Below are 43,473 nucleotides of genomic sequence, written 5' to 3' on the forward strand. Positions count from 1 at the left end.
TCGGCATCGGGGCCGGCTCGGAGGTCGACGGCCAGGTCCTCGTGTGGACGGACATGGCCGGCATGGGCGACTGGTCGCCGCGCTTCGCGAAGCAGTTCGGGCAGGTGGGCGCCGCGCTCACCCGGGCCACCCAGGACTACGTCGCCGAGGTGCAGGCGGGAACCTTCCCCGCGCGCGAGCACCAGTTCGACGAGTAGGAGCGCGGCCGCCCCGCTCACCTGTCCTGCTCGTCCTCCTCGTCCCAGGTCTCGGTCCTCTGCTCAGCGATGTCCAGCGCCTTCGACGCGGCCTCCCGGGTGGGGTACGGACCCATCCGGTTCCGCCAGGAGGACGGCTTGCCCTCCTCGACCTCCTTGGTGCTGGTGTTGAAGTAGAACTCCGGTGACATGGTCGCCTCCTCCTGGGCCGCGTCCGGGCCCGTCGCGCGTTCCGCGTCGTCCACCCGTGCCGGGCGGACGACGCGGACGATCAGTCCGTAGACTGCCAGGTATGCCGACCGTCCACGCGCCGAGAGCGCCGCTCACCCCCGGGACCGTGAGCCCGGTCCTGTCCGTCCCGTCCTCGATCCCCCGCCCCGAGTACGTGGGTCGTCCCGGCCCGGCGCCGTTCACGGGGAGCGACGTGGTCGCTCCGGACACGATCGAGCGGATCCGGGTGGCGTCGCGCATCGCCGCGCAGGCCCTCGCGGAGGTCGGCAGGCACGTCGCGCCGGGCGTGACCACTGACGCGCTCGACCGGATCGGGCACGAGTTCCTCCTCGACCACCAGGCGTACCCCTCGACCCTGGGGTACCGCGGCTTCCCCAAGTCGTTGTGCACCTCGGTCAACGAGGTCGTCTGTCACGGGATCCCGGACTCGACCGTCCTCGCCGACGGCGACATCGTGAACGTCGACATCACGGCGTACGTCGACGGTGTCCATGGCGACAACAACGCGACGTTCGAGGTGGGCGAGGTCGACGAGGACTCGCACCTCCTCGTGGAGAGGACCCGGGAGGCGCTCGCCCGCGCGATCAAGGCGGTCAAGCCGGGGCGCGAGGTCAACGTCATCGGGCGGGTCATCGAGAAGTACGCCGACCGTTTCGGGTACGGCACCGTCCGTGACTACACGGGGCACGGTGTCGGCGAGGCCTTCCACACCGGCCTGGTCATCCCCCACTTCGACGCGGCGCCCCACCACGACACCGTGATCGAGACCGGGATGGTCTTCACCATCGAGCCGATGCTCACGCTCGGCACCTACGACTGGACCATGTGGGACGACGGCTGGACCGTGGTCACCGCGGACGGCCGGCGGACAGCACAGTTCGAGCACACCCTCGTCGTCACCGACACCGGAGCGGAGATCCTCACACTGCCATGAGCACCTCACCCACCCTTCCCGGGGACCACGGACCCGCAGGGTCCCTCGCGTTCGGCATCGACGTCGGGGGGTCGGGCATCAAGGGCGCCCCGGTCGACCTCGGTTCCGGAGAGTTCGCAGCGGACCGGGTCCGCATCCCGACCCCGCGCGAGTCGACGCCCGAGGCCGTCGACGGCGTGCTGCGCGAGCTGCGCGGCTCGTTCGAGCTCTCCGACGACACCCCCATCGGTATCGCGTTCCCGGCACCCATCCACCACGGGGTCATCCCGAGCATCGCGAACCTCCACGCCTCGTGGGCCGGGGTCGACCTCGAGGACCTCGCCTCGCAGGCGCTCGGCACCCGCGTCGTCGCCGTGAACGACGCGGACGCCGCCGGTTTCGGGGAGGCCGCCTACGGGGCCGCCCGCGGCGCCGAGGGGGTCGTCCTCGTCGTGACGCTCGGCACGGGCATCGGCAGTGCGATCATCGTCGACGGGAACCTCCTGCCGAACACGGAGCTGGGGCACCTGGAGATCGACGGCTTCGACGCCGAATCGCGTGCGGCGGAGTCGGCGCGCTCGCGCGAGGACCTCTCCTGGGGCGAGTGGGCCGAGCGTCTCCAGCGCTACTTCTCGGTCGTGGAGTACCTCTTCTCCCCCGACCTCATCGTCGTCGGGGGCGGCGTGAGCAAGCACCACGAGGAGTTCCTCCCCCTGCTCGACCTCCGGGCGCCGATCATCCCGGCCACCCTGCGCAACCGGGCGGGGATCGTCGGGGCGGCGGCGTTGGCTGCGCGGCTGCACTGAACCACCCTGTCGGCGAGACCGCCGCCGACGAGGACGGCGAAGCCCGCCACCGGACGTCCGGTGGCGGGCTTCGTCGAACAGGTGCCGCGTCGCGTCTCTCAGCTGAGGACCAGGCCTCCACGGCTGTTCGCCGGCGCGCTCTCGAAGAAGTCGTCGACACCCAGCATCCCGAGGACGTCGCTCACGGCGGCGGGCGGGTTGCGCAGGTGGACGTCGAGACCCTCCTCGTGGCCGATCGTGTAGAACTGCACGAGGAACGCGATACCCATGGAGTCCATGAACAGGACGTCGGAGGTGTCGATGACCACCGGGAGGTCCCGGTCCAGGGCCATGGCGAGCGCCATGCTCGCCTCGGTCCGGAGCGCTCCGTCGATCTCGCCCCACATGGAGACGACGCTCTGCGTGGCCTCGCCGACCAACCGGATTCCGCCGCTGCGTTCCTTGACGTCCTTCATGACACACCACTTTTCACGGGTCGCGGTCATCTGGCGGGCCGGTTCCTCGGCCGGGCGGCCTCGTCGATGTGATGTCCAGGCTAGATGGCCGATAATCCTCTTGGCAAGACCTTTGCCTGAGCAAAACCTGATTGCCCCTTCAACTGTCGCCCCGCGGACCCGGGTTCAGCGACGCGGCTGGGCCGGGTTGGTCGGCACCCCCTGCGACGGCGGGTTCTGGACGGGGCCCTGCGTGTCCGGGCTGACCGGCCCCGAGCCCTGCGGGTCCGGAGCGAGCTCGGGTGCCACGGCCGAGGCGTCCCCGGAGGACAGCTCGGCGCCGGACTCCACCTCGTCGAGGCGGGTGCGCAGCACCTGGGTGATGGGCAGACGGTCACCATGAGCCTCCTCGTAGGCGAGGAGAGCGCCGATCTCGCTCGCGTCGAGGGACCGGATGCGGTGGGCGAGGCTCCCCGTGGGCAGGTGATCGTAGTCCGGGACGGGCAGTGCGTCGCGGTCGGGCGTCTGGTCGGTCATCGTGTCCTCCACTGCGTGCTCGGTCCGTGCGTACTGATCCCTCGACCCTAAGGAGGTCCGGGGCGTGGTGCACGGCGAGCGCCGCACGTCTGGCAGCATGGCGGTCATGGACCGGGTCGAAGAGTGGGAGCGACGGTCGGAGCGGGCGCTCACCGCTGCGGCGTTCGTCTTCCTCGTCGCGTACGCGGTGCCGATCGTCTGGCCGCGCACCGGTGGGACGGTGGCCGTGGTGTGCGGTGCGCTCGTCGCGGTCACGTGGGCCGCGTTCTGCGTGGACTACGTGGCGCGCCCGGCGTTGAGCCGGGACCGGCGGTCGTTCGCCCGCACGCACCTGTTCGACCTCGCCGTGATCCTGCTGCCCATGCTCCGCCCGCTGCGGCTGCTGCAGCTGATCACGCTCCTCAACGTCCTCAACCGCACGGGGGTGTACGGGTTGCGGGGACGGGTCGTCACCTACGCCACGGGCGGGACGGTGCTGCTCATCCTCTGCGGGGCGCTCGCCATCACCGATGCGGAGCGCGGTCACCCGGACGCCGTGATCGGCGGCTTCGGCGACGGGCTGTGGTGGGCCATGGCGACGCTGACCACCGTCGGGTACGGGGACACCTACCCGGTGACCGTCACGGGACGGATCGTCGCCTCGCTGCTCATGATCGCGGGGATCGCGCTCCTCGGTGTGGTCACCGCCACCCTCGCGTCGTGGCTCGTGGACCGTGTCTCCGACGTGTCCGAGGCGGAGCAGGCCGCGACCCGGAGCCAGGTCGACGCCCTCGCGACGGAGATCCGGGAGCTCCGTGCGGAGCTCGCCGTACGGAGCCCGGACGAGCGTGCCGGTCCCCCGCTGGGCTGAGGCCGGCGGTCGTGCGCGGATGAGCTGGCCGGTACGCCGGGTTTCGTCCGACGCGCTCTTGACCTATGTCTTTACGCCGCAGGGGCTGGGTGGGAGCCGGGAGAATGATTCCGTCGACTGCGTCGCGCATCCGCTCGGTGCGCCAGCTTCGCAGCCTTCAGGAGAAGCAATCCGCAGAGGCAACTCGCGCGCAGAAGGCGGAGGCCGACAGGCAGGTGCGCGAGAGGAGACATGTACGCCAAGCTCGCCGTCTCCGTCGACCCCGCAGCGAAGTCGAGGAGCACGTCGGACATGACCGCTATCATCGTGACCGCCCTCGACAGGGAGGGCATCACGTGGATGCTCGACAACCGCACACTCAAGGGCACCCCATCGAATGGGGCACCGCAGTGTGGGCGGCCTCCTCGACTGAAACGCGGATGAGGTCATTATCGAGGACAACCAGGGCGGCGAGATGGTCCTCGAACTCCTCCGCTCCGCGTGGCGGCACATGCACCGCCAGCGTCCGCCCACGCGCCTTCCCCCGCGCGTCCGGTCCGTCACGGCGTCGCAATCTAAGCGGACCCGCGCGGAGTCCACCGTAGCCTTCTACGAGATCGGCGGCGTCCGCCACGTATCCGACGGCACGACCCGCCTCGATGCGCTCGAGACGCAGCAACTCACGTGGACGGGCTCGGGTGACTCCCCCGAGCGGACCGACGCCGCGGTGCGCGGCCTCACCGCATTCCTGCTAACCGAGCACTTCGAGGGGTCCGTCGCCGCGAAGCCGGCCGGGCAGGCATGCGCGGGCGCTGACCTACTCGGGAAGCGCGCCCTGACCTGCTTAGCCCGCTCAGGCGTCAGGTGGCATGGCGCCCGCTGGACGACCTGGAAGCCATTGGTGCGCAGCCACGCCCGGATGGTCTTCGAGCTCTTGTTGAGCTCCTTCGGGGTCGCTGTCGGATCCACGTCCGGAGTCTAGGCGTGCCCGATGGAGCGGCGCCGGGCGGGCACGCGCGGCCGCTGACTAGTTCTTGTTCGCGTCCCGGACCATCTTCGTGACCGCCGAGCGGTCCGGCGTCACTCCGCGCTTCTTGAGCTCCTTCATCGTGTCCGACACCTGCTGCGACTCAGACTTCGTGCGATCCAGCTCGACCGGCGCGAACATCCTCTTCGCGGCGGCGTCGTTCCACTTGATCTCAACCTTGCCCACGGTGACTCCTCCTTGTCGAAACGGCCCGATATGACCATGGCTCACGGTAGTGCGGGCCACTGACACCCCGCGCAGACCATGAGCGAACCGTCCGACACCCCCGCGGTCACGCAGGTCGACTCCCGCTGACCGGCCGACTCCCTGCCGGAGTCAGCGCACTCCGCGACCAAGACGCGTGAGCGCGCGCGGCGAGGAGAAGAGGACCCGGCAGGGCGCAGATCCGGCTAGTATCCGCTCATGGCATCAAGAGTGTGCTGGTCATGCGGGTCCTTCTCTCACCACACCACTGCTGCAGACCCTCGCGCGGCGGCCGAGCCAACGTTCTGGTGGGGGGCGTACCGATGCGATCACTGCGGCGTTTGGTCGGTCGCGCGCTGGGAGAACAGCAAAGGCACGGCCAGCGGGAACGTAAAAACGTACATGGACGCCGCCACCAACCTTGAATGGCATCCTTCTAAGGTCGAAGGAAAGCAGTTCCCTGACGTACCGGAGCACATCGCATCCGCGGCTGACGAGGCATACCGATGCTTCTCCATCTCCGCGCTTCGAGCGGCAATCCTCCTCGGCCGATCGGTTGTAGAGGCGACAGCCAAAGACAAGGGCATAGTCAAGGGGACGCTGGCAACGAAGATCAACGGCCTAGAAGCTGCTGGGCACATCCGGCCTCTCATTGCTGAGACCGCGCACGAGATCCGGTTTCTCGGCAACGATATGGCCCATGGTGACTTTATCGAGCCCGTTAGCGACGGTCAAGCTGCGGACGTTCTCGCCTTCATGGACGAGGTGCTGAACGAAGTCTATCAAGGTCCGGCGCGAGTAAACGCGCGTCGGGCAGCCCGAATCGCGCCGACAGCCGACTAACTGTTGTGGGTCATGACGTTGGTGACGCACCGGAGGGGGTGGGGGCATAGGCGAGGGGTAGGTCCCGGTCGTGCAGGATGAAAGTACCTCTACAACCGCCTGCTCGAAGGACCTACCCCTCATGACCCACGCTAATGCCCCGCCGACCCCTGCCGGAAGACTGCGATTGATGCGGCGCTGCGAGCATCGTCCGATTGCCCACGTAGCGGCCGAGGCCGGCGTCGCGCGTGCGACCGTGACGAAGTGGTTGCGCCGCTATAAGCGCCTTGGCGAGGCCGGACGGGTAGACCGGTCCAGCGCCCCGTTCTCGAGCCCGACCCAGACCTCGCCTGGGGTGGTGGAACGGATCGAGGACCTGCGCCGCACCCACAAGTGGACGGCCCGCCAGGTCCATCTCGAGCTGGTCCGTGAGGGCCACCAAATTGCTCCGGTGGCGGCGGCTCGGTGGTTGCGTAGGTTGGAGATCGCCCAGCGGCGGGACACCGACCCCACCAGAGTGAGCAACCGGGTCGTCCGCCGGATCGTGGCCCGGCATCCTAGTCAGATGGTTCATCTGGATGTGAAGAAGGTCGGGTGGATCCCTGACGGCGGTGGCTGGCGGGTTTACGGACGAGGTTCACCGCAGGCCAGGGCCGTCAACCGGGCCAAGGCCAAGGCCGCTAGGGCCGGATACGTCCACCTGCACTCCGCGGTCGACGGCTTCTCCCGCCTGGCCTACACCGAAGCGCTCCCCAACGAGACCGCCGCCACCACCACCACCATCGAATTCTGGGCCCGCGCACGGGCGTTCTTCGCCGCCCACGGCATCGCCCGCATCACCCGGGTCATGACTGACAACGGGTCGAACTACCGGGCCAAGGACTTCCACCAGGCGGCCTTGGCGACCGCGGCCAAGCACCAACGCATCCAGCCCCACCCCCAAGCACAACGGGAAAGTCGAACGCTACAACCACACCCTGGCCGAGGAACTTCTCTACGCCCGCGGATGGCCTCAGAAGCCCACCGCACCGCGGCAATCGACGTCTGGAGCATCCACTACAACTACCATCGACCACACACTGCAGCCAGGAACCAACCCCCAGCCTCACGCCTCCGAGAAGGTGTCACCAACGTCATGACACAGAACAGCTAGTTCGTCCAAGCGGGCAGGTTCTTGTACCCACGCCGCGCTTGGATTACCGCCCCAACGATGAGCATCACGATTCCGATGACCGTGTAGGCGATTGCGAGCCAGAAAACGACTGACACGGACTCATTGGAGGTGTTCATCACCGCGAAAGCCGAGCCCCAAGCTGCTAGGGCGGCGAGAAGTGCCACGACACCGGCACCCGTGTAGGGGGTGCGCCACCACACATTGCTGAGCTGGTGCGAAGTGAACTTGATGAACTGCTTCAGCTGTTTCTCTTCGTTGGTCGAAAGGCCGCCCGCAATAACTAGCGCTCGTGCTTCACGGATCGCTTCGACTCGGGCGAGACTTCGATCGCCGTGGAAGAGCGCCGAGAGGACTGCCACTAGCGCTACGGCGACGGTTCCGATACTGATCCACTCTGCTGCTCCCATGACGTTAGTTGTACACCCACACTGACATACCCGAGGTCGGTCCTCACGAATCCCCCCTCACGGACGATGGACTCAGGAGGCCCGCCCATGACGCCCCCCTGATCCCGCACTCATCCGCGACGAGGTCACCAGCCCTGACGATGCAACGCTCGAGGAGTGGTTCGACGAGCTCGGGCACTGGCTGCCCGTGGCGATCCGCATCCTCTTGCGCCGGTACGCCGACGCGTCCGCCGGCGGGCCAGAGGTCTCGAACTTCGGGCTCGACGGCGTTCTCACGGTCGGCTTCTCGAAGGCGACTCTTGCGAGCCTCGCCGCGCAGATCGCCCGCCCCGAGGACCTCCTCAACCCGACCTCCACGTCCGGCCGGCTCCAGATCGCACCGATCCTGCGCCCGGACGGCTACTGGTGACCCAGCCCGACAGCATCGAAGCGCTCACCGCCCAGCTGCGGACTGAAGTGGCGGCCGTGTGGGCGTGGATCGTGCGCGAGCTGGACGAGCTCCTGCGTGAGTGGTGGGGCCTCGCCCCGGCGGTGCGCGTGAACCGCCTCACCGAGCTCGAGGCGGCCGTGTGCGCGCTCGGGGACCAGGGACACGCTCGCCGCCACGCAAGTCCTGACGGCCACGCAGGCGGCCTACGAGATCGGTGCGTTCACCGTCGCCACGACCCTCGGCACGCCCACGGCCTTCGCTGCCATCGACACCAACGTGATCGCGGCACTCGCTAAGGACACGATGGCCGACATCCTCCTCGCGACCCGCGGCATGGACGAGTCTGCGAAGGCGTTCACCCGCACAATGGCCCCGGACTGGGTGTGCGCGAAGATCTACTCCGGCCTCACCGCGGGCAGGCCGGGGTGCGCCTGGCCGCCGAACTCCCGCCGAACTCCTACCGAACGGAATCACGGCCGTCACCTACGCGAACGGGCGCAAGATCGGCCTGTCGACGTACACGGACATGGTCGTGCGCACGAAGACGGTCATGGCGTACCAGGAGGGAGCGTTCAACCAGGCCGAGGCGCTCGGCGTGGAGTGGATGGAGATCTTCGACGGCGCCGCCTGCGAGTGGACGTCGCAAGACGACCTCCAAAAGGACAACGGCATGATCGTCACGCTCGCGAGTACCCGATCAGCTATCCAAACTGCCGACGCTCGTCGTCGCCCCGGATCGACATCTCGTCGGCGGCGGACGCGAAGGTCGCTCGAGCGACCACGACCGAGGCGCAGCACGCCGACCAGGAAGCCGCGGGCAGGCTCGTGCGGCCGCCTACGCCCGCCCACCCGACGCGTCTCCCTCGACTCCCAGGTGGCTCTACCCGCAGGCGCACGAACATCGACCTCCAGGCCTGGGTCGTCGGGTCCAAGGCCGCCGCTCGGAACGCGACCCTCACGCAGAAGCGAGTGCCACCGCCCGAGTGACCATCGCGGCATGACGACCCACGCACCGCGACCACGCCGTTCACGCTCACCACCACGTCTCCCGCCACCGCCGCGGTCACCTTCGGCGGCGTGAACGTGTCGGACGACGTCGTCGCGGTCGAGTTCACGCAGGCAGCCGGCGACCAGGCGGCGCTCGTCCTGCATCTCAAGCCCAAGGTCACCATCACGGGGACGCGATCGTGACCGTCGTCCGCGATCCCACCGACGACGAGTTTCGCGCCCGGCCCGGGGACTGGCAGGCCACCCTCGACCCCGTCGCGCTCGACGCCGAGGTCCGCCCACTCCTGACGAGCATGCGCGGCTCCTACGCCGCGCGCATCGAGGTCCTCGCGGAGAACGTCCGTGGTTGACCTCGGCCCCGTCCTCAACCTCGGCGGCACCCTCGCCGCATCCGCCGTCCGCACGTTCGGGACTGAGGTCACCCCGGCCGTCGAGATCTTCGGGGAGACCGACCCAGTCACGCTCGAGCGGCCCGTCGCCGTCCAGGCGCTCGGGAAGCAGCAGGGCATCATCATCAAGACCGGCGGCGCGACGGGCGAGCTCATCCCCGGCGTCCAAGTCCAGGTCACTGACTGGCGCGTAGTCCTCCTGCCGAACGTCCCCGACGTCGCGACCGTCTCGACGAACCTGCCCCAGGCGCGCCGTCTCGAGTTCGGGTTCTTCGGCGAAGATTCCCTCGGCCGCAACTACCGCCAGCCCCCGTACCCGCACTGGCGCCCAGCCATCGCCGGCGTCGCCGACGTGTTTGCGACCGAGCTCGACCGCGCCACGCGAGCCTCCCGGAGGACATCGTGAGCCTGTACCGAACCGAGCCCATCCGCGACGCCGCCGTCGTCGCCGCCGCGTAACCACCCCCTCGTCGTCGCCGCACCCCTTCGCTCGTGTGCGGGGACGACCCTCATGGAAGGACGCCGTCATGGCACTGCCGCAGAAGAACACCCGCATCATCCGCGTCCCGATCGTCCTCGACTCCGAGGTCGATCTGGAATGCCTCCAGGCGCAGCGCGCCGTCGACGTGCGCGCCGCAGAGCTGCTCAGCACTGCGGCCGACCGGATCCACATCGCCCGCGCCGCCGCGCCCTCTGAAACTGAGATCGACGCCGCGAACCGCATCGTCGACTGGGACAAGGCCGTCATCGCCGAACTCAAGGCCACCGCCGAGGAGAAGAAGGCCGCGCTCGAGGACGTGACCGCATGGTCCGCGGTCCGCGCCCTCGGCCGCAAGACGTGGGCCGACCTCGTCCGCCGCCACCCCGCGACGCTCGAGGACCAAAAGCAGTGGGAGGCCGACGGCGGGAAGGGCAAGGCGCCGTACAACGAGATCGAGCTCGCCAAGGACCTCTTCCACCTCGCGTGAATCTCACCCCTGGAGACTCCCGAATGTTTCCACAGTTCAGAGAGCATAAAAGGCGGATGAGCTGGCCGGTACGCCGGGTTCTGTTCCCGCGCCCGGTTGCCCCGGCGCGGGCGACGACCATCCATCTACGACGTACGTCGCCGTACGCCTCCAGCGGCCTACCCGGATGCTCGGGCGAGCAGCCCTCGGACGCATCCTGTCTGACCTTGCTCCAGGTGGGGTTTACCTAGCCACGCCAGTCACCTGGCGTGCTGGTGGTCTCTTACACCACCGTTTCACCCTTACCGGGTGCGCGAACGCCCCGGCGGTCTGTTCTCTGTGGCACTGTCCCGCGGGTCACCCCGGGTGGGCGTTACCCACCACCTCGCTCTGTGGAGCCCGGACGTTCCTCGGCGGGAGGCGGACCTCCCGACGCGGTCGTCTGGCCAACTCATCCGCACCGCAAGGGTACTAGAGGGTGACCGGGTACGTGAGCGTCAGCTCGTCCCCGCTCACACCGCGGATCCCCCACCGGTCCTGCGGACTCTCGAGGACGACGATCTCGAGGTCGTCGACGGGGAGCCCGAACGCCGGGCAGACCCGCGCGTACGTCTCGCGGACGAGCGCCCGGACGGCCTGGGTGCTCCGGCCGGCGAACGCGACGACCTCGACCACGAGGTACGCGTGCCCGCGGGGAGCCACGAGATCGTCGTCGTCGAGCCAGACGAAGCGCTGGAACCGCTTGTCCTCCGGGAGCTGCCACGCGGCCATCAGCGCGCCGTGGAGGACGTCGGAGAGGTCCTCCCGTCGTCCTGCCCACACCGAGCGTCGACCGTAGACCTTGAGCTGTGCCATGCCAGCCGACGGTACACGCACCGCGGCCGCCTAGAATCGTCGGGTGCTGCTGCTCCTCCCGCCCTCCGAGGGCAAGACCCCCGCCGCGAGCGGCGCGCCGTGCGACCTCTCGGCACTCTCCTCGCCCGACCTCACGGTTCACCGGACGCGCGTCCTCCGGGCGCTCGCCCGGGTCAGCGCAGGCACCGACGCGATGGAGCGGCTGGGTGTCGGTCCCAGCCTCGCCGAGGACGTGGCGCGCAACACGCGCCTCGACGTCGAGCCGGCGGGCCCGGCGTCCTCCGTCTACACGGGGGTCCTCTACGCAGCTGCGGGGCTCGCGGACCTGGACGACGCCCAGGCCGCGCGCGCGGCGACGTCCGTGCGCACGGTGTCCGCGCTGTGGGGCGCGGTCTCCCCCGCGGACCGCATCCCCGCCTACCGGCTGTCCATGGGCACGGACCTCACGGGCGTCGGACCGCTCGCACCGTCCTGGCGTCCGCATCTCGACCAGGCGCTCGCGCCGCTCGCCGAGGGGGACGTCGTCGTCGACTGCCGTTCCGCGGCGTACCTGGCCGCATGGAAGCCGGCCAGGGGCACCGACTGGGTGACGGTCCGGGTGCTCCGCGAGCTCGACGGGCGTCGGAGCGTCGTGTCGCACAATGCCAAGCACGCACGGGGCGTCCTCACGCGGCACCTCCTCACCCGGCCCGCCGAGCCACCGCGGACGAGCGACGAGCTCGTCAAGGCGGCGCACGAGCTCGTGGGCACGTCGTTCCTCGAGGTCTCGCTCGTCGGCGCGCGGACCGGCCCGGCGACCCTGGAGCTCGTCGTCACCTGACCCGCCCGGCAGGCGCCGGAGAGGCGCCCCTGCCCCGGCGAGGTCCTACGTCTCCTGGAGCACGCCGAGCGCCGTCACCTCGACGGCGCCGTCGGGCCAGAGGTTGAGGATGCTCACCGAGCACGGGGCGACACGCAGGAGCTGCCACCGTCCCGGGTCCGTCCCGAGGGCCGTCCCGACGATCGACCGGATCGCGACGGCGTGGGAGACCACGACGACCGTGCGGCCGGTGCCTCCGGCGAGGAGGTCCTGCACCGCGGACCACGCGCGTGCACCGACGTCGACGAACGACTCTCCACCGGGCGGCCGATCGGTCCCGGACTCGTGCCACCCGCGGAGCTCGCCCGGCCAGCGCGCCTCCACCTCGGCGGCGGTGAGGCCCTGCCACTCCCCGAAGACGCACTCGGCGAGGCGCTCGTCCGTGGCGACGGGCTGGCCGAGACGGCGCCCCACGGCCGCAGCGGTCTCCTGCGTCCGGACCATCGGCGATGCGACGACAGCGGTCGGGTGCGGCAGGTCCTGCCACAGCTGTCGGCCGATCCGGTGCACGAGGTCCGCGGCGCGCGCCGCCTGGATGCGCCCGTGACCCGCCAGGGGCGGGCCGGGCTCGGACCCGCCCGAGTACGCCCCGGTCAGGGTGTGCTCGGTGACTCCGTGGCGGACGAGGACGAGCGTGAGAGGTCTCTGGTCGTCGAACCGCAGCGGGGCGCCGGGTGGGCGCGGCACCCTGTGGCGGGGGTCACCCGATGCGTCGGGAGCAGGCACGGCGCTACTCGGCGGCAGCGGTCTCGACGGGGCGCACGAGGATGCGGCCGCACTCCTCGCAGCGGACCACCTCGTCCGGCGCGGCTGCGCGGATCGCCTGGAGGTCCGTGGGGTTGAGCTCGAGACGGCACCCTTCGCAGCGCCGACCGCGCAGGGCCGCCGCACCGAGCCCACCGAGTTGCGAGCGCAGCTTGTCGTAAGCGGCGACGAGACCGGCGTCGAGGCCTTCCGCGAGCGACGCACGCTCGCCTTGAACGGTGTTCAGCTCGCGGTCGATCTCGGCGTAGCCGGCGTCCCGCTCGGCCTCGGCCTCGGTCTTGGCCTCGAGGACCTTCTGGTGAGCCTCGTCGAGCTTGGCGAGGGTGTCCTCGTGCGCCTCGAGGCGTTCCATGACGTCGAGCTCGACCTCTTCGAGGACGCCCTGCCGGCGCGTGAGGGACTCGAGCTCGCTCATGAGGGCCTGGGCGTCCTTGGCCCCCACGGCACCGGAGTCGAGGCGGGTCTGGTCACGCGTGGCGCGGGCACGGACCTGCTCGACGTCCGACTCGGCCTTGGCGAGCTCACGGCGCAGGTCGCTGGCGGCGGTGCGGGACTGCACGAGGGCGGTGTGGAGGTCCGCGAGCTGCGAGTCGATCTCCACGAGACGGGCGAGCGCGGGAAGGGTGGTGCGCTTGTGCTGCAGCTGCTGCACGCGGGTGTCGAGGGCCTGGACGTCCAGGAGCCGACGTTGATCCTCGACGGGTGCCGTGGTCACGGGTGGTGTCCTTCCGTTGTGCCTGTGGAGTTCTCGAGCCCTGGCGACGCGACCCGGGAGGTCCACGGGTCGGTGCGTCGCGTGCTGACTCTGGTGCCCACCGTAGTGCCGATCCCCTCGAGGTCGTGAACCAGGTCGCGAGCCGCATAGCTCAGCCAGGGCCACTCGCTGGCGAAGTGCGCGGTGTCGACGAGGAACGGCGTCGCCCCGGAGGTGGCGTCGCCACGTGCGCTCGCGTCGAAGAGCGCCTGCTCCCGCGCCTCGGAGACGGCGTGGTGCTTGAGGTCGGACGTCACGTAGACATCGGCACCCGCGGCGCGGACGGCGTCGATGAGGGAGTCGCCGGACCCGCCGAGGACGGCGACGGTGCGGACGGTCGCGTCGAGGTCACCGGCGACCCTGATGCCCTGCTCGGTCGCAGGGAGCGCTGCGGCGACACGGTCGGCGAAGGCTCGCAGGGTGAGCGGTTCCTTCGTGCGGCCCACGCGACCGAGCCCGACGGGTGCACCCGACGGGCCGTCGCCGGCGGGGACCAGCGGGCGTCGGTCGACGAGGCCGAGAGCGTCCGCAAGGGCGTCGGCGACGCCTCGCTCGGCGGCGTCGGCGTTCGTGTGGGCGACGTAGAGCGCGCACCCGCCGCGCAGGAGGGCGGTCACGATCGCCCCCTTGGGCGAGGTCCCGGCGACGGAGCTCACCGGGGAGAGGAGGAGCGGGTGGTGCGCGACAAGGAGGTCGACCCCCAGGTCGAGGGCCTCGTCGACGACGTCCTGGACGGGATCGACGGCGAAGAGGACGTCGCGGACCTCGTCGCGCGGGTCCCCGACGACGAGCCCGACCCTGTCCCAGGACTCGGCGGTGGACGGTGGGTACCGGGCGTCGAGGACGCGGACGACGTCGGCGAGGCGCGGGGTGGTAGTCACCCCGCGAGGCTATCGGACCCCGCCCTCGAGGCTCGTCCTGGGCCCGCCGCATCTCCTTGCTGTGCACGGTCACAGCCCATGAACCGAGTCACTGGTCAACGTTTGCAGCGATTGACCCGGATGCGCCACGGTCCTCTTCACCCTCGGACTGGGACCGTGTACAGTCGCCGCAGACCAGATCCGCGGAGTCGCCGACGACCTCGTGCGCACCGCCCGTCGAACCACCGCTGGTCCCCTTCGAACAACGACGCTCGACAGGACGTGATGCGCGATGCACCCACCCCGACGACACACCACCCCACGGCTGGCCGCCCTGGCGACCGCCGCGGCGGTGCTCCTCGCCCCCCAGCTCACCTGGGCGGCAGAACCCGAACCACCGGTCGAGGCCGGCATCGTCGTCGAGAAGGTCGACGGCCTCGCCGACGACTTCGTCAACGGCGTCGACGTCTCGTCGATCGTCGCCCTCGAGAACAGCGGGGTCACGTTCCGCGATCGCGACGGCGCACCCGCGGACCTCTTCGACGTCCTGGAGACCGCGGACGTCAACTACGTGCGCGTCCGTGTCTGGAACGATCCCGCCGACGCCGCCGGACGCGGGTACGGCGGGGGCAACAACGACGTCGCGACGGCCGTCGCCATCGGCGAGCGCGCGACCGCGCACGGGATGCGGCTCCTCGTGGACTTCCACTACTCGGACTTCTGGGCGGACCCTGCCAAGCAGCAGGCGCCGAAGGCCTGGGAGGGCATGACCGTCGCCGAGAAGGCCGACGCCACCGCCGACTTCACGACGGACGCCCTCGCCCGGTTGCGCGACGCCGGCGTGGACGTCGGCATGGTGCAGGTCGGCAACGAGACCAACAACGGTGTCGCCGGGGTCACCGGCTGGCCGGGGATGTCGCAGATCTTCAGCGCCGGGAGCCGGGCCGTCCGCGACGTGTACCCGGATGCGCTGGTCGCGGTGCACTTCACCAACCCGGAGAGAGCGGGGTCGTACGCGTCCATCGCCGCGAGCCTCGACACGCACGGGGTCGACTACGACGTCTTCGCCAGCTCCTACTACCCCTACTGGCACGGGTCCTTGAGCAACCTCACGTCCGTGCTGTCCACCGTGGCAGACACCTACGGCAAGAAGGTCATGGTCGCCGAGACCTCGTGGAACTACACCCTCGAGGACGGTGACGGCCACGAGAACACCATCCGCGAGGCGACCGCCTCCCCCCTCTACCCGTCCTCGGTCCAGGGGCAGGCCACCGCCGTCCGTGACGTCATGCAAGCCGTGACGGACGTCGGCCCCGCGGGTCTCGGCGTCTTCTACTGGGAACCCGCCTGGCTCCCCGTCGGCCCTCCGGAGGACCTCGAGCAGAACAGGACGCTCTGGGAGACGCACGGGTCGGGCTGGGCGTCGAGCTTCGCTGCCGAGTACGACCCCGAGGACGCCGGGGAGTGGTACGGCGGGTCGTCGTGGGACAACCAGGCCCTCTTCGACGTCACCGGCAGGCCCCTCGAGTCGCTCGACGTCTTCCGCTACGCGCGGACCGGGTCCACGGCCCCGCGCGAGGTCGTCGGCGTCACCGGTGTCGAGGTCACCGTCGCACACGGCGCCCCGGTCGAGCTCCCGAGCACGGTCACCGTGAGGTACAACGACGGCTCCCAGGAGCAGCACGCCGTGACCTGGGGCAACGGGCTCGACGAGATCGACGGACCGGGGACCTACGACATCGTCGGCACCACGGACAGCGGGCACACCGTGAGCGCCACCGTCGTCGTCATCGCGGCGAACGCGGTCGTCAACCACTCCTTCGAGGACGACGACCTGTCCATGTGGACCATCACCGGGACGGGCGCCGCGGTCGAGGACGACCCGGACGCCTCCGACGGCGCGCGGTCCCTGAAGTTCTGGGCCGACGAGGACTACGCGTTCACCGTCGAGCAGACGGTCACCGGCCTCCCCGCCGGCACCTACCGGCTCTCCGCGACCACCCAGGGCGGCAGCGTCGGTGAGGGCGACACGCTGGTCCTCACCGCCACCTCCGGCGGCCAGGAGCTCGACGTGCCTGTCCGGCTCGACGGGTGGCGCACCTACTCGACCGCCACCGTCGACGACGTGCTCGTCGGCGAGGACGGCACCGTCACCGTGGGTGCCGCGTTCGCCCTGACCGCGGGCGCGTGGGGGAACCTCGACGACGTCCGGCTCGTCCGGGTCGACACCGAGGACGCCGAGCTCGTCTCCGTCACCGCCACGCCTCCGACGCGGGTCGACTACGCCGTGGGTGACACCTTCGACCAAACCGGCATGACGGTCGTCGCCACGTACGCGGACGGGACGACGCGCGACGTCACCGCGCTCGCGACGATCTCCTCCCCCGACATGTCGACGCCGGGACGGAAGGCGGTCACCGCGACCTTCGACGGCATGACGGCCTCGGTGACGATCACCGTCATGGACGCGACGGAACCGCCCCGCGGTCCAGGGACTCCCCCGGGTGGCGACGACGCCACGCCAGGGACGCCGGGCGGACCCTCCGGAGGCACCCCCGGCACAGGCGCAGGCGCGACCTCGGACCCGGCGACGGTGTCCGCGACGGGCGTCGGCGGTCTTCTCGCGCGGACCGGTGCCGACATCGGCACGGTGCTCGTCGGCGCCCTGGTCCTCCTCGGCCTGGGGACGGCGCTCGTCGTCGCCGTGCGCCGTCGGGGGTCCGGACCGGTCGAGGACTGACCGAGAGACACCCGAGGGCCCGGACGCTCGCTGCGTCCGGGCCCTCGGGTCTCGTCGTCGCGGGATCAGCCTGCGGCGCAGGCCACCGGGCCCGCCACCCCGGCGGGTGCACCCGAACCGATGAACCCGACGGTCGCCGTCGACCCGGGGGCGACCGCGCCGTTCCACGCCGCATTGCTCGCGCTCACCGCGGCACCCGACTGCGACACCGTGGCGTTCCACCCCTGAGCGACCTGCTGGCCGGCCGCGAAGTCCCACGACACCGTCCACGACGTCACGGGTTGCGACCCGGTGCTCGTCACGAGCACCTCACCCTGGAAACCGCCGGGCCACGAGCTGACGACCCGCAGCTCCGCCTCGCAGGAGCGACCGGGCTCCGTCGGTGGTGTGGTCGGGTCCGGGGTGGGCTCGGGGTCGGGCGTGGGGTCAGGAGTGGGGTCGGGCGTGGGGTCCGGGTCCGGCTGTCCCGAGAGCAGGGCGTCGAGCGGACCGAACCAGCTCTCCGCCATCTTCGCGGTGCCCGACCCGTTGGGGTGCACGCCGTCCGACGTGTCGGCGGCGGCGTCCCACCCGGTCCAGTGGTCGACGACCGTCACCGGCGAGGTGGCAGTCGTGATCTCGGCCGCCCACCCGGGGATCGCCTCGTTGAGGTCCACGGTCCGCGCCGCGCACCCGTCACAGGTGGGCGGGTCGACGGGGATGATCTGCGCGACGAGCACCTGGACGTCGGGGTTGTGCTCCCGCATCTGCGCGACGAGCGTCGTGTACGCCCCGAGGATCTGTTCCGTCGGGAGGTTGCTCCACACGTCGTTGGTGCCCAGGTGCATGATGACGACGTCCGGGTCCGTCGCGTCGAGCCAGCCAGTGAGCTGTCCCTGCGCGGCGATGTTCGTGGCGAGGTAGCCACCGTGCCCCTCGTTGTCCCCGTCGTGCTCCACCCCGCACCCCTGCGGGCCCAGCGTGCCGACGAAGTCGATGTTCGTGTGCCCCGCCGCCTGGAGCTCGTTCCACAGCAGCGCCCTCCAGCACCCCGGGGACCCGGTGATGGAGTCACCGAGAGGCATGATCCGGACGGCGTCGTCCTCGGCAGCCGTCCCGACGGCCGTGGGCGTCGACGCCGACGCGGCGGCACCTCCGAGGAGGCCTGCCGTCGTGAGGGCGACGGCAGCCGCTGCCGCGGTCGCTCGGGCCCAGGGTGCTCGGAGTGCGTACATGATTCGCCTTCCCTCGATCGGCCCACCCCCGGCGGGTGACGCCCTGGCCCAGGATCGCCCCACGACGACCTCGGAGGCAGGCGCTTAAGCGTTTCAGCCACCGGACGGCGACGGACCTGCGACCTACCCACGGTCGGTCACGACGTGGCACGATGCTCCCGTGCCCGCTCATGCCATCGGAACAGCCTTCGTCCCCGTCACCTCGCCGCAGATCGCCGCCGAGTGGTACCGGGAGGTCCTCGGCCTCGACATCGCGACCGTCTCCGAGCACTCGGCCGTCCTCTTCGTCGGGTCCCAGCGGCTCACGCTCATGGGACCCGCGAGCGGCATCTCCGCCCAGCCGGGTCTGACGTGGGCGACGTGCAACTTCGTCGTCGACGACGTCGATGCCACCTACGCCGCCCTCGAGGAACGCGGGCTCGTCGAGACCGCGATCCGCGGCGACCGCGACATCTGCCGCTACTTCTCCGCCAAGGACCTCGACGGCAACGTCCTCCTCGTCGTCGACCGCTGACGCCGAGCGTGCGGATCGCGGTCGTCGGAGCAGGTGTCGGAGGCCTGGTCGCCGCAACCGGGCTCCAGCGCGACGGGCACGACGTCACCGTCTACGAGCGGCGCGACGCGCCTGGGGCCGTCGGCGCAGGTCTGACGCTCTTCGGGAACGCGTTCGACGCCCTGGACACTGTCGGGCTCGGCGGAACCGTCCGCGCCGTGAGCGACGATCGCATCACCAGGATGCGCACCGGCCAGCGCTCCCCCTCCGGTCGGTGGCTCACGACGGTCCCCCCGCGCGCCGTCGCCACGGCGCGGACCGTGCACCGCAACGACCTGCACGACGCGCTCGTCTCGGCCCTCCGGCCCGGGTCGCTCGTCGCAGGCACCGAGGCTCACCCCTCCCCCGACGGTTCGCCGGTCCTCGCCCTGGCAGCCCGGGAGGCGGCCTACGACCTGGTCGTCGTCGCGGACGGGATCCGCAGCGCGGGCCGCGCACGCCTCGGTCTCGACACGGGTCTGCGCTATGCCGGGTACGCCGCGTGGCGGGGGGTCACGGAAGAGCCGGTCGACCTCGCAGGCGCAGCCGGTGAGACGTGGGGGCGCGGGCGCCGGTTCGGCATCGTCCCGCTGGGCGACGGTCGGGTGTACTGGTTCGCCACGCACGACGAGCCGGAGGGGACCCGGGCGCCTGACGAGCGTGCCCGTGCCCGCGCCCTGTTCGCCGGCTGGCACCACCCGGTCGGCCAGTGCATCGACGCGACCCCGCACACCCGCGTGCTGCGGCACGACGTCCACGACCTGCGACGCCCTCTGCGGGCCTTCGTCAGGGACAGGACCGTGCTCCTCGGGGACGCCGCCCACGCCATGACCCCGGACCTCGGACAAGGCGCGGGGCAAGCCATCGAGGACGCAGCGACGCTCGTCGTCGTCCTCCGCGACGCCACAGGTCCCGACGACCTGGAGAGCGGTCTCGCCCGCTACGACGCTCATCGACGCCGTCGGACCCGAGCGCTCGCCGCACGATCACGCGCAGCCGGTCGGGTCGGGCAGATCTCGAACCCCCTGCTGGCTGGATCGAGGGACGTCGCTCTGCGCACGGTCGCTCCGACGCTCCTCGTCCGAGCGTCGCGCACGTTCCGGTCGTGGACTCCTCCGTCCTCGGGCCGCAACACCTGATCCCTGCCCCTGGACAGCGGACCACCGATCCGGGTCCCGACCGTCAGGCGTCCGGGAAGTGCCAGCCGCTCAGGTGGCGGAGCTCCTTGGCGGCCACCCAGCTCCCACCGTCGGGCAGCGACCGGTCCGCGGCCGGGACCGGCACGACCTGGCCGATGCGTCGCGTCCAGGACGTCGTGCCCAAGGAGTGCGCCCAGGTGGGCGCACGACCGTCTGCTCGCGGCTGCACCGTCCCGGACACGTCCTCGAGCTCAGGGAGGGCTGGATGGACGCCGGCGAGGAACTCGGTCCGCGCGTAGGGGCGTCCGCCTCGGTCTGCGACCTCGTGCACGTACAGGGTCACCCAGCGGCCCGGCAGGACCCGCACCGCCCACACGTCGCCCGGTGCGGGAGGGCCCGCACCGACGGACGCAGAGATTCGCGGCGCCCTGGGTGCGAGCGCCTGCGCCCGACCGGCCAGACCTCCGTCGATGGTGTCCTTCGCCGCCGGGGACGGGGTCGGTCGTGGTCCGTCGAGGGACACCGCCGGGACGTCGAGCCCACCGAAGAGGCCGTCGAACAGGTCCCGTCTGACACCGTGGTCACCGACGGTGGTGTCCCACCACGCCAACGGCGCCTGCACCTCCACGCGCACCGTGGGCCGCTGATCGCGTTCCCGGTAGGTGGTGAACCGTTCGACCATGCCTGGGCGGTCCGGTCGGGCGAGGACACCGACCAGCGCGAGGTCCTCCAGCACAGCCACCGCAGCACGTCTGCTGCGCAGGACCCCCGCCGCTGCGATCGCCTTCGCCGCCGCGGCGTAGCGGGTCCCGTCCGGCACGGTGGCCAGGACCTCGAGGACGGCTCCCAGCGCCCACCGGTCGTGCTCGGTCGGGCCGGGCCGCCCCCGGCCGAGCCAGGCGAGCGTCCGCCCGTACGCCGACGGCTCACCGTCGAGCGGCGTGCCCTCCGTGAGACGGGAGGCCCACTCGTCCACGAGCTGCACCGGCCCCGCCCGGAAGCCGCAGACCTCGCACAGCGACGCGTCCTCGTTCCACGGGACGAGCGGGTGGACGGGCATGGCCCGTGCGACGAGGAGACCCGGCAACGCTGACCGCCAGGCCGCTGGAGCCGACCACAGCCCAGCGACGAACGCGGCGGCCGCCTCGTCGTCCGACCAGGCACCCGCGTGCTGGCGCAGGCTCTGCTGCGCGACGTCGTGCTCGGGATCGTCGACCACGTCCGGGCTGTGCCCCGCCTCCACGAGCGTCCGGACGAGGGGTGCGTACTCCGGGGGCCCGGAGCCGCCCCGCAGGTGGTCCCACGTCGCCGCCCCGGCCTTCCGCAGCACCTGCCAGCGCGCGACCTGGTCGCGAACCCCTGGATCGTGGTGCACCGGGATGTCCCACACGGGGATCGCCTCTTCTCACGCTCACAGCGTCGCCAACTTGTGGGCCCGGAGGGACTCGAACCCCCGACATCCACGGTGTAAGCGTGGCGCTCTAACCAACTGAGCTACAGGCCCCGGAACGGGCGCACACAGCGTACCCGGTCGCGACGCCCCGCCCGACGCCGTCCCGGCTCACAGGAGCGTGAGCGCCGCCCTGTGCGCGGCGATGTCCCGACGGTCCGAGCGCCCCACCACGGTCGACCACACGAGGTTCCCGGCCGCATCGATCAGGAAACTCCCGCGCAGGGCGTGCCCGTCGGTCTCGTCGAGGACCCCGTAGCGCCGGGCGACCTGCCCGTGCGGCCAGAAGTCCGACAGGAGGGGGAACCTGAACCCCTCGTCCTCGGCCCACGCCTTGAGCGCGAACATCGGGTCGCACGACACCGCGAGGACCGACGCACCAGCGGCGTCGAGGTCCGCTGCCGCGTCACGCAGGTCGCGGAGCTCGTCCGTACACGTGCGGGAGAACGCGAAGGGGAAGAAGACGAGGAGCACCGGGGCGCCCCGCAGATCGGCGAGGTGCACCGGCGTCCCGTGGGTGTCGACCAGGTCGAAGCCCGGCGCGGCGTCGCCGACGGCGAGCGCGCCCGGCACGGTCAGCGACCGCGGCCGCGGGTGCCGAGCTTCGTGGCCGACCAGTCGGGGGCGATGGAGAACGTGCTCGTGGCGTGGAGGCCGGCCGTCGTGGACGCCTCCTGGATGTCGCTGTGGCCCACGTGGCCGTCGCGGCCCGGCTTGAGCGTGAAGATCCAGATGAGGCCGCCGTCGTCGAGGACGGTCTGCACGTCCACGAGCATGTCGGTCAGGTCGCCGTCGCCCTCGCGCCACCACACGATCACACCGTCGGTGACGTCGTCGTAGTCCTCGTCCACCAGCTCCGTGCCGGTGATCTCCTCGATGGCCTCGCGCAGGTCCTCGTCGGTGTCGTCAGCCCACCCGAACTCCTGGACGACGTTGCCGGAGCTGAAGCCGAGGCGGTCGGCGTCCTGCGGCTCAGTGGTCGCTACCACGGTGATGTTCTTCCCTTCGGCGTCACGGACCGACGCAGTCCTGCGCCGGATTGGTCAATGGTCGCAAACGTAGCCCACCGCGCGCCACGTCGCGTGCCCAATCCGCCGTGAAACGCCGGGTGATCCGACTGACGCGCCCCCGAGAGCACAGCCATCCTGTCGCCCGACGACCGGCCCTCGGCCACCGACCGTCCAAGCCCCGGCTCATCACGCAGACCCGTGATGAGCATGGGATCGTTGGAATCCTGCGGGTGTCACGAAGGTCACGTCCTCCGGGACTGCCCGCGGGTGGCTTTCACGTCGCCCGTACGATGAGAATGGTCAGAAGTACCGGATTTGACGAAGCCTTTGCGCACCGCACACGAACGGGGCAGGGCGCGTCGACCGGCCGAGGCGAGCGATGGGGCACAGCGCCCCGCAATGCTCTGGACACGATGTGAGGTTGCAGGTGGCAACGCATGACGAGAGAGGGCCGTTGATCAACGGTCTGCTCAGCCAGGTCCCCGACATCGACCCCTCTGAGACGAGTGAATGGGTCGAGTCCCTGGACGGACTGATCGACGACCGTGGCGGCCCCCGTGCCCGCTACGTCCTGCTCAACCTGCTCAAGCGGGCGCGGGAGCGCAACGTCGCCATCCCGACGTCCATCAACACCCCCTACGTGAACACGATCGGTGTCCACGAGGAGCCGTACTTCCCCGGCGACGAGGCGCTCGAGCGCCGGTACCGCAGCTGGAACCGCTGGAACGCTGCGGTCATGGTGACCCGGGCCCAGCGTCCGGAGATCAGCGTCGGCGGGCACATCTCCTCCTACGCCTCGGTCGCCACCCTCTACGAGGTGGGCCTCAACCACTTCTTCCGCGGCAAGGACCACCCGGGCGGCGGCGACCAGATCTACTTCCAGGGGCACGCGTCCCCCGGCGTGTACTCCCGCGCGTTCCTCGAGGGCCGCCTCTCTGCGGACCAGCTCGACGGGTTCCGCCAGGAGCACTCGCACGCCGGTGGCGGTCTGCCGTCCTACCCGCACCCGCGCCAGATGCCGGACTTCTGGGAGTTCCCCACCGTCTCCATGGGCCTCGGCCCCGCGTCCGCGATCTACCAGGCGTGGACCAACAAGTACCTCCACAACCGTGGGATCAAGGACACCAGCCAGCAGAACGTCTGGGCGTTCCTCGGCGACGGCGAGATGGACGAGCCCGAGAGCCGCGGCATGCTCCAGCTCGCCGGGCAGCAGCAGCTCGACAACCTCAACTTCGTCGTCAACTGCAACCTCCAGCGCCTCGACGGCCCGGTGCGCGGCAACGGCAAGATCATCCAGGAGCTCGAGGCCTTCTTCCGCGGAGCGGGCTGGAACGTCATCAAGGTCATCTGGGGCCGCGAGTGGGACGTCCTGCTCAACGCCGACAAGGACCGTGCGCTCGTCAACCTCATGGGCTCCACGCCCGACGGTGACTACCAGACGTACAAGGCCAACGACGGTGCGTTCGTCCGCGAGCACTTCTTCGGCCGGGACCCGCGGACCAAGCAGCTCGTCGAGAAGATGACCGACGACGAGATCTGGGCGCTCAAGCGCGGTGGCCACGACTACCGCAAGCTCTACGCCGCGTACGCCGCCGCGGAGGCGCACACCGGTCAGCCGACCGTCATCCTCGCGCACACCATCAAGGGCTACGGGCTGGGCTCCGGCTTCGCAGGACGCAACTCCACGCACCAGATGAAGAAGGTCGCGCTCGCCGACCTCAAGGTGCTCCGCGACACCCTCCACATCCCGATCACGGACGAGGAGCTCGAGGCGGACCCGTACCTGCCCCCGTACTACCACCCGGGGATGGACGCGCCCGAGATCAAGTACATGCTCGACCGTCGTCGCGCGCTCGGCGGGTTCGTCCCCGAGCGTCGCTCGACGCCCACCGAGGTGACGCTGCCCGGGGAGAAGACCTACGAGATCCTCAAGAAGGGCTCGGGGCAGCAGGAGGTCGCCACCACCATGGCGTTCGTCCGGCTCCTCAAGGACCTCATCAAGGACAAGGAGTTCGGCAAGCGCATCGTGCCGATCATCCCCGACGAGGCCCGCACCTTCGGTCTCGACGCGATCTTCCCGAGCGCCAAGATCTTCAACACCCTGGGGCAGAACTACCTGGCGGTGGACCGCGAGCTCATGCTCTCCTACAAGGAGTCCGAGCAGGGTCAGATCATGCACACCGGCATCAACGAGGCCGGCTCCGCCGCTGCGTTCCAGTCCGTCGGCACGTCCTACGCCACGCAGGGCGAGGTGATGGTCCCCTTCTACATCTTCTACTCGATGTTCGGGTTCCAGCGCACCGGTGACCAGTTCTGGGCGGCGGGCGACCAGCTCACGCGCGGGTTCATCATCGGCGCCACGGCGGGACGCACCACGCTCACCGGGGAAGGTCTCCAGCACGCGGACGGGCACTCCCCGCTGCTCGCCGGGACCAACACGGCGATCGTGCAGTACGACCCCGCCTACGGCTACGAGATCCGCCACATCATCCGTGACGGCATCCAGCGCATGTACGGGTCCGACGAGTCGCGTGACCAGGACGTCATGTACTACCTCACGGTGTACAACGAGCCCATGGTCCAGCCCGCCGAGCCCGAGGACGTCGACGTGGACGGGATCCTCCGCGGGATCCACCGCGTCGCCGTGTCCGAGGGGGACGGCCCCAAGGCGCAGATCCTCGCGTCCGGCGTCGGTGTCCCGTGGGCGCTCGAGGCCAAGCAGCTCCTCGCCGACGACTGGGGCGTCCAGGCCGACGTCTGGTCCGTCACCAGCTGGAACGAGCTGCGCCGCGACGGCCTGGCCGCCGAGCAGCACAACTTCCTCCACCCGGAGGAGGAGGTTCGGGAGGCGTACCTCACCACGAAGCTCAAGGACGCGCAGGGGCCGTTCGTCGCGACGAGCGACTTCGACCACCTCGTCCCCGACCAGGTCCGTCAGTGGATCCCGGGCGACTACGCGGTGCTCGGTGCCGACGGGTTCGGGTTCTCCGACACGCGCGCGGCTGCACGCCGCTACTTCAAGATCGACGGCCCGTCGGTCGTCGTGCGGGTCCTCCAGCAGCTCGCCAAGCGTGGAGAGGTGCCCGCCGACGCGGCCGCACGAGCCATCGAGAAGTACCGGATCCACGACGTGAACGCCGGGACGTCGGGCACCGCGGGCGGCGACGCCTGACGCCATCCTGACATGACGACAGAGGCCCTGGCCCACCGGATCCGGTGGGCCAGGGCCTCTGTCGTGCGGCGCGTCCGTTCGTCAGGTGCCGGACATGTGCTGCTCGGCCTGCGCGATCTGCGCCCGGAGCTCCGCGCTCATCACCGCGACCGCCTTGGAGTCCGGGTGGAGCTGGAGCGACTCGAGGTGGTGCTTCGCCTCGAGCACCCGGTCCGCGTCGAGCGCGGCACGGACCACCTGCTGGCCCGCCGACGGGACGTGCTCCTTGGCGCGCCAGTGGCCGACACCGAGGCCGAGCGCCTCGACGGCGAGCCCTGCGTCGCGGAGGACGGCGATGGCCTCGGTGAGCGCCTCGCCCGTCGGGTCGCGGTCGGCGGCCGTCGCGAGCCGGCGGATGGCGGCGTCCTGGTCGTCGTGCAGCGACAGCCGCGCGAGCTCGATGAGCGGGTACCACGCCCGGGGGTTGCCGGCGAGCTCCTCGCCGAGCGACCAGGCGGCGAGGTCCGCGGCGCGCTGCTTCTCGTGCTCGTCCACCGGGGCGGAGAGCGGGTCGTCCACCTGCGTGCCCTCGGAGGCGCGGCGTCGCACCACCTCGGAGAGGGCCTGGAAAGCCCTGATGTTGTTCGGGTCGTCGACGAGCATGGCACGCAGCGCATCCTCGTGGAGGGTGTCGCCGCGGCGCTCGCCGGTCGTGGGACGGCGTGCGCCGATCGTTGAAGCCGACGTGGTGCGGCGCATGAGCTGACGGAGTCTGGGCATGAGTGCCATGTTCCGACGATAGCCTCTGATGGCGTCACACACCGCCTGTGTGTCCGGAATGTTCTCCGGGGGCGCCACGATCCGAGGCGCCGTCTTTTGTCAGTTCCCCACAAGCGACGCCGTATGCTCGGTCCATGGTTCCTGCCCGGCCGCGCCCCCACGGCGCCACCGCGACCCCGCCCGGATCCCCGGCGAACCTTCAGAGGGTGCGCGACGGGAGCGGGCTCCTCGCGGCCGCGGCCCTCCGCCGGCTCGACGAGGAGCTCCCGTGGTACCGCAGCCTCCCCGCGGAGGACCGCTCGTGGGTTGGGCTCGTCGCGCAGTCGGGAATCACGGCATTCGTCACCTGGTACGCGGACCCCGCGGTGCCGCCGCACGGCGTCGGAGAGATCTTCTCCGCGGCGCCCACCGACCTCACGCGGTCCATCTCGCTGCAGCACACGCTCCAGCTCGTGCGCATCGTCGTGGAGGTCGTCGAGACGCACAGCGACCAGCTGGCCGTCCCCGGTGGTGAGCGTGACCTGCGCGAGGCGGTCCTGCGGTACTCGCGCGAGGTCGCCTTCTCGGCAGCCGAGGTGTACGCCCGCGCAGCCGAGGTCCGCGGCGCGTGGGACGCGCGCCTCGAGGCCCTCGTCGTCGACGCGATCATCCGCGGGGACGACGACAACTCGTTGCGCTCCCGCGTCTCGGCGCTCGGATGGAGCGGTCGCGGATCGGTGCTCGTCATGGTGGGGACGACGACGTCGCCGCTCGACGAGGTGCGCGCCGCGGAGCTCCGGCGCGCGACCCGGCGCGCGGCGGAGGACGCCCTGGTGGGCATCCAGGGCGACCGGATCGTCCTGGTCCTCGGTGGCGAGGGCGACCTCGAGGCGGCCGCCGTGGCGCTGCTGCACAGGTTCGGCCCGGGACCCGTGATCATCGGACCCACCATGGACAACCTCGACGACGCCCCGCGGTCCGCCGCGGCAGCGCTGGCAGGGCTCGAGGCGGCGCCAGCGTGGCCGGGCGCACCCCGACCGGTGCTCGCGGACGAGCTGCTCCCGGAGCGCGTCCTCATCGGTGACTCCGAGGCGCGTCGCACCCTCGTCCGGCAGGCCTTCGCGCCGCTCGAGTCGGCGACGGGCGCCGTCCTGGAGACGCTCTCCGCGTACCTGTCGACCGGCCGGTCGCTCGAGGCCGCCGCGCGTGACCTCTACGTCCACCCGAACACGGTCCGCTACCGTCTGCGGAAGGTCGCCGAGCTCACGGGGTGGGACCCGCTCGACGCGCGCGAGTCGTACGTCCTGCAGGTCGCGCTGGCCGTGGGCCGTCTCCCTGCGGCCCACTGAGGACCACCCGTTGTAGGTTGTCGACAATCACACCGGTGACACTTCGTGCGGGTCGTGACGCCCTCCCCCCCGCGCGCGTCGGGCACAGTAGTACCGTGCTTGCCGTCGTCTGCCCTGGACAGGGCTCCCAGTCCCCCGGAATGCTCACCCCCTGGCTCGAGCTGCCGGGCGTGCCAGAGCAGCTCTCGTCCTTCGCCGACGCGTCGGGGATCGACCTCACCGCTCACGGCACGACGTCCGACGCGGACACGATCCGCGACACCGCGGTCGCCCAGCCCCTCATCGTGTCGGCGTCGCTCGTCGCCCTCCGCGCGATCCTCGGGGACCGACCCGCCGAGCAGGTCGTCGATGTCACCGCCGGCCACTCCGTGGGCGAGTTCGCCGCGGCAGCGGTCGCAGGTGTCTTCACCGACGCCGGGGCGGTGGCACTCGTGAGCCGCCGCGCGGCGTCGATGGCCGAGGCCGCCGCGGCGACCCCCACCGGGATGAGCGCCGTCGTCGGGGGCACCCCGGAGGACGTGCTCACGGCGATCGAGACGTCCGGGCTCTACCCGGCGAACGTCAACAGCACAGGCCAGGTCGTCGCCGCGGGCTCTCCCGAAGGCCTGGCGCACCTCGCGGCGAACCCCCCGGCGAAATCGCGCGTCATCCCGCTCCAGGTTGCCGGCGCGTTCCACACGCCCTTCATGGAGTCCGCGGTCGAGGTCTTCCAGCCCGTCGCCGAGGCCTGGGACGCGTCCGACCCTCGCCTCACCCTCCTGTCGAACGCGGACGGCGCCACCTACGCCACGGTCTCGGGCGCCGCGCACGGCTCGCGGAGCGACGTCCTCAGGAGGCTCGCCGAGCAGATCGTCGCTCCCGTCCGGTGGGACCTCTGCCAGGAGCAGCTCGTGGCGCTCGGCGTCACCGGTCTCCTCGAGCTCGCGCCCGGCGGCGTCCTCACGGGGCTGGCCCGACGCGCGATGCCCGGGGTCGAGACCGTCGCCGTGAAGTCCCCGGCCGACCTCGACGCGGCACGGGACCTCGTCGCCCGGCACTCGTCGGCCGCGGGCGACGCCCCTGCCGCAACGGAAGGAGCGTCCTCGTGAGCCCTCGTCTCAAGCAGTCCACCGGACCGCAGTTCTCCCGGATCCTGGGGATCGGTGCCGAGCGGGGCGCGAACGTCGTGACGAACGACGACATCGCCGGGCCCATCGACTCCTCCGACGAGTGGATCCGGCAGCGGACCGGGATCATCACACGCCGGCGCGCCGACCCGGGGACGGACGTGGTCGACCTCTCGGTCGCCGCCGCCCTCAAGGCCATCTCGGCCGCGGGCATCGGCGCAGCCGAGATCGACGCCGTCATCGTCTCGACGGTCACGTACTTCCACCAGACGCCGTCCGCCGCAGCGCTCGTCGCCGACCGCATCGGCGCGACACCTGCCGCAGCGTTCGACATCTCCGCGGCCTGCGCCGGCTACTCGTACGGCATCGGCCAGGCCGACGCGCTCGTCCGCTCCGGGACGGCACGCCACGTGCTCGTCGTCGGCGCCGAGAAGATGAGCGACTTCATCGACCCCACGGACCGGTCCATCTCCTTCCTCCTCGGCGACGGGGCCGGTGCCGCGGTCGTCGGGCCCTCCGACACGCCGGGCATCGGACCGACGATCTGGGGCTCCGACGGGTCCAAGGCGCAGACCATCCGCCAGACCCACGCGTGGAGCGACCTCAAGGAGAACCCGGAGCTCGGGTGGCCGACCCTGCGGCAGGAAGGGCAGCCCGTCTTCAAGTGGGCGAGCTTCCAGATGCCCAAGATCGCGCAGGAGGCCCTCGACGCAGCCGGGGTGACCGCGGACGACATCCAGGTGTTCCTGCCCCACCAGGCGAACATGCGGATCATCGACCAGTTCGTCAAGCAGCTCAAGCTGCCCGACACGGTCGTCGTCGGCCGCGACATCGCCGACACCGGCAACACCTCTGCCGCGTCGATCCCGCTCGCCGCGGAGCGCCTGCTCCGCGAGGGCCAGGCGAGCTCCGGCGACGTCGCTCTGCAGATCGGCTTCGGAGCCGGGCTCGTCTATGCGGCTCAGGTCGTCGTTCTGCCGTAAGTTTCCCCCGTACGTCCACGGCGCCGCTGGTGCGGCGCACCCAACACAAGGAGATACCCCCATGGCTCACACCGCTGAGGACGTCCTCGCAGGCCTCGCCGAGATCGTCGCCGAGGAGACCGGCCTCCCCGCCGACTCCGTCACCTCCGAGAAGTCGTTCACGGACGACCTCGACATCGACTCCCTGTCGATGATGACGATCGTCACGCACGCCGAGGACAAGTTCGGCGTCACCATCCCCGACGACGAGGTCAAGAACCTCACCACCGTCGGCGACGCCGTGAACTTCATCACGGGCGCGCAGGCCTGACCAGGCCCCCAGCTCGACGACACGGCGGGCGCCCCGCACCCGGGCGCCCGCCGTCGCCTCATCCGCACACACGCCCAGGAGCACACATGCCGAACGTTCGCGACGTCGTCATCACCGGACTCGGAGCCACCACGCCGCTCGGCGGGGACGTGCCGTCCACCTGGAACGCCGCGCTCGCCGGCGAGTCCGGAGCACGGCCCCTCGAGAACGACTGGGCGGAGCGGTACGGGATGCCCGTGAGCTTCGCGGCGACCATCCGGGTCGCGCCGGAGGAGGTCCTCCCCCGGCCCGAGATGAAGCGCATGGACCCCTCCGCGCAGTACGCGATGATCGCCGCGCGCGAGGCCTGGGCCGACGCGGGCGCACCCGAGATGGACGGTGACCGGCTCGGGACAGTCGTGTCGTCCGGCATCGGCGGGATCTGGACCACGCTCGACGCCTGGGACACCCTCAAGGAGAAGGGCGCGCGACGCGTGCTCCCCATGACCGTCCCCATGCTCATGCCGAACTCCCCCACCGCCTACGTCTCCCTCGAGTTCGGGGCCCGCGCCGGGGCGCACGCCCTCGTGTCCGCCTGCGCGTCAGGTGCGGAGGCCATCGCCTACGGGGTCGAGATGATCCGTTCCGGCCGCGCCGACGTCGTCATCGCCGGCGGCACCGAGGCGACCATCCACCCCATGCCCATCTCCGCCTTCGCCGCGTCGCGCACCCTGTCCCTGCGCAACGACGACCCGGCCGGCGCGTCGCGCCCGTACGACCAGGCACGTGACGGGTTCGTCATCGGTGAGGGCGCCGGTGTCGTCGTCCTCGAGGCCGCCGAGCACGCGGCCGCCCGTTCTGCCCGGGTGTACGCCAAGGTCTCCGGCCTCGGCCTGACCGCCGACGGCTACCACATCACGTCCCCGGAGCCCACGGGTTCCGGCCAGGTCCGTGCGATGCAGGCAGCGCTGGAGGACGCCGGGACGACGAGCGCGAGCGTCGTCCACGTCAACGCGCACGCCACGTCCACCGTCGTGGGTGACCTCATCGAGGCCCGGTCCGTGAGCTCGGTCCTGGGGGCGGACGCCGACCAGGTGGCGCTCTCGGCGACCAAGTCGATGACCGGTCACCTCCTCGGTGGGGCCGGGGCGCTCGAGACGATCTTCACCGTCCTCGCAGTGCACCACCGGACCGCTCCCCCGACCATCAACGTCACCGACCCGGACCCCGAGCTCACCCTCGACCTCGTCCGGGACACCCCTCGGGCGCTGCCCGAGGGCGACATCGCCGCAATCAACAACTCGTTCGGCTTCGGCGGACACAACGTGGCGCTCGTCGTGACGAACGCCTGAGCGGGGTGCCGACGATCCACGCAGGCTGACGCCGTCCCGTCCCTGGTGCGACGACGAAGGGCTGACCTCGCGGTCAGCCCTTCGTCGTTCTCGGACGACTCTCCCGGGGGCGCCGCGCACGGTCACGACCTCAAGCGACGGGACAGAGGCGGCGTGCGCTCACCCGACGCGGTGCAGCCACCTCACGGGGGCGCCTGCCCCGGCGTACCGGAAGGGCTCGAGCTCGTCGTCCCAGGCCTGGCCGAGGGCGAGGTGGAGCTCGTCGCGCATCCGGCGCGGGTCGTGGCTGTGCTCCATGGCGGCTCGGACGCGGTCCTCAGGGACGACGATGTTGCCGTGCACGTCGGTCGCGGCATGGAAGATCCCGAGCTCGGGCGTGTGGCTCCAGCGTGAGCCGTCCGCGCCGTAGCTCGCCTCCTCGGTGACCTCGTAGCGCAGGTGCGTCCACCCGCGGAGCGCTGATGCGAGGCGCGAGCCAGTGCCCTGCTGACCCTGCCACGAGTACTCCGCCCGGAAGAGTCCGGGCGCGGCAGGCTGCTCGGTCCACTCGAACGTCACCGGCGCGCCAAGGACGTTGCCGGCTGCCCACTCCATGTGCGGGCAGAGCGCTCGTGGAGACGAGTGCACGAAAAGTACACCGCGGGTGATTGCACCAGCCATGTTGTCCCTCCCAGGTTGAGATTCGTCTTCCCCAACGACCTCATCACCAGGTGAGTCACATGCGTGTCACGGTTTTCTGTACTGCTGGTCCACATCATGCACCACGTGCTAGGAGGAGGCCACCGAGATCGGTGGTCCTAGCGGGTGAAACGTGTGGAGGGACCTGCGGGTCCGGTCAGAGGGACTCGCGGAGCTCCCGCATCGCCTTCTTGCGGACCGACTTCTCGAGGCGGTCCAGGTAGAGGTAGCCGTCGAGGTGGTCCACCTCGTGCTGGAGGCAGCGCGCCATGAGCTCGGTTCCCTCGACGACCACGGTGTTCCCGTCGAGGTCGACCCCCTCGACGCGGGCGTACCAAGCGCGCTTCGTGGCGTACCAGAGGCCGGGCACCGAGAGGCAGCCCTCGTCGCCGTCCTGGTACTCGTCCTCGGAGAGCTCGACGATCCTGGGGTTGAGCACGTAGCCCACCTCGTCGTCGATGTTCCAGGAGAAGGCCCGCAGGCTCACACCGATCTGGTTGGCGGCGAGGCCGGCCCGACCGTCGTGGTCGACGGTCTCGACGAGGTCCTCGACGAGGCTCCTGACCCGGTCGTCGACCCTGGTGATCTCGTCGCACGGGGTGCGGAGCACGGGGTCGGGGATGACGCGGATCTCTCTCATAGCCATGGGGATATTCTTCCACGACCAGCCGTCCCGCTCGTTCCGAGCGGGACGGCGAACGTCACATCTTCGCGTAGCGAGCCCGGGCGAAGGAGTAGACACCGTAGGCGGCGAGGCCGACCGCGACGAGACCGAGGAGGACCTTCCCGTAGGGCAGATCCGCGAGGGACCGGAGCGCGACGTCGAGACCGGTGGCCTTCTCGGGATCGGACTGGAGCGCCCCGACGACGAACAGGACGCCGACGACGCCGAGCGCGGCGCCCTTGCCGACGTACCCCGCGACGCCTGCGGCGACGACACCCTTGCCGAGGTCGCCTCCCGTCCCGCCGGCGAGGTCCTCCTCGAACTTCTTGGTGACGCCCTTGTAGACGTGGTAACCGCCGACCGCGAGGATCCCGACACCCACCGCTGCGACCAGGACGCGACCCACCGTCGACTCCATGAGCGTGCGCGTGAGGGTCTCACCGCTCCCGCTGGCGCTGCCGGTGACGATGTTCCAGGCGATGACGGCGATGGCGCCGTAGGCGACGGCCTTCGCCGCCGCCTTGACGCGCGCCATGGTCCGCTTGCTCGGGTCCGGGTCCGTGCCACCGGCGATGGCCTCCGTCACCTGCCACAGCGCGAGGGCGACGAGTGCCACGACCGCGAACCACAGGAACGCCGGGCCCCACGACGTCTCGGCGATCTGCGCGAGAGCACCGGTCTGGTCCGCGTCCTCCCCGCTGCTGCCACCCAACGCGATGTTCATGGCGATCCACCCGACGACGATGTGCAGGACGCCGCTGACCGCGTAGCCACCGCGTGCGACGACACGCAGCGCCTTCGAGTCACCCAGGGAGCTGGCAGAGGACGAGGCGGAAGATCGGTTCATCCGACGATCCTCGCAGGTCAGGGACCTGAGCGCGCGGCGAGCGACGAGGCACGAGCGGATGCGCCCGACGACCGACCTCCGACATGCGCGGTAGGCCAGGTGGGGCTTGAACCCACGACCGACGGATTATGAGTCCGCTGCTCTGACCGGCTGAGCTACTGGCCCGCGGGGACAGCCTACCGGGGCGTGACCTGGTCCTCCGCAGCGTCTCCCCCGGGAGGTGGTCGGCGTGGCGCGGGCGTCCGCTGAACCTCGGTACTTGAATCTGCGTCGAAATCCTCACGAGGGCGATTTGTCCGCCGATAAGGCAGGTGCGTCGGTTCGGAGCGCCGGGATCCACCCCGGTGACGTCCCGGCCGGACCGTCCAGCAGAACCCGTAGAGCCAGGATCCCAGGAGGTCACGATGACCACGCAGCAGCCCCGCACGGACCGGACCTCGATCGCCTACAGCGCGGAGGGCTCGACCATCCGTGCCGCCCTCACGGGCCACCACGAGCAGTCACCCGCCGCCGACGGCACCGTGTCATGCCGGTGCGGTGCTCTCCTGGGAACCTCGACCGAGGCCGCCACCTTCGGGATCGAGGGCCTCACCAACACGCACCGCACCGAGCTCGTCGCCGAGGCTCTCGTCGCCCGCCGTGCCGCGGAGACCCTCGGCCGCGCCGACAGCAGCAGCCACCCGGCTCCTACCGTCCCGACGCTCTCCCCGCGCACGAGGACGAGGGTGCCCGCCCGGGCCCGGGTCAGCGTCCTGCCCCCCGGCTACGTCCGCGCAGCCTTGCGCGCCGAGGCGGCGCTCGACACCTCCAGCCTGCTCGTCTCGTCCTGACCGACCCCTGACTCCCGCCGACCTGAAGGACTCGCCATGACCGCCACGGATCTCCAGACGCACCCTCGCGACCTCGACGTCCTCGTCGATCAGGACTCGCCGACGCTCGACGCTCTCACCTCCGCTGTGGAGGCTCATCGTCCCGCGCTCATCGCCCCGGGCGGTTCGCCGTGGTTCCGCTTCTCCGCGGAGCCCACCCAGAAGTGCGCCGGCTGCGACTGGGTCGGCGCGTCGCACTCCCGCCACGTCGCGGAGCAGGTCATGGCGCTGGTGTCCGTCGGCGCGATCCCCCTGACCCTCGTCGCCTAGCACGGGGCGCTACGGTGGCCGGATGAGCTGGTTCACCCGCAAGGACCCCCTCCCGGCCGACGTCCGGCGCTCGCTCGACCTGCGTACCGACGACCCCGTCGTCAGCCAGGCGCTGCTCGACGACGGCTCCTGGGCGGTGGCCACCCGTCACCACCTGGTGCTCGCCACCACGGGCGACATCCGCCGCCGCCCGTGGTGCGACGTGGACAGGGGCCGCTGGGACCCTGAGTCGGACACGGTCGAGGTGGACTGGGTGGACCGGTCCCCGACGACCGCGCTGCACGTCGCGGACCCGCGCCGGACGACCTTCGTCCGGGTGTTCCGCGAACGCGTCCAGTGGTCCGTCGTCCTCAGCGAGACGGTGCGGCTGCCCGACGGCGCGGCGAGGGTCGCGGTGCGTCGCGCGCCCGAGGGAGACCTCTTCGTCCAGGTGGTCGCGGACCCGGGGACCGACCCGACGAGCACGACCGCGGCCCCTCTGATCCGCGCGGCCGTGTCCAGATTGTCCTCGGCGTCAGGAGCACCCGTCCAAGCCTGATAGAGTTTTCTCCGGTCGATCCCGCGTAGCTCAGTTGGCAGAGCATCCGACTGTTAATCGGACGGTCACTGGTTCGAGTCCAGTCGCGGGAGCACATGAGAACCGCAGAAAGGCCCCGCTTCGGCGGGGCCTTTCGCACGTTCGGGCCCCTCTCGCTCGTCCCGTGACCTCCGAGGCGGCGCGGCGGGTGGTGCGCGTCACCGCCCGCCGTTCTCCCGGAGCTCGCGTCGTTCCTGCTCGAGGGCGAGGAGGTCGGCGAAGGCCTGCTGATAGGCCTCGGCGTCGTTCACGGGGTCCGTCCGCTGGAGGCGGCTCTTCGCGTTCCCGATCTTCCGGGTGATGCCCAGCTCGAGGAACGCCCGGACGACGCCTCGGACGTAGTCCTCGATGGCGTTCGGACGGTCCTCGGGCATGGGCGCGACCGCGAGCTCGTTGACCAGCGCGACGACGGGCTCAGACGCCTCCTCGCACACGGCGCCCACCCAGTGCCCGTCCGGGGCCTGGAGCGCCCCTGTGAGCCCACCGGCGGCTCGGACGGCCTCGTGCACGGCGCGCCACGCCGGGACGGTGAACGCGTCACCGGGGAGCTCGTCGACCTTGTCCGCGGGGAGGAGGTGCGGGTACTGGAGGATGGCCTCGAGGGTCTGTCGCTCGAGGCGGGCGATGGGGTCGTTCTGCGTGGGCCGCGCGAACCCGGTGGACTCCGCGGCAGGCACCTGCCCGCGATCCCCGGCGTCGTCCCGGCCCCCCGCAGGGCGCGTCGTCCTGGCCGGTCCCTGCCCTCCACCACCAGGCCCTGCCGCTCCCCCGCCGCGGCCGGCGTCCTGGACGGCCCGGCGCACGGACTCGCCGTCCATCCCGAGCCACCCGGCAAGCATCCGGGCGTACTCGGGGCGCAGCGCGGTGTCGCGGATCCCCGCGACGACGGGGGCTGCCGCGCGCAGCGCCGAGACGCGCCCCTCTGCGGTCTCGAGGTCGAAGGACGCGAGGGTGGTGCGCACGACGAACTCGAACAGCGGCTGGCGTCCGGCCACGAGCGCCTGGACGGCCTGGGGCCCGCGGGCCTGGCGGAGCTCGCACGGGTCCATCCCCGAGGGCTCGACGGCCACGAAGGTCTGGGCGTAGAACTTCTGGTCCTCGCCGAAGGCGCGCATCGCGGCCTTCTGGCCGGCGGCGTCACCGTCGAAGGTGAAGATGATCTCCCCGCCCTGGGACCCGCCGCCGGCGAGCCGCACGCCTCCCCCGGCGCTCGTGTCGCCGACGAGGCGTCGGACGAACCGCACGTGGTCGGACCCGAAGGCCGTCCCGCACGTCGCGACGGCCGTCGTCACCCCGGACAGGTGGGCCGCCATGACGTCGGTGTAGCCCTCGACGACCACGACCTGCTTGGTCTTCGCGATGTCCCGCTTGGCGAGGTCGATGCCGTAGAGCACCTGGGACTTCTTGTAGAGCGCCGTCTCGGGGGTGTTGAGGTACTTGGGACCCTGGTCGTCGTCGTAGAGCCTGCGGGCGCCGAACCCGATGATCTCGCCGGTGACGTCGCGGATGGGCCAGATGAGGCGGCCACGGAACCGGTCGTAGACACCGCGGTTGCCCTGGCTCACGAGGCCGGAGGCCTGGAGCTCGGGTTCCGTGAAGCCCTTGCCCCGCAGGTGCCTCAGGAGGTTGTCCCAGCCCTTGGGCGCGTACCCCACCCCGAAGTGCTCGGCGTCGGCGCGGTCGAAGCTGCGCTCCGCGAGGAACGTGCGCCCGGCAGCGCCCTCGGGGCTGAGGAGCTGCTCGGCGAAGAACGCCCCGGCGATGCGGTTCGCCTCGACGAGGCGCTGCCGCTTGCCCGGCTCCTCCGCGCGTCGCGTCCCGCTGCCCTCCTCGTACCGCAGCTGGACGCCCACGCGCGACGCGAGGTGCTCGACGGCCTCCGTGAATCCCAGCCCGTCGATCTTCTGCACGAAGGAGATGACGTCGCCGCCCTCGTTGCACCCGAAGCAGTGCCAGCGGCCCACCTGCGGGCGCACGTGGAACGACGGCGAGCGCTCGTCGTGGAAGGGGCAGAGCCCCTTCATGGAACCCACACCGGCGGACCGGAGCGTCACCTGCTCGGCGACGATCTCCTCGATGCGCGCCTTGTCCCGGACTGCGTCGACGTCTTCGCGCTTGATGAGGCCTGCCACGCCCCGAGTCTAGGCCTCGTCCCGGGAGTGCGAGGACCCGCGGGTCACCGGTCGGTGCGCCCGGGCTGGACGAGGCGGGCGTGCCACTGGGCGGCGCTGACGTCGGTGAGGGAGGCGACCTGGTCGATGACCACGCGCAGGCGGGCGGCATCGTCGGCGGCCTCCGCCCAGTCGACGGCGAACGCCGGCTCGAGGGCGATGGGGGCGCGGTCGGCGAGGACCTCGACGAGGTCGGCGATGAGTTCCCGCTGGAAGATGTAGAGGGGTTCGGCCTCGCGGGGCGCCATGATGTAGGCGACGGCGAGGCCCTTGAGGACGAGGATCTCCGCGAGGGTGTGGTCGGGGACGATGAGGGTCGCTGCGTACCGGGTGAGGGGGCCGTCGCCGTACTCGGCGCGGGTGGCCTTCTCCGCGGCCTTGGCGAAGCGCCCGATGAGCTGGCTCGTCGTGTCCTTGAGGGTGGCCAGCGCCCTGCGGGACCCGTCGAAGCCCTGGACGAGGAGCCCTGCACGGTCGAGCCGGTCGATGGCGGCTCGGAGCGCGTCGGGCGAGACGAGGTGGCCGTACCAGGTCTGGACGGCCTCGATGACGCGGGCGCGCTCCTCGTCGGCCGCGAGGACCGCGAGGTCGAACCGTCCGCCGACGATCCCGTCCTCGACGTCGTGGACGGAGTAGGAGATGTCGTCGGCGAGGTCCATGACCTGGGACTCGAGGCACTTCACGCCGTCGGGCGCGCCTTCACGGAGCCACTCGAACACGGGGACGTCGTCGGAGTAGACGCCGAACTTGTGGGTGGGGCGGCCGTCGAGGCGAAGCGGGCCCTCGTTGTACGCCCAGGGGTACTTCACGGAGGCGTCGAGGCTGGCACGCGTGAGGTTGAGGCCCGCGGCGCGCCCGTCGTCGGCGAACACCTTGCCCTCGAGGCGGGTGAGGAGCCGCAGGGTCTGGGCGTTGCCCTCGAAGCCCCCGATCCTCGAGGCGAGGTCGGCGAGCGCCCGTTCGCCGTTGTGACCGAAGGGTGGGTGCCCGAGGTCGTGGGCGAGGCAGGCGGTGTCGACGACGTCGGGGTCGCACCCGAGGGCCTTGCCGAGCTCGCGGCCCACCTGGGCGACCTCGAGTGTGTGGGTGAGGCGGGTGCGGATGAAGTCGTCGGAGGCGGGGCCCATGACCTGGGTCTTGGCGCCGAGGCGGCGCAGCGCGGAGGAGTGGACGATGCGCGCGCGGTCACGCTCGAAGGGTGTGCGGGCCTTGCTCTTGGGGGCTTCGGTGACCCATCGCAGGCGGTCGGCGTGGGTGTACCCGGAGCCGTCGGTGCTGGGGGTCGGGTCGGTTGGCACGGGTCAACCCTAGCGACCTCGTGGGTCGCACCCCGACGGCCCGGGTCCTCGGTACGGGACCAGGCCGTCGGGGGCGGTCATGTGAGCTGCCAGACCTGCACGGTGGGCCCGTCGGACGGCAGCGACCAGCCGTCGGGGCCGGGGTGGAGGTCCGCCCCGCCGTAGAGGTTCTCGGCGGCGTCGGCGGCGAGGGGCAGGGTCGCCCCGGTCCACGGGGCGCGGGCGACGAGCACGAGGACGGTCTCGTCGGCGGTCTCCCTCAGGTAGGCGACGGCGTCGTCCTCGACGAGCGCCCAGCGGAGCCCTCCGTCGCGCAGGGCGGTGCTGGACCGGCGCAGCGTGACGAGCTCGCGGTACGTGCCGAGGGTCCGGTCGTCCCAGCGGTCGGGGCGGTCCCAGGGCATGGTGGTGCGGGCGTGCTCTCCGTTGACGCCCTCGGCGCCGATCTCGTCGCCGGCGAACACGACGGGCGTTCCCGGGTAGGTGAGGAGGAGTCCTGCGGCGACCTCGACCATTGCCGGGGAGCCGACGAGGGTGCGCAGTCGTGGGGTGTCGTGGGAGCCGAGCATGTTCCACTGGGTGGCGAGGACCTTCCAGGGGACGACGGCGTCGAAGTCGCGCATGGTGGCGACCATGTCCCGCCCGGACCGACGGGCGAGGCGCGCGGGCAGGCCGAGCGCGGGCACGTCGTTCTCGGGGTCGACGAGCCACGACCACACGGGGCGCGTGAACGCCGAGTAGTTCATGTTGGCGTGCCAGCCGTCGCCCATCATGTCGGCGCCGGAGTCGTGGAAGTGCTCGGCGACGAGGACGGAGTCCGGGTTGATGTCGAGCATCGTCCGGCGGACGGTGCGGGCGACGTCGTGGGTGCGGTCCTGGTCGGCGTACCGGCCGGTCATGTTCGCGACGTCGACGCGCCACCCGTCGAGGGCGTAGGGCTCGGCGAGCCAGCGTCCGATGACGGATCCGCGCCCGTCGATCATGCGTTCGGCGAGGGCGGGGGCCGAGTAGTCGAGCTTGGGCAGCGACGCGTGCTCGAGCCACCCGACGTACCCGGGCTCACCGTCCGTCCAGTAGTAGAAGGACGCCTCGGTGCACGACCGGTCGGCGCGGGCGCGGCGGAACCACTCGTGCCCGTCGCCCGTGTGGTTGGTGGTGATGTCCCCCATGATCCGCATGCCGCGGGCGTGCACCGCCCGCGAGAGGGAGGCGAGGGCCTCGTCGCCCCCGAGGAGCGGGTCGACGTGGTCGAACGTCGACGCGTCGTACCGGTGGTTGGAGCGCCCCGGGAACACCGGCGTGAGGTAGAGGGTGCCGACCCCGAGGTCCTCGAGGTGGTCGAGGTGCTGCTCGATGCCCGGCAGGTCCCCGCCGTACAGCTGCGAGCCGACGCCCGGCCCGGACCCGACGGGTTCGTCGTCCCACGCCGCGGGTTCTGCCCAGTCGGGGATCTCCGTGCGCTCGGTGCCGCGGGCGAAGCGGTCGGGGAACACCTGGTAGACGATCCCGTCACCGAGCCACCCGGGTGCCGGTGCGTGCACGGTGATGCGGAAGTCTGCGGCGTCGGGAACCTCGCGAGAGAACACGCCCCGACCGTTGAGCCACCGGTAGCCGGTGGGCTCGTCGAGGAGGAACCGGTAGCACGTCACGGGGTTGTGGACGAGAACGTCCGCCTCGTACCAGCGGTCCGCGTCCGTGGTGCGCACCAGCCGAGCCGGCGACACGCGCGGCTCGCCGTCGCGCACGACCCGCACGTGCACCCTTCGCTCGGTGCACCCGAGCGGGACGCGCACACGGACCGTGACCGTGTCCCCCAGCGTCGGGGTGGCGTCCGAGACGTACAGCGCGGACCCGTCGTGGTGCGGCTCACCGAGGAGGTGCTCCATGGTGGACGTGGTCATCCCTTGACGGACCCTGCCGTGAGGCCGGACACGATGTACTTCTGCAGGAAGATGAAGAGCGCGACGACGGGGATCGCGCTGATCACGGCCCCTGCGGCGAAGAGGCCCCAGTTCGCGGAGAGCTGGTCGGAGACCCACTGGTACAGACCCACCGCGAGCGTCCAGTTCTCCTCCGACTGCAGGATGAGCTTCGCCAGGAGGAAGTCCGAGAACGTCGACACGAACGACAGGAGCGCCACGACCGCCAGGATGGGTGCGACGAGGCGCAGGATGATCGTCCAGAAGATCTGCGCGTGCGACGCACCGTCGATCTTCGCGGCCTCGTCGATCTCCTTGGGGATCGTGTTGAAGAACCCGTACATGAGGAACGTGTTCACCCCGAGCGCACCGCCGAGGTACACCATGATGAGCGCGACCCGTGAGTTCAGACCGAGGATCGGCACCACCTGGCCGAGGCTCAGGAGCAGGAGGAACACCGCCACGAAGGCCAGCACCTGCGGGAACATCTGGATGACGAGCAGGCTCGTCAGGCCGACGCGGCGTCCCGAGAAGCGGAACCGCGAGAAGGCGTACGCAGCCGCAGCGCCCATGAGGACCGTGCCGACCGCCGTGATGCTGCCGATGACCAACGTGTTGACCACCCAGGTCCAGAAGCGGGTTTCCCCGAGCGCCACGTAGTTGTCCATCGTGAAGGTCGAGAACAGCGCCGTCGACCCGGTGAGCGTCCCACCGTCGGAGACCGACGCCGACACGATGTAGAGGATCGGGAAGCCCGCGTACACGATGGCGAGGACGCCGACGACGTAGCGCCATCCGACCTCCCGCCACCAACGGCGCCGGGCCGCGCGGACGCGGGTGGACGACGGGGCGGACTGTGCTTCAGCGGTGGTCGCCATGTCAGTTGATCTCCTCGAGCGTGCGCGACTTCTTGAAGCTGATCACCGAGATCGTGGCGACGATCAGGAAGATGATGATCGACAGGGCGCTGGCGAGCCCGTAGTTCTTGGGGGCTCCTCCGTCCAGGCCCGAGATCGAGTACACCATCGTGATGAGGATGTCCGTCGAGCCGATCGGCACCGAGGCGTCCCGGAACATCGGCCCTCCCTCGGTGAGCATCTCGATGATGTTGAAGTTGTTGAAGTTAAACGAGAACGACGCGATGAGCAGCGGCGTGACCGCGACGAGGAGCAGCGGCATCGTCACCGAGCGCCAGATCCGCAGCGGACCGGCACCGTCGATCTTGGCCGCCTCGATGGTCTCCGCCGGGATCGCCTGGAGCGCGCCCGTGGCGATGAGGAACATGTAGGGGAAACCCACCCACATCTGCACGGCGAGGACCGCGAGCCGGGCGAGCACCGGGTCTCCCAGCCAGTTGATGTCCATGCCGCCGAGCAACGTGTCGTTGATGAACCCGTACTTGGTGTTGAGCATCCCGCGCCAGAGCAGGAACGACATGAAGGCGGGGAAGGCGTACGGGAGGATCAGCAGCGAGCGCATGAGCCGCTGGTACTTCAGCCGCGGGTCGTTGAGGACCACGGCGAAGAAGAGGCCGAGGAGGAAGGTCCCCGCGACGGAGAGGATCGCGAAGGCGAAGGTCCACACGAGGACCTTGAGGAAGGGCACGGAGTACCGCTCGTCACCGAAGGCGGTCCTGATGTTGTCCAGACCCGTGAACACACGCCACCCGACGTTGAGCTTCTCACCCTCGGCCGACTCGAACTGGCCATGGTCGTTCTCTGCGTAGACGACGCCGGTCTCGGCGTTCGTCATGGTGTCCGCGTCCTCGTCGTACCGGAGGATCGAGGTGTAGACGTAGCCGTTGCGCCCGTCCTGGGTGCGGATCGACCCGGCAGCGGGGTCGTCGCCGAACGCCACCCGCAAGGAGGCCACCGTGGCCTGCTCCGCGAGGACGCTCTGACGGTCGAGCAGCTCGAACCCGTCCACCGCGGTGATGACACCGTCCGAGACCTCGGCGTCCACGACGGACAGCGGGTCCTGAGCCGTTCCGGCACGGACGTCGTCGCCGTCGACGATGGCGAAGCCCAGCTCGTCACCGTTTGAGACGACCGCCAGCGGGTAGGCGGCGGACCCCTCGACCCTCTTCTCGTTCTGGGCGAGGAGCGCCGCGACCGCCTGGTCCTTGGTGCCGTTGTGGCCGTCGCCGTAGTTGGTGAATGCGACATAGCCGGTGTAGCCGATGGTGAAGACCTGGTAGACGAAGAGGAACGCGAGCCCTGGCAGCAGGTACTTCATGGGAAGCGCGCGTCGCGTGAAGTACACGACGTTCGCGACGAGGAGGAGCGCGACCATGCTCCACGCGATGACCGTCGACCCGACGGTGAAGGCGGTGATGACCACGTAGACGCCCAGGGCGTCGACGAGACCCATGATGGCGAGCTTGGCGAAGAACCCTCGGCCGAAGTCGCGGGCGTGCGAGACCCGGGCCGAGTCGTGGCGGCGCGGGCTGCTCACGTCAGCCTCGCGCTGCTGCTGGGTCGAGCTCATCTGTTCCTCCGTGCGGCATGCTTCGGACCGCTTCGCACGCGAGGTGGAGGCGGGTTCTCAAGGTCGGTTCCGTGACGTTGTCGCCGTCCTCGACGTGGCACGGGGGCCGAGAGGATCCCCGGGCCCCGCCGCCCCGCGCCCGCGGGTCAGGGGCCGGCGCACGCACCCAGG

Annotated in this window: 45 protein-coding genes, 3 tRNA genes, 1 other RNA gene and 1 pseudogene (1 of these 50 cut by a window edge); 24 read left to right on the forward strand and 26 right to left on the reverse strand. The window is 70.8% G+C overall.

Translation table 11 applies throughout. The features are described from left to right. Nucleotides 1–197: the 3' end of a 3-methyl-2-oxobutanoate hydroxymethyltransferase gene (panB, locus tag JAV76_RS04580; RefSeq protein WP_198732852.1), read on the forward strand. The gene continues 658 nt to the left of window position 1, outside the view; only the last 197 of its 855 coding nucleotides appear in the window; its start codon lies off the left edge, out of view; it ends in the stop codon at nt 195–197. Nucleotides 198–214: 17 nt separating this feature from the next. On the opposite strand, the gene JAV76_RS04585 is transcribed toward panB, so the two are convergent. Then, the gene (locus JAV76_RS04585; protein WP_198732853.1) at nt 215–388 is read right to left on the reverse strand and encodes an SPOR domain-containing protein; all 174 of its coding nucleotides are present in this window, start codon (nt 386–388) and stop codon (nt 215–217) included. A gap of 101 nt (nt 389–489) precedes the next feature. On the opposite strand from JAV76_RS04585, the gene map reads away from it, so the two are divergent. Next, on the forward strand, nt 490–1,362 hold the full coding sequence (gene map / locus JAV76_RS04590) for a type I methionyl aminopeptidase (RefSeq protein ID WP_198732854.1): 873 nt from the start codon (nt 490–492) through the stop codon (nt 1,360–1,362). Next, entirely contained in the window at nt 1,359–2,147 is a 789-nt protein-coding gene (gene ppgK, locus JAV76_RS04595) for a polyphosphate--glucose phosphotransferase (RefSeq protein WP_198732855.1), read from the forward strand. Before map ends, ppgK begins: the two co-directional genes overlap by 4 nt. Nucleotides 2,148–2,245: 98 nt before the next feature. Here ppgK and JAV76_RS04600 read toward each other — a convergent pair whose 3' ends face one another. Both JAV76_RS04600 and JAV76_RS04605 read right to left on the reverse strand, forming a co-directional pair. Further along, nucleotides 2,246–2,602, reverse strand: coding sequence for an STAS domain-containing protein (locus JAV76_RS04600; protein WP_198732856.1), 357 nt, complete (start codon nt 2,600–2,602; stop codon nt 2,246–2,248). A gap of 165 nt (nt 2,603–2,767) precedes the next feature. Beyond that, nucleotides 2,768–3,118, reverse strand: a complete 351-nt coding sequence (locus tag JAV76_RS04605; protein WP_198732857.1) for a DUF8129 domain-containing protein — start codon at nt 3,116–3,118, stop codon at nt 2,768–2,770. 106 nt (nt 3,119–3,224) lie between these two features. On the opposite strand from JAV76_RS04605, the gene JAV76_RS04610 reads away from it, so the two are divergent. Next, entirely contained in the window at nt 3,225–3,968 is a 744-nt protein-coding gene (locus JAV76_RS04610) for a potassium channel family protein (RefSeq protein ID WP_198732858.1), read from the forward strand. Nucleotides 3,969–4,974: 1,006 nt separating this feature from the next. Here JAV76_RS04610 and JAV76_RS04615 read toward each other — a convergent pair. Further along, on the reverse strand, nt 4,975–5,160 hold the full coding sequence (locus tag JAV76_RS04615; protein WP_198732859.1) for a hypothetical protein: 186 nt from the start codon (nt 5,158–5,160) through the stop codon (nt 4,975–4,977). A gap of 420 nt (nt 5,161–5,580) precedes the next feature. Here JAV76_RS04615 and JAV76_RS04620 point away from each other — a divergent pair, with 420 nt between their 5' ends. Both JAV76_RS04620 and JAV76_RS04625 read left to right on the forward strand, forming a co-directional pair. After that, a complete protein-coding gene (locus JAV76_RS04620; protein WP_198732860.1) occupies nt 5,581–6,021 on the forward strand; it encodes a DUF4145 domain-containing protein in 441 nt (146 codons plus the stop codon). 121 nt (nt 6,022–6,142) lie between these two features. Continuing rightward, nucleotides 6,143–7,153: pseudogene (locus JAV76_RS04625) on the forward strand (IS481 family transposase). Here the strand turns inward: JAV76_RS04625 and JAV76_RS04630 are convergent. Beyond that, entirely contained in the window at nt 7,150–7,581 is a 432-nt protein-coding gene (locus JAV76_RS04630) for a hypothetical protein (RefSeq protein WP_198732861.1), read from the reverse strand. The pseudogene JAV76_RS04625 and the gene JAV76_RS04630 sit on opposite strands and share 4 nt — an antisense overlap. A gap of 187 nt (nt 7,582–7,768) precedes the next feature. Here JAV76_RS04630 and JAV76_RS04635 point away from each other — a divergent pair, with 187 nt between their 5' ends. Continuing rightward, on the forward strand, nt 7,769–7,990 hold the full coding sequence (locus JAV76_RS04635; RefSeq protein ID WP_198732862.1) for a hypothetical protein: 222 nt from the start codon (nt 7,769–7,771) through the stop codon (nt 7,988–7,990). A gap of 504 nt (nt 7,991–8,494) precedes the next feature. Here JAV76_RS04635 and JAV76_RS15380 read toward each other — a convergent pair. Beyond that, a complete protein-coding gene (locus tag JAV76_RS15380) occupies nt 8,495–8,683 on the reverse strand; it encodes a hypothetical protein (RefSeq protein ID WP_198732863.1) in 189 nt (62 codons plus the stop codon). 515 nt (nt 8,684–9,198) lie between these two features. On the opposite strand from JAV76_RS15380, the gene JAV76_RS04645 reads away from it, so the two are divergent. The 3 genes from JAV76_RS04645 (at nt 9,199) to JAV76_RS04655 (ending at nt 10,376) form a co-directional block, all read left to right on the forward strand. Next, nucleotides 9,199–9,369, forward strand: coding sequence for a hypothetical protein (locus JAV76_RS04645; protein WP_198732864.1), 171 nt, complete (start codon nt 9,199–9,201; stop codon nt 9,367–9,369). After that, on the forward strand, nt 9,362–9,814 hold the full coding sequence (locus tag JAV76_RS04650) for a hypothetical protein (RefSeq protein ID WP_198732865.1): 453 nt from the start codon (nt 9,362–9,364) through the stop codon (nt 9,812–9,814). The genes JAV76_RS04645 and JAV76_RS04650 overlap by 8 nt, the downstream gene beginning before the upstream one ends. Before the next feature lie 121 nt (nt 9,815–9,935). Further along, nucleotides 9,936–10,376: a hypothetical protein gene (locus tag JAV76_RS04655; protein ID WP_198732866.1), complete on the forward strand. Its 441-nt coding sequence runs from the start codon at nt 9,936–9,938 to the stop codon at nt 10,374–10,376. A gap of 53 nt (nt 10,377–10,429) precedes the next feature. On the opposite strand, the gene rnpB is transcribed toward JAV76_RS04655, so the two are convergent. Next, nucleotides 10,430–10,809, reverse strand: an RNA gene (gene rnpB, locus JAV76_RS04660) — RNase P RNA component class A. 17 nt (nt 10,810–10,826) lie between these two features. After that, nucleotides 10,827–11,210: a tautomerase family protein gene (locus tag JAV76_RS04665; RefSeq protein WP_198732867.1), complete on the reverse strand. Its 384-nt coding sequence runs from the start codon at nt 11,208–11,210 to the stop codon at nt 10,827–10,829. Between the two features lie 43 nt (nt 11,211–11,253). On the opposite strand from JAV76_RS04665, the gene JAV76_RS04670 reads away from it, so the two are divergent. Next, nucleotides 11,254–12,030, forward strand: coding sequence for a YaaA family protein (locus tag JAV76_RS04670; protein WP_198732868.1), 777 nt, complete (start codon nt 11,254–11,256; stop codon nt 12,028–12,030). 45 nt (nt 12,031–12,075) lie between these two features. Here JAV76_RS04670 and JAV76_RS04675 read toward each other — a convergent pair whose 3' ends face one another. Genes JAV76_RS04675 through JAV76_RS04685 form a run of 3 tightly spaced genes read right to left on the reverse strand, consistent with a single transcriptional unit; the run spans nt 12,076 to nt 14,469 of the window. Beyond that, nucleotides 12,076–12,795, reverse strand: coding sequence for a histidine phosphatase family protein (locus tag JAV76_RS04675; RefSeq protein WP_198732869.1), 720 nt, complete (start codon nt 12,793–12,795; stop codon nt 12,076–12,078). A 4-nt stretch (nt 12,796–12,799) separates the two neighbouring features. Then, on the reverse strand, nt 12,800–13,549 hold the full coding sequence (locus JAV76_RS04680; RefSeq protein ID WP_198732870.1) for a zinc ribbon domain-containing protein: 750 nt from the start codon (nt 13,547–13,549) through the stop codon (nt 12,800–12,802). Then, entirely contained in the window at nt 13,546–14,469 is a 924-nt protein-coding gene (locus tag JAV76_RS04685) for a Nif3-like dinuclear metal center hexameric protein (protein ID WP_198732871.1), read from the reverse strand. The genes JAV76_RS04680 and JAV76_RS04685 overlap by 4 nt, the downstream gene beginning before the upstream one ends. Before the next feature lie 271 nt (nt 14,470–14,740). Between JAV76_RS04685 and JAV76_RS15220 the strand changes: the two genes are divergently transcribed. Continuing rightward, nucleotides 14,741–17,188, forward strand: a complete 2,448-nt coding sequence (locus tag JAV76_RS15220) for a glycosyl hydrolase 53 family protein (RefSeq protein ID WP_198732872.1) — start codon at nt 14,741–14,743, stop codon at nt 17,186–17,188. A 65-nt stretch (nt 17,189–17,253) separates the two neighbouring features. Here the strand turns inward: JAV76_RS15220 and JAV76_RS04695 are convergent, their stop codons facing one another. Next, entirely contained in the window at nt 17,254–18,402 is a 1,149-nt protein-coding gene (locus JAV76_RS04695) for a cellulose binding domain-containing protein (protein ID WP_198732873.1), read from the reverse strand. Nucleotides 18,403–18,562: 160 nt separating this feature from the next. On the opposite strand from JAV76_RS04695, the gene JAV76_RS04700 reads away from it, so the two are divergent. Continuing rightward, nucleotides 18,563–18,916, forward strand: coding sequence for a VOC family protein (locus JAV76_RS04700; RefSeq protein ID WP_198732874.1), 354 nt, complete (start codon nt 18,563–18,565; stop codon nt 18,914–18,916). A gap of 8 nt (nt 18,917–18,924) precedes the next feature. After that, a complete protein-coding gene (locus JAV76_RS04705) occupies nt 18,925–20,073 on the forward strand; it encodes an FAD-dependent monooxygenase (RefSeq protein ID WP_307843991.1) in 1,149 nt (382 codons plus the stop codon). 43 nt (nt 20,074–20,116) lie between these two features. On the opposite strand, the gene JAV76_RS04710 is transcribed toward JAV76_RS04705, so the two are convergent. From JAV76_RS04710 to JAV76_RS04725, 4 genes are all read right to left on the reverse strand, one after another. Beyond that, complete coding sequence (locus JAV76_RS04710; protein ID WP_198732875.1) at nt 20,117–21,448, reverse strand: hypothetical protein; 1,332 nt, start codon at nt 21,446–21,448, stop codon at nt 20,117–20,119. Nucleotides 21,449–21,503: 55 nt separating this feature from the next. Continuing rightward, nucleotides 21,504–21,577: transfer RNA gene (locus JAV76_RS04715), tRNA-Val, on the reverse strand. A 57-nt stretch (nt 21,578–21,634) separates the two neighbouring features. Next, nucleotides 21,635–22,096, reverse strand: coding sequence for a redoxin domain-containing protein (locus JAV76_RS04720; protein WP_198732876.1), 462 nt, complete (start codon nt 22,094–22,096; stop codon nt 21,635–21,637). A 2-nt stretch (nt 22,097–22,098) separates the two neighbouring features. Next, the gene (locus JAV76_RS04725; RefSeq protein WP_198732877.1) at nt 22,099–22,512 is read right to left on the reverse strand and encodes a DUF3052 domain-containing protein; all 414 of its coding nucleotides are present in this window, start codon (nt 22,510–22,512) and stop codon (nt 22,099–22,101) included. 448 nt (nt 22,513–22,960) lie between these two features. On the opposite strand from JAV76_RS04725, the gene aceE reads away from it, so the two are divergent. Continuing rightward, on the forward strand, nt 22,961–25,705 hold the full coding sequence (gene aceE, locus JAV76_RS04730) for a pyruvate dehydrogenase (acetyl-transferring), homodimeric type (RefSeq protein WP_198732878.1): 2,745 nt from the start codon (nt 22,961–22,963) through the stop codon (nt 25,703–25,705). A gap of 81 nt (nt 25,706–25,786) precedes the next feature. Here the strand turns inward: aceE and JAV76_RS04735 are convergent, their stop codons facing one another. Further along, complete coding sequence (locus JAV76_RS04735; protein WP_307843992.1) at nt 25,787–26,464, reverse strand: hypothetical protein; 678 nt, start codon at nt 26,462–26,464, stop codon at nt 25,787–25,789. 134 nt (nt 26,465–26,598) lie between these two features. Between JAV76_RS04735 and JAV76_RS04740 the strand changes: the two genes are divergently transcribed. The 5 genes from JAV76_RS04740 (at nt 26,599) to JAV76_RS04760 (ending at nt 31,522) form a co-directional block, all read left to right on the forward strand. Continuing rightward, entirely contained in the window at nt 26,599–27,792 is a 1,194-nt protein-coding gene (locus JAV76_RS04740) for a PucR family transcriptional regulator (RefSeq protein ID WP_198732880.1), read from the forward strand. A gap of 95 nt (nt 27,793–27,887) precedes the next feature. After that, nucleotides 27,888–28,880, forward strand: coding sequence for an ACP S-malonyltransferase (locus tag JAV76_RS04745; protein WP_198732881.1), 993 nt, complete (start codon nt 27,888–27,890; stop codon nt 28,878–28,880). Beyond that, nucleotides 28,877–29,881 carry a beta-ketoacyl-ACP synthase III gene (locus JAV76_RS04750; protein WP_198732882.1) on the forward strand — a complete coding sequence of 335 codons (1,005 nt, stop codon included), beginning with the start codon at nt 28,877–28,879 and terminating at the stop codon, nt 29,879–29,881. The genes JAV76_RS04745 and JAV76_RS04750 overlap by 4 nt, the downstream gene beginning before the upstream one ends. Nucleotides 29,882–29,942: 61 nt before the next feature. Then, nucleotides 29,943–30,191 carry an acyl carrier protein gene (locus JAV76_RS04755; protein ID WP_198732883.1) on the forward strand — a complete coding sequence of 83 codons (249 nt, stop codon included), beginning with the start codon at nt 29,943–29,945 and terminating at the stop codon, nt 30,189–30,191. 86 nt (nt 30,192–30,277) lie between these two features. Continuing rightward, a complete protein-coding gene (locus JAV76_RS04760; protein WP_198732884.1) occupies nt 30,278–31,522 on the forward strand; it encodes a beta-ketoacyl-[acyl-carrier-protein] synthase family protein in 1,245 nt (414 codons plus the stop codon). 159 nt (nt 31,523–31,681) lie between these two features. Here JAV76_RS04760 and JAV76_RS04765 read toward each other — a convergent pair whose 3' ends face one another. From JAV76_RS04765 to JAV76_RS04780, 4 genes are all read right to left on the reverse strand, one after another. After that, a complete protein-coding gene (locus JAV76_RS04765) occupies nt 31,682–32,182 on the reverse strand; it encodes a DUF3145 domain-containing protein (protein ID WP_198732885.1) in 501 nt (166 codons plus the stop codon). A 175-nt stretch (nt 32,183–32,357) separates the two neighbouring features. Beyond that, nucleotides 32,358–32,846 carry a peptide deformylase gene (gene def, locus JAV76_RS04770; RefSeq protein ID WP_198732886.1) on the reverse strand — a complete coding sequence of 163 codons (489 nt, stop codon included), beginning with the start codon at nt 32,844–32,846 and terminating at the stop codon, nt 32,358–32,360. A gap of 55 nt (nt 32,847–32,901) precedes the next feature. Continuing rightward, a complete protein-coding gene (locus tag JAV76_RS04775; RefSeq protein ID WP_198732887.1) occupies nt 32,902–33,711 on the reverse strand; it encodes a DUF1206 domain-containing protein in 810 nt (269 codons plus the stop codon). 91 nt (nt 33,712–33,802) lie between these two features. After that, nucleotides 33,803–33,876, reverse strand: a tRNA-Ile gene (locus tag JAV76_RS04780). Between the two features lie 239 nt (nt 33,877–34,115). Here JAV76_RS04780 and JAV76_RS04785 point away from each other — a divergent pair. The 4 genes from JAV76_RS04785 to JAV76_RS04800 all read left to right on the forward strand — a co-directional run bounded on the left by JAV76_RS04785 (nt 34,116) and on the right by JAV76_RS04800 (nt 35,480). Next, nucleotides 34,116–34,541 (forward strand): hypothetical protein, encoded by a 426-nt coding sequence (locus JAV76_RS04785; protein WP_198732888.1) that lies wholly within the window; start codon nt 34,116–34,118, stop codon nt 34,539–34,541. A 36-nt stretch (nt 34,542–34,577) separates the two neighbouring features. Continuing rightward, nucleotides 34,578–34,850 (forward strand): hypothetical protein, encoded by a 273-nt coding sequence (locus JAV76_RS04790; RefSeq protein ID WP_198732889.1) that lies wholly within the window; start codon nt 34,578–34,580, stop codon nt 34,848–34,850. A 22-nt stretch (nt 34,851–34,872) separates the two neighbouring features. Beyond that, nucleotides 34,873–35,388: a hypothetical protein gene (locus JAV76_RS04795; protein ID WP_198732890.1), complete on the forward strand. Its 516-nt coding sequence runs from the start codon at nt 34,873–34,875 to the stop codon at nt 35,386–35,388. A 19-nt stretch (nt 35,389–35,407) separates the two neighbouring features. Beyond that, nucleotides 35,408–35,480 (forward strand) — tRNA-Asn (locus JAV76_RS04800). 105 nt (nt 35,481–35,585) lie between these two features. Here the strand turns inward: JAV76_RS04800 and dnaG are convergent. The 5 genes from dnaG to JAV76_RS04825 all read right to left on the reverse strand — a co-directional run bounded on the left by dnaG (nt 35,586) and on the right by JAV76_RS04825 (nt 43,302). Further along, nucleotides 35,586–37,559 (reverse strand): DNA primase, encoded by a 1,974-nt coding sequence (dnaG, locus tag JAV76_RS04805; protein WP_198732891.1) that lies wholly within the window; start codon nt 37,557–37,559, stop codon nt 35,586–35,588. A gap of 44 nt (nt 37,560–37,603) precedes the next feature. Next, complete coding sequence (locus tag JAV76_RS04810; RefSeq protein WP_198732892.1) at nt 37,604–38,896, reverse strand: deoxyguanosinetriphosphate triphosphohydrolase; 1,293 nt, start codon at nt 38,894–38,896, stop codon at nt 37,604–37,606. Between the two features lie 77 nt (nt 38,897–38,973). After that, nucleotides 38,974–40,797: a glycoside hydrolase family 13 protein gene (locus JAV76_RS04815; protein ID WP_198732893.1), complete on the reverse strand. Its 1,824-nt coding sequence runs from the start codon at nt 40,795–40,797 to the stop codon at nt 38,974–38,976. Then, entirely contained in the window at nt 40,794–41,693 is a 900-nt protein-coding gene (locus JAV76_RS04820; RefSeq protein WP_198732894.1) for a sugar ABC transporter permease, read from the reverse strand. The genes JAV76_RS04815 and JAV76_RS04820 overlap by 4 nt, the downstream gene beginning before the upstream one ends. A 1-nt stretch (nt 41,694) precedes the next feature. Continuing rightward, entirely contained in the window at nt 41,695–43,302 is a 1,608-nt protein-coding gene (locus JAV76_RS04825; protein ID WP_198732895.1) for an ABC transporter permease subunit, read from the reverse strand. Nucleotides 43,303–43,473 lie beyond the last annotated feature (171 nt).

It is taken from the genome of Sanguibacter suaedae, assembly GCF_016342785.1.
GTDB classification, from domain to species: Bacteria; Actinomycetota; Actinomycetes; order Actinomycetales; family Cellulomonadaceae; genus Sanguibacter; species Sanguibacter suaedae.

Excerpts from the sequence above, each read along its gene's own strand:
- JAV76_RS04585 (WP_198732853.1), bottom strand. The coding sequence starts at position 388 with ATGTCACCGGAGTTCTACTTCAACACCAGCACCAAGGAGGTCGAGGAG.
- map (WP_198732854.1), top strand. The coding sequence starts at position 490 with ATGCCGACCGTCCACGCGCCGAGAGCGCCGCTCACCCCCGGGACCGTG.
- ppgK (WP_198732855.1), top strand. The coding sequence starts at position 1,359 with ATGAGCACCTCACCCACCCTTCCCGGGGACCACGGACCCGCAGGGTCC.
- JAV76_RS04600 (WP_198732856.1), bottom strand. The coding sequence starts at position 2,602 with ATGAAGGACGTCAAGGAACGCAGCGGCGGAATCCGGTTGGTCGGCGAG.
- JAV76_RS04605 (WP_198732857.1), bottom strand. The coding sequence starts at position 3,118 with ATGACCGACCAGACGCCCGACCGCGACGCACTGCCCGTCCCGGACTAC.
- JAV76_RS04610 (WP_198732858.1), top strand. The coding sequence starts at position 3,225 with ATGGACCGGGTCGAAGAGTGGGAGCGACGGTCGGAGCGGGCGCTCACC.
- JAV76_RS04620 (WP_198732860.1), top strand. The coding sequence starts at position 5,581 with ATGGACGCCGCCACCAACCTTGAATGGCATCCTTCTAAGGTCGAAGGA.
- JAV76_RS04630 (WP_198732861.1), bottom strand. The coding sequence starts at position 7,581 with ATGGGAGCAGCAGAGTGGATCAGTATCGGAACCGTCGCCGTAGCGCTA.
- JAV76_RS15380 (WP_198732863.1), bottom strand. The coding sequence starts at position 8,683 with ATGCCGTTGTCCTTTTGGAGGTCGTCTTGCGACGTCCACTCGCAGGCG.
- JAV76_RS04655 (WP_198732866.1), top strand. The coding sequence starts at position 9,936 with ATGGCACTGCCGCAGAAGAACACCCGCATCATCCGCGTCCCGATCGTC.
- JAV76_RS04665 (WP_198732867.1), bottom strand. The coding sequence starts at position 11,210 with ATGGCACAGCTCAAGGTCTACGGTCGACGCTCGGTGTGGGCAGGACGA.
- JAV76_RS15220 (WP_198732872.1), top strand. The coding sequence starts at position 14,741 with ATGCACCCACCCCGACGACACACCACCCCACGGCTGGCCGCCCTGGCG.
- JAV76_RS04695 (WP_198732873.1), bottom strand. The coding sequence starts at position 18,402 with ATGTACGCACTCCGAGCACCCTGGGCCCGAGCGACCGCGGCAGCGGCT.
- JAV76_RS04735 (WP_307843992.1), bottom strand. The coding sequence starts at position 26,464 with ATGCCCAGACTCCGTCAGCTCATGCGCCGCACCACGTCGGCTTCAACG.
- JAV76_RS04740 (WP_198732880.1), top strand. The coding sequence starts at position 26,599 with ATGGTTCCTGCCCGGCCGCGCCCCCACGGCGCCACCGCGACCCCGCCC.
- JAV76_RS04755 (WP_198732883.1), top strand. The coding sequence starts at position 29,943 with ATGGCTCACACCGCTGAGGACGTCCTCGCAGGCCTCGCCGAGATCGTC.
- JAV76_RS04760 (WP_198732884.1), top strand. The coding sequence starts at position 30,278 with ATGCCGAACGTTCGCGACGTCGTCATCACCGGACTCGGAGCCACCACG.
- JAV76_RS04765 (WP_198732885.1), bottom strand. The coding sequence starts at position 32,182 with ATGGCTGGTGCAATCACCCGCGGTGTACTTTTCGTGCACTCGTCTCCA.
- def (WP_198732886.1), bottom strand. The coding sequence starts at position 32,846 with ATGGCTATGAGAGAGATCCGCGTCATCCCCGACCCCGTGCTCCGCACC.
- JAV76_RS04775 (WP_198732887.1), bottom strand. The coding sequence starts at position 33,711 with ATGAACCGATCTTCCGCCTCGTCCTCTGCCAGCTCCCTGGGTGACTCG.
- JAV76_RS04785 (WP_198732888.1), top strand. The coding sequence starts at position 34,116 with ATGACCACGCAGCAGCCCCGCACGGACCGGACCTCGATCGCCTACAGC.
- JAV76_RS04790 (WP_198732889.1), top strand. The coding sequence starts at position 34,578 with ATGACCGCCACGGATCTCCAGACGCACCCTCGCGACCTCGACGTCCTC.
- JAV76_RS04795 (WP_198732890.1), top strand. The coding sequence starts at position 34,873 with ATGAGCTGGTTCACCCGCAAGGACCCCCTCCCGGCCGACGTCCGGCGC.
- JAV76_RS04815 (WP_198732893.1), bottom strand. The coding sequence starts at position 40,797 with ATGACCACGTCCACCATGGAGCACCTCCTCGGTGAGCCGCACCACGAC.
- JAV76_RS04820 (WP_198732894.1), bottom strand. The coding sequence starts at position 41,693 with ATGGCGACCACCGCTGAAGCACAGTCCGCCCCGTCGTCCACCCGCGTC.
- JAV76_RS04825 (WP_198732895.1), bottom strand. The coding sequence starts at position 43,302 with ATGAGCTCGACCCAGCAGCAGCGCGAGGCTGACGTGAGCAGCCCGCGC.